The sequence below is a fragment of the Armatimonadia bacterium genome (assembly GCA_039679385.1).
Taxonomy (GTDB): domain Bacteria; phylum Armatimonadota; class Zipacnadia; order Zipacnadales; family JABUFB01; genus JAJFTQ01.
In genome coordinates this window covers 57,672-115,342 of sequence record JBDKVB010000050.1, presented here as the reverse complement: position 1 = coordinate 115,342, position 57,671 = coordinate 57,672, and the positions used below count along the sequence as shown (strand labels likewise).

Sequence of the window (57,671 nt, the reverse complement as noted above, 5' to 3'; positions counted from 1 at the left end):
CTTCCGCGCAGCCAGGCCCTCGGGAAACCACTTGGTCGCAACGATCGCTCGTGGCGGGCTGTGAAGCTGTGCGGTGGCCTGGGCAGCGCCGGCGGCCAGGTTTGCGGCCACCTGGCGCTTGCTGCCCGCAGGCACGCGGACCACCGGGTAGGGACACTGGGCGTCGAAAGCCTCGGCACCCTCCCGGCTGACCGTCACCACAGCCACTTCCACGCCGGCCTGAGACAGTGCGAGCGGGAGCTCGAAGGCCACTGTCTGGATGCCGCCTCGCGACGGGGGAAAGTCGGCCCCCAGGAAAACCAGGCTCATGCAACTCCTCCCTGCGAGCATTGGTGCTAAGCAAACCTCTCTGTATAGACACCGAAACTATAGCCCCTGCGGCCCTCGCACTCAACTCCCCGGAGAACAACGAAGGGGCCGCCCAGTTCAGGCGGCCCCAGAGGTACCCTTCACAGGAGGGGAGCTAGTTGCGGTCCCACATGTCGTCCTTGTAGTTCGGGTCTCCGTAGGTTCGCATGCCGTTCCCAGTCCAGTTGCCACCCTCATATACGGTGCGCGGGTAGAACGGTCCGTAGGTCATGGCCTTCACGTGGCCGTCGACGAAGCCCACGGTGCAGGTCTGGTTGTGGCGAAAGTCCGGGCGGTTGACGTACTGGTAGGTCGGCTCGCTCGGGACATTCACGTGCGCGGCCACGTTGATCGCGCTCGAGGCAGTGTCCTGGCGGCCTACGTCACAGTACATCACCGTCTCTGCCGGGGACTTGATCTCTGCCAGGTTGCGGTTGACCAAGTAGTAGTAGTTGTACCCGTAGCCGCCGATGTAGGCCAGGCCGGTGGCGAGGCTGCCACTGATGCCGTTGACACCCGAGGACGGGCACGCGGTCACCTGCCAGTTCTTGATGTAGGGCATCAGCAGCGGCTCCCAGCGGTAGTAGGTCGGGAAGCCACCGCGGGTCGCGTAGTCGTTGAGACGTTCGTCGTAGTCCTGGGCGTACATGGCGGCCGCGAGCATGATCTGCTTCATGTTCGACTGGCAGGACGCCTGTCGCGCCTTCTCTCTGGCTCGTGCGAAAACGGGAAACAGGATGGCGGCGAGGATTGCAATGATCGCAATCACCACCAGCAGCTCAATGAGCGTGAAACCCCCACGACGTGCCACTAGAACCACCTCCGCTGCATCACACTTGTGCGCCACAAGACGCACCTGCGGTCCCGACAGCGCGACCGAGTTGGCTGGCCGAACGCGTCAAAGCACGCCACTGTTCGGTGCCCTGGCATCACTCCTCTCGCGATGGTTCTCTGTGGAGGCGAGCCCGCCACCACTCGCAGTCTCCTGCGATCGGGCAAGTGTCACACCGCGGGTCCCGTGGCCGGCAGAGGATCCGGCCGTGCTCCACGAGGTTCACGTGCAACTCGTAGCACAAGTCATGCGGCACCAGACTGCCAAGGATCTCGTGCGCTCTCTCGGCTGTATCCTGGGGCCCTATCCACCCAAGGCGTCCCGCAATCCGATGTACATGCGTGTCCACCGGAAACACCGGTCGGCCCAGCTCGAAGAGCAGCACACAGGCGGCAGTCTTCGGCCCTACGCCTCTGAAGGATCGCAGGTAGGTCAGCGCCTCCTGGGTCGGAGCACGCCCCAGGAACGCAAGGTCCAGGATGCCCTGCTCACGTCGGACCTGTGCGAGGATTTGTTTGATCCAGCGGGCCTTCTGGTCCGACAGACCTCCCACACGGATCGCCTCAGCAATCCGCTCGACCTCGGCCTCGGCCACTGCCTCCCAATCCCCAAACTGGGCCACCAAGGACCTGAAGGCAGCCTGTGAGTTCGCTGCCGTCGTGTTCTGGGACAGGATGGTCGCGATCAGTCCTCCGAGTGGATCGCCGCCCGCCTCCAAGACCTTGTGACCATAGTGATCAGCCAGCGCCCTGTCCACGCGTCGGAGAGTCGTTTCGTCCATCTAGCCGCCACTTTTCAGAACTGTCATCCGGCAGCCATACCGCCACCAACCATTCATATTCCCCATGGTCTCATACTCTCCTGCTTGCCCTCCAGCTTTTTGCCGGCCCCAACGGGAGGGGATAGGCGTGCCGAGAGGGAATCTCTTCGTACGCGTGCACCGACTCGAGGATGTGGTTCCGTGGCCTCATCGAAGCGCAAGAAGTCACCCGCATCACCCGAGCCATCCTCCCTTGTCTGGAGCGTCTGGCCGGCCCGCCAGAAGCCCTTTGCTGCGGCCGCCTGTGTGCTTCTCATCCTGGGGGTTTCCTGGTATGGTTATGTGGGGTTCGGCCATCTCAGCTACAGCATCGTCGCCCTGGTCGTGCTGACCGGGTCGCTGGCCTTCTTCTTCTTCCCCTCAACCTACACACTGGATGCCGAGGGAATCAGCGTCCGTGGGTTCCTCCATGGCCGCTCGAAGCGCTGGGAAGACTTGGCCTGCTACCTCCGCGGCGACGACTTCATCGCCCTGAGCACCACCGCTGAGCCCACCGAGCGCAGCATCTCGCAAGGCTTCCTTCTGCGGTTGGACGCTAACACGGAGGAGGTCGTCGCCTTCCTCTCCCGCCATCTGCCCGAGTGGAAGGTGCCGCGCGGGTAGTTCCTGCACCGGGTCCGGCCAGGCTTTGCCGGCATCTGTCTCCCGTGTGCAACCCGGGCGAGAGGGCGGACGTAACCATGTCGACGCAAGAAGAGCAGCGCGAAGTGTTGCAGAAGGTGGCCGACGAGCTGCTTCGCCGGCATCTGGCCACTCCGGCCATCTTCATGCTGGAGAGCGTCAAGCCGCTGACCTTCATCGCCTCGCAGGCGCTGGTGGTCTTTGAGCCCCTCCTGCAGGCCCTGCTCTCCATCAACCAGTACCGAGTCTTCTGCGATGCGATAGAGAACCGCGACAATGTCGAGTGGCTTATCACGCAACTGGAGCAGGAGCGGTCCTGACTCTCAGCCCGGATGCTCCCGGTGACGTGCAAAGGCTACCTCGCGGAGGCGCCTCATGCGACCTGACGACATCAAGGTGATCCTGGCCACCGACTGCGGCTCCACCACCACCAAGGCGATCCTCATCGAGAAGGTGGATGGGGAGTACCGCTTGCGGGCGCGTGGTGAGGCGCCGACCACCGTTGAGGCGCCCATTGAGGACGTCACTCGCGGCGTGCTCAACGCAATCGCCGAGGTCGAGGAGCTCTCCGGTCGCCGCATCCTCGATGGCGAGAACATCCTGCGCCCGGCCCAGGGCAATCAGGGCGTCGACGCATACCTGTCCACCAGTTCCGCCGGCGGCGGCTTGCAGGTCACGGTAGTCGGCCTCGTCCGCCGCATGACCGCGGAGAGTGCCGAACGAGCAGCCCTTGGCGCCGGCGCGATCGTCATGGACGTCCTTGCCCTGGATGATGGCCGGCTGCCCCACGAGCGAATCGCCCAACTGCGCCAGTTCCGTCCCGACATGATTCTCGTATCCGGCGGCGTCGACGGGGGAGAGGTCCGCAAGGTGGTCGAGATGGCTGAGTTGGTCGCGGCAGCCAGTCCTCGCGCTCGTCTGGGAGCCCGTTACGAGTTGCCTGTCATCTATGCCGGCAATGTCGATGCCCGCGAACCCATCCAGCACGAACTCGGAACCAAGACGGCCCTGTCGATCACCGACAACCTGCGCCCCACCATGGACAGCGAGAATCTGGGCCCCGCGCGCGCGATGATCCAGGACCTGTTCCTCGAGCACGTCATGGCCCAGGCGCCCGGCTACGACCGTCTCATTCCCTGGACCGACGCAGAAATCATGCCCACCCCGGCCGCTGTGGGGTTTCTCATCGAGATGGTCGCCCGGGAGCGCGAGATCAACGTCCTCGGCGTTGACATCGGCGGCGCGACCACTGACGTCTTCTCCGTCTTCGAGGGTGTCTTCAACCGCACCGTCAGCGCGAACCTGGGCATGAGCTACTCCGTCTCCAACGTCCTGGCGGAGACCGGCATCGACAACGTCGTCCGCTGGGTGAGCGTCGAAACGGACGCCGAAGACCTCGGCCGACAGGTCCGCAACAAGATGATCCGACCGACGACCGTGCCCCAGCTACTCTACGGACTGCGTATCGAGCAGGCCCTGGCCCGAGAGGCCCTGCGCCTGGCCTTCGACCAGCACAAGCTCCTCGCCACCGGCCTCAAGGGCGTGCAGCAGCAGCGCGACATCAGCGACGCCTTCCGCGCCACGAGCACCGGCCAGACCCTCGTGAACATGATGTCCCTGGACCTGATCATCGGCTCCGGCGGCGTGCTCTCCCATGCCCCTCGGCGTAGCCAGGCAGCGCTTATGATGATCGACGCCTTCGCCCCCGAGGGTGTCACACAGTTGGCCGTGGACAGCATCTTCATGATGCCGCAGTTGGGCGTCCTCGCTCAGGTCCATCCCGACGCCTCGCACCAGGTCTTCGACCGCGATTGCCTCATTCCCCTGGGCACCTGCATCGCCCCTGTGGGACCGGTGCAGCAGGGACGAGATTGCATGAAGGTCACGCTCAAGGGCAGAGAGGTCACGGTTCGTGGCGGCGAGTTGGCCCTGGTTCTGCTGGCCGAGGGAGAGAGCGCCGAGGCATGCATCGAGCCTGCCCGCGGTCTCGATGTCGGCGCGGGTCGTGGCCGTGAGCTTACCGCGACCGTCCAGGGCGGTGTGGTCGGCGTCATCCTCGATGGCCGTGGACGGCCCCTCAAGCTCAGCACCGAGGCAGCGACCCGTCGTCCCCAGACCAAGTCCTGGGAAGACGCCCTGAGCCTGTACCCGGCCGAATCCTGACGGCTCCACCAGATTGGCCACGGCTGTAGCCTGTGCCCCTCAGGGCTTCGAGAGTGAGGTTCCCTGGCGTTGCCTCTGCCCGCGTGGTGGCTGAGGTGCCGCTTGGCCGCCCAGCAGTGCAAACGGGCAAGCGCCGGCGCTGTGCCCTTGCTTTCCCCGGGGGCTTGCTCTATACTTCGCCTGTTAGCACTTGTTACGCGAGCCCCAAGACGAAGTTTCGCGGCAGGTGCGCATCAGTATGGCAGATCAACAAACCATCACCGACGACATCCAGCGTTTCCTCTCCATCCTCCCGCCTGCACCTCGTGAACGACTCGCGCACCATCCGAAGCTGGGCGAATTGCTCGAGGTCGTCATCGACCTGGGGCGTCCGGTGGAGGGACGCTTCGCGGACGGTTTCGAGTACCTTGCGGAGACCTCGGCGGCACGCGAAGACCTCGACTACGTGGTCCAGCGCGTCGGTCACTTCGACCGCGACAATCGCGCCGGGATCGAGGCGACCTTGCACCGCATCGCCGCGATCCGCAACCGCTTGGGCGAGGTTGTTGGAGTCACCTGCCGCGTCGGCCGCGCGGTCTTCGGCACCGTCGACATCATCCGCGACATCGTGGACTCCGGCCGCAGCCTCCTGCTGCTCGGCAAGCCCGGAGTGGGGAAGACCACTCGTCTGCGCGAGGTTGCGCGGATTCTCGCCGACGAGGCCAAGCGCCGCGTGATCGTTGTCGACACCAACAACGAGATCGCCGGCGACGGCGACATCCCGCATCCGGCCATCGGCCATGCCCGGCGCATGCAGGTTCCCAACACCAAGCAGCAGCACGATGTGATGATCGAGGCTGTCGAGAACCACATGCCCGAGGTCATCGTGATCGATGAGATCGGGACCGACGCCGATGCCGCTGCCGCCCGCACCATCGCCGAGCGTGGAGTTCAGCTCATCGGCACGGCCCACGGCACCAGTGTGACCAACCTCATGTCGAACCCGACTCTCTGCGACCTGGTGGGCGGGATCCAGGCCGTCACGCTGGGTGATGAAGAGGCACGTAAGCGCGGGACGCAGAAGACCGTCCTCGAACGCAAAGCGCCGCCCACCTTCGACACGGTCATCGAGATCGAGGACATCAACCGCCTGGCCGTTCACTTCGACCTCGCGACCGACGTCGACCGGCTGCTCCTGGGGTTGTCGGTGAGTGTCGAGGTCCGCGAGCGCGGCGCGGATGGACAGGTGCACGTCAGCCGTCGCACCTCGGAGATCGAGGCTCAGAGCGCCTACGGACTCGAGGCTGCCGAGGAAGAGATCAGGATCGTCGAGCGCCGGGTCCGGGAGGCCGAGGAGTCCGACGGCATCCGTCACGTCTACCCGCTGGGCATCGGTCGCCGCAAGCTGGAGCGTGCGCTGCACGAGATGCGGGCGCCTGCCGTGGTGGTCCGGAGTCGCACCGACGCCGACATGATCTTCGCCCTCTCCGGTGACCGCGAGGGCAAGGAGGCCATCCGCACACCGGGTGGCGCTGACGTGGTCGGTGTTCGCAGTGACACCTACACCCAGGTTTTCGAGGCCGTCAAGGCCGCCTTCGGTGGGCCCAATGTGGCGCTGGAGGACTTCGCGGTGCGCGAAGCAGAGGAAGGTGCTCAGCGCGCGCTGCGAGACCACAAGCCTGTCGAGTTGCTTCCGCAGAACCCGTACCTGCGCCGCCTGCAACACGAGGTCATCGCCAAGCACAAGCTTCAGTCGCATAGCGTCGGCCATGATCCGCAGCGTCGGGTCCGGATCCTTCCGACCGGCGTCGAGGGGTAACCCACAGCCCATCTCCAGGGCTACCAGGCACGCAGATTGGGCGGGGTGATCCCCCGCCTGTTGCACACTTCCAGAAACGGGCGCAGGGCGTCCGGGGGGCTCATGAAACCGCTTTTCCTCGTTCTCGACGGCGTTGAGGGCTGTGGCAAGTCCACCCAGGTCAAACTGCTCGCCGAGCGACTCCGTGCGGAAGGCACGCCGGTGGTCCTCACTCACGAACCCGGCGGCACACCCGTGGGCGAAGGTGTGCGGCAGTTGCTCCTCGACCCCGCTTTCCCCGAGATGACGCCCCTCACCGAGGTCATGCTCTTTTGTGCTTCGCGGGCGCAGCACTGTGCGGAGGTCATTCTCCCGGCGCTCCAGGAGGGCAAGGTCGTCGTCTGTGATCGCTTCGCTTCCTCCACTGCTGTCTACCAGGGCTACGCCGGCGGCCTGGGCCTCGACACCATCCTGCGGGTGAACGAAGTTGCGACCGGAGGCCTGGAGCCCGACCTGCTGGTCGTCCTCGACCTCGACCCGGCAATCGGTATGCGACGCAAGTTCGGCAGTAAGGCCGCCTCCGGCGACCGCATCGAGGAGAAGTCGCTGGCCTTCCACCGCAAGGTTCGCGAGGGCTTCCTCGAGTATGCCCGGCGCTTCCCCGGACGAGCCGTCGTCCTCAGCGCCGACGACACCCCCGAGGCAATCCACGCCCAGCTCTGGCAGCATGTGATGGCCCTCGCTGACAAGCCCTAGTCTGAGTCCCCTCCGAGCCTTCCCCTTGCGGCATCTCTGAGGTCGTCGGGCTACAACGTCTGACCTTCGGAGGACAGGCAACCGGCCGGGGCGAATAGGCCCGACGCATCCTTCAGGTCCCGGAGGGCTGTTCAATGTTTGTGTTGCCTGGTCTTCGGCTGTTCCCACTCCTGTTCCTGCTGCTGCTCCCCCTCAGTGCCTTCTGCCAGAACCTGATCGTCAACCCCGGCTTCGAGGAGGTTGACCAGGCGACCGGAGCGCCCGTCGGCTGGACGGCAAGGGTCCCAGAGACCCCCGTCGAGCTCAGAGCCGATGGAGGCCATCAGGGCGACCGCTATGTTCGCATGGTCGACAAGGACCCCGCCGCCGGAATCATGTACGAGTCCCAGCGTATTCCTTCGCGACCCGGCGGGATGTACCGGGCGACCGCATGGTTCCGCACCGCCGATGAGTGCAGCCCCGGCGTGTACCTGAACTTCTACGACGAGACCGGCAACCGCATCCACAACGTCTTCACGCGGATACCCGGTCCGACCGAGGGCTGGATGCAGGCAAGCGTCGAGACGACCGCGCCGGTCGATGCTCTACTGGTCAGCACCGCCGTCTACGCCTACGCCGCGGACGTCGGCACCATCGATGCCGATGACGTCGAGATGACCGTGCAGGGAGGCAGAGAGCCCGGTCAGGGCCGCATCCCCAGAGCCCAACCAGGAGACAAGGCAATGGTAGACCTCGGATCGCGCCGCGAGTTGTTCGTCGACAGCTTCCTGCTTGACAGTCTGTCCGGGCAGGTTGGCCGCGAACTGCACCATCCCCAGCCGCAGAACATCGCGCTCACCTTCGACCAGCCCTGGGAGGGGCCGGTGTGCGTGTACGTCTCCGTCGTGAACGACGACGGGAAGGTCCGCCTTTACTATCGCGGCTGGAACAGCGAGGGTGCAGAGGCCTGCACCTGCATGGCCGAGAGTGAGGACGGCATCAACTTCACCAAGCCCAACCTGGGGCTCTACGAGTTCAAAGGCTCGCGTGACAACAACATCGTCTGGATGGGCGCCGGTACCCACAACTTCACGCCCTTCAAGGATCCCAACCCCGCAGCACCGGCCGATCAGCGTTACAAGGCCGTCGCCAGTGCCGGGCCCAAGAGCAGCCTCGTGCCCTTTGCATCCCCCGACGGCATCCATTGGCGCAAGCTGCAGGAGGAGCCGGTCATCACCGAGGGCGCCTTCGACTCGCAGAACCTGGCCTTCTGGGATGAGCTGCGCGGGGAGTACGTCGAGTTCCACCGTGGCTTCCGCAACGGCGTGCGCGACATCATGATGAGCACCTCCAAGGACTTCCTGCACTGGACGCAGCCTGCCTGGCTGGACTACGGCGACGCACCCGTCGAGCACCTGTACACCAATGCCACGCTGCCCTACCTCCGGGCGCCGCATATCTACCTCGGCTTCCCGTGCAGGTTCGTCCCGAATCGCAAGAAGGTGCCCGAGCACTCAGACCTGGGGATCAACGACGGGGTGCTGATGAGCAGCCGCGACGGTCTGCACTTCGAGCGCTGGGTGGAGGCCTTCCTGCGTCCTGCACTCGACCCCTTGTGCTGGACCGACCGCAACAACTACATCTCCTGGGGTATGGCCCAGACCTCGCCGACCGAGCTGTCCCTGTACTGGAATGAGCATTACCGCTATCCGTCCGCCTACCTACGACGGGGCACAGTGCGCCTCGACGGCTTCGTGTCGGTCCACGGTGGGGGAGAGGGCGGCGAGATGCTCACACGCCCCTTCAACTTCACCGGCAAGTCGCTGAGCCTCAACTACGAGACCTCGGCCATGGGCTACCTGCGCTGCGAGCTTTGTGATGAGCAGGGGACACCCTACCCGGGCTTCAGCTTCTCCGACAACGATGTGCTGTATGGCAACGAGCTGGATCGCTTCGTGAGTTGGCAGGGCAAGACCGACGTGAGCTCTCTGGCGGGCAAGACCGTCCGGCTGCGGGTACAGCTTCGCGACGCCGACCTGTATTCGCTGGAGTTCGCGCAGTAGGGCGACGGCACTCTCTGTCGCGCTGCCGGAAGGCTTTCCTCATCCCGAGAGCAGACAGCAAACAGCCCGGGTGCGTGCTGAGCGCCCCGGGCTGTCTTCGTCACTTCACTCTGGCAAGGATCGCTCGATCAGGACTGTGGAATCCGGCAGCGCCACAGCGTCGGACCGGCCCCGAAGTACAAAGTCCCGTCCTGCGTAACCAGGAACCCCTGCGCCTTCTCAAGCGCCGGGTGGTGACCGACGACGCGCACCGTGTTGTCCGTCGGATCGAGGGCGAACAGCGCATCATCGCCGATCCCGTAGATGAGGCCCTTCGGGCCAACCGGGTAGTCGCTCAGCTCGGGGAATCGTCGGCGCTGCACAGGCAGGTCGCCGGTAGTGACTACCTGCCGCTTCACTGGGTCGAACACGTAGTACTTCCCGCTGCCGAGACCGTAGAGAAGGCCGTTGTTCGCGCGGATTGCCCTCCCGTAGACACGCTCGCCGGGCAGTGCCTCGCCCTTCCACACGATGGATTCCGTCGCCGGGTTCCACAGAAACACGCAGGCCTTGGTCTCCACGGGGATCGCGCTGCTCCCACCGCCGACGCTGGTGCAGCAGAAAAGCTCACCGGTCTCCGGCACGGCGGTCAGGTAGGTCGGGCTGAGGTTGGGGGCGAGGTCCGGCCACGTCTTCAGCGTCAGGTCCTTCGGGTTCAGCCGCACCAGCGCACCGCCGAGTCTGCCCTTGGCCGGGGTCGTGCCGAAGTACAGGTTGCCGTCGGGACCGAGTTCCCACTGGACCGGCCGCTCCTGGCCGGCGATGCTGCCGGTGATGTGCCGCGGATTCTTGCCGGCCTCGATCGGCTGGTCTGGGTCATACACATCGAGCTTGCAGCCCATGTAGCTGGCCATGAACAGGCCCTCAGGCAGGCTGATCGTATCGTAGATCTGGATCGCACCGGGGCACAGCTCGCCGAGGTTGCTCAGCTTGCCCGTCGCCATGTCGCAGGAGTACACCAGGCCCGGGAACACCGCGCCGCCATAGAGCACACCCTTGCGTTCGCAGCCCACGCTGTAGATGCCGATGAGCCGGGGCTTGTGGTTGGTCTGCACGGTCCGGACCTCGCCGCTAGCTGCGTTCTTCATCACCAGGCGGCCGTCGTCATCGAGGCCAAGGACGGTGAAGTCGCCTGCGAGACGGGTCTCGGTCGCCGCACGTCCGGGCGTCTCCGTCAAGACCTCGATGCCCTGGGGAGTAACCCGGAACTTGGTGTTCCCCGAGGCGCCATAGACCTGGCCGTCAGCAGCCGTCCAGACCTGTGGACTCCCCTGCGCTTCGGTCATCTCCGTGGGCAGAAGCTGCTTCTTGGCGCCGGTGGCGGGATCGACCCACCACAACTCGCGATGGTGGAGGCCGATGCCGCAGTACACCTGGTTGTCGGCGCTGACGGCTGCGCTGATGATGTAGCGCTCCTTCTCGTCGTCGGAGATCCGGCCGAGGTTGCGCACCTTGCCTGTCCGAGTGTCGCAGGCCACGAGGTAGGTGCGCGGGTAGGAGCCGACGTAGACCGTGCCATCCGAGCCCTGGGCGAGGCTGGTGCCCATCCAGTACGAAGCCGGAGAGGCCGGGACGCCCAGATCGGTCAGCTTGCCGCCGGCCACGTCGAGGCGCAGGAAGTGGGCTGGATTCCCCGCGTAGAGGTACAGGGCGCCGTCAGCACCCAGGGTCATCAGGACATGTGACTTGCCGTAGCCCAGCAGGTCGTACCAGGCTGTCTCGCCGTTGTCCGTGCGGACGCTCAACACGCCCATCCTGTCCGACGACTCGTAACCGAACCAGGAGATGTGGTAGCCTGCAGGATGCGGCGTCACCAGACTCACGCCCAGGGCGCCGATCTTGACCGGCTCGCCCAGCGGCTCACAGGGTAGATGCCCGGCAGGAGTCTCTGCCGCGAAAGCCTGGCATGCCAACCCGAGTACAACCAGTACCCCAGTAGCGACCATCGTCTGCCTCCAAGGGCCCCACCTTCAGGAATCCGGAGGGCCAGAACAAGTAGTCGGTATCCCTTCCCCCACGACCTGGGAGGGACCTGCCGGGCAGGTTGTCACTGACTTTGAGTGGAAGAACCCATCATGTCTTTCGCACAGATCATCGGCCACGAGCGGCCGATTGCCGTTCTCAAACGCGCGATTCTCTCCGAGCGCATCGCCCCGGCATACCTGTTTGTCGGGCCGCCGAACGTGGGCAAGTCCCGCGTCGCCCACGAGTTCGCCAAGGCCGTCAACTGCACCGGGCATGGTCCATCACTCTTTGGTGACGAAGCCGAGGGCGACCCCGCCAGTGCCTGCGATCAGTGCGACTCCTGTCGGCGCATCGACCGCGACAGCCATCCCGATGTGCACCTGGTGCGTCCGCAGGCGAAGGTGCAGGCCGCCGGCGACGAGGAAGCCAAGGACATGGTGATCGAGGGCGCCATGATCACCACCGAGCAGATCGGCGACCTCATCAGCCAGGCGAACCTCAAGGCCTCTCAGGCGCGACGCAAGATCTTCATCGTGTGCTCGGCGGAGTCCATGAACCCGGCCTCGGCCAACCGCCTGCTCAAAACCCTCGAGGAGCCGCCGGGCGACACCACCCTCGTCCTGACTACGCAGAACCTGTCCAGACTGCTGCCCACCATCATCTCGCGGTGTCAGTCGCTGACTTTCCGTCCAGCGCCGCTGAGTCAGGCAGAAGAGGGAATCCGCACGCTGTGCCCGGAGACCGATCCAGTAGTGCTGCGGTCGGTGGTCGCCCTCTCGGGCGGACGAATCGGCTGGGCCCTGCGCCTTCTGGAGCACCCGCAGGTGCTTGAGCTCCGGGGCAAGCTCCTCGACCTGGCCGCCTCGCTGGCCGGACGCGACTGGTTCGAGGGCATGGCAGTCACCGAGAAGCTCCTCGAAGCTGCCGAGGACTGGTGGCTTGCCACCGAGAGCGACGACTTCGCCGAGAAGGCCCTCAAGGCCAGCCGGGACCGCATCCTTCGCACCAAGACGAACGAGATCCTCGACATCCTGCTCTCGTGGTTCCGCGATCTGGCCCTTCTCACCGCCGGCGGAGAGCAGCGCCTGGTCGTCAACGCCGACCGACTCGACCAACTCGCTGCCCTCGCTGAGGGTCGGCAGGCCTCCAAGTGTCGCCGCGCCTGTGAGGACATCGAGCACTCGCGCCGTCAGTTGCGCGGCAACGCCAACCTGCGTCTGGCGGTCGAGGTCCTATCCTTCCGCCTCATTGGCGACCTGCGTTAGCCTTCGCCGTCTGCCTCTCCTCCTCCGCAAACAGAACGGGGGCAAGACCTCTTCGGCCCTGCCCCCGTAAGGGTTCTGCGCGGAGCTTCAACTACTGCAGGCGCACCTTCACCGTCTCGCCGTGCATCGGCAGCCCCTCGGCTTCAGACAGCGTCAGCACCGCATGGGACAGGTACTCCAGGCCCTGCTTCGACAGGAGCTGGAAGGTCGGCTTCTTGATGAAGTCGTCGGTGGACAGACCGCTGAACATCTTGGCGCACTGTCCCGTGGGCAGGACGTGGTTCGTTCCCGAAGCGTAGTCACCCACGGGCACCGGCGCATACGGCCCCAGGAAGATCGACCCGGCGTGCTTGATCCGCGGAAGCACCAGCATCGGATCGCGGGTCACGACCTCCAGGTGCTCCGCCGCATAGTCGTTGGTGAAGGCAATCGCCTCGTCCAAGGTGCTCGTCACCAGAATCGCCGAGTTGTTCTCCAGCGCCGGGGCAAGAATCTCGCGGCGCGGAATCGTCGGGAACCTCTGGTCGATCTCGCGGGAAACAGCCTCTGCCAGCTCTGCGCAGGGCGTGACCAGCACCGCAGCGGCGTCCTGGTCGTGCTCCACCTGCGAGAAGAAGTCCATCGCTACCCAGGCCGGGTTGGCGCTGTCGTCAGCAAGGATCAGGATCTCGCTCGGGCCCGCAGGCGAGTCAATTGCCACCTGCCCGAAGACGGCCATCTTGGCCGCCGTCACGTACTTGTTCCCCGGTCCTACGATCTTGTTGACCCGCGGCACCGTCGCGGTCCCGTAGGCCATGCTTGCGACAGCCCAGGGGCCGCCGATCTTGAAGACCTCGTCGCACCCGGCGATGTCCGCGGCGACAAGGGAAGTCGCGTTGGCCACCATACCCGTGTCGGGTGGTGTGCACGCGACGATATGCTCGACCCCGGCCACCTTCGCGGGTGTGATGGTCATCAACACGCTGGAGGGGTAGCTGGCCTGACGGCCCGGGATGTAGCAGCCCGCGCTATCCATTGGCCGGCTGACGCGACCGGCCAGGATCCCCGGTGCGATCTCCACCGACCACATGTCCCGCTCCAACTGCGCCCGGTGGAACTTCTCGATGTTGGCCGCCACGAACTTGAGCTGCGCCACCACCTCCTCGCCCACCACCTTGTAGGCTGCAGCGGTCTCCTCCGGCGTCACCTTCAGGTCGGCAGGGCTGATGTCGTCCTTCAGCTTCCGGTAGTGCTCCAAAGCGACCGTGTCGCCACGCTTTCTGATGTCGTCGCAGATCGTGCGGACGCCCTCGTAGATGTCGCCGATGTCCTCCATGGACCGGCTCATGATCGCCTCGCGGCGCTCGGCCGTGAGGTCTGCCAACTGCTCAACCTTGACGATGGACATGACTGCCTCCTCTGACAGCGTGGCAAGGGTCCTTCTCTGAGATCAGGCTGCGGGTCGCTACTCCCGGACACCGGCGTCGTGTAGCTTCAGGATCGCCCGCGCTACCATCCACCGGTACACGTCGAACTCCTCCGGCGCCCACAGGTCATCGTACTTGTACTTCTCCTGCACCCGTAGGGCATCCCACACGGAGCGCAGTTCTTTCTCCGCGGCATCAGCCTCGGCCTGCTTGCCCTGAGCCCGCGCCTTGTCGATCAGTGTCTGCAGAGTATACACGTACCGGTAGTCGTCATAGCCCTCGCGGTAGGCCTCCCACATCGCCACAGGGATCGGCGTCCCGTTCGGCTCGCTGCGGTTGAAGAAGTCCATGGTTGAGCCGTCCAGATAGTTGAAGGGGTCGCCGGTGCTCGACTGGTAGATCCACGGGATGAGCGTTCTGAAGCCCGAGCGCCAGAACCCAAACCCGTAGGTCATGCGCGCTCCGGCAACCGGTGTGTGGTCATTCTCACCGTTCACGTGGTTGGGGTAGCACCAGTACTCCACCTTGCGGGCAGCGGTGTCCTTCAGCAAGGTCTCACGGTCCGGCGCGAAGGGCTGGGTGCACCAGACGTCAACATAGGGCTTCATCGGCTGGAAGGCCTCGGCCGTCGGGTCTGCCGTCACATAGGTCCGGACGCCCGCCGACTGAACGGCCTTCAGCAGCTCCGTCATGAACTTGACGGCCTCGGGCGACTGGCCGGGCTCGTCGATCGGGTAGTACAGGAACTCCGGCCAGCCGTTCTTCTTGCGCTCCGACTCGACGAAGGCCGTCATGTTGCGCATCTCGGTGAAGAACTCCGGCGGCGGCATCTTGAGCCCGCGCAGGTGCCCGCCGAAGCTCTCCTTCGTGTACTTGTTGTATACGGCACCGGTGCTGATGCCCACCACGAAGGGCGGCGTGAAGTTGAACTTGCGGGCCATCTCGATCTTGGCCGAGAGCGCCGTCCAGTTGGCCGTGAACTTGCCCTCGGCGTCCGCCGCGCCGCACGAGGCGCTCATCACTACATTGCGGGTGCCGTGGGCCACCATGTCGGCGTGCTCCAACTCGGACTTGTGCCAGAAGTAGTCCTTCGACACCTCGTCTGTCGCCCTGGCCCACTGGTCCAGCGGGTCGTAGTAGTAGATGCCGTGGATCTTGGAGGGGTCTTCCTGAAGCTTGATGTCGAGAACCCGCAGTGTCACCGGTACTGTGACCTTGTTCGGCTGCCCCGGGACCGCCTCTGCGGTGAACTCGATACTCCCCTCGTAGATGCCGGGCTTCGCATCCTCCGGAACCTGCACCGTCAGCCAGAACCGGTGGCTCTCGTTGGCTGGAAGGGAGAGAGCGTCGAAGCGCTCCAACACATCAGGCACGATTCGGTAGCGGTACATCGTGGTGTAGTTCGGCCGTGCTCGCATGTACCGGACATGGCGCACGTCGATCGTGTTCGCCTCGATGGGGCCGAGGTCTCGCGGAGTAACCCGCACCCCGGTGAGCGCCGAGAGGGTACGCACCTCGAAGGTCAGCGGCTCATACTCGCCGGGAGTGGCGAACACCCGGATCTCTGGTCGGCGCTCGAACCCGTAAGGGTTCGTGGTCGGGTACACGCACTCCAGGTAGGGTTTGTGGTAGATCACGAAGCCCCGGAACAGGTCGGTGCGGGTGACGGCCCTTGGGTCCCAGGAGGCCGTCGGCGGCGGTGGGTCCTTCTCCCACTTGGCCATCTCCTCCGGTGGCAGCCCGTACATCTGCTCCTCCAGAGGCTTCAGGAACCCGGCCACCTTCTCATCCTCCGCGGCGTTCCAGACCATGATCGCGTTCAGCGCCCACTTACTGCGCGGGTCGAGGGTGATCTGCAGGGGCTTGCCGTCGGTCGTCGCCGACAGTCGCAGGTTGCGGAACTGGTAGCTGCCCTCGAACTGCACGCGAGTCTTCTGGCCGCCCACTGTGACGTCGAAGTCGAAGTACTGCGCCGGCATGCCGTAGCTGATGCCGCACAGCACGTACAGCCGCCACTCACCGGCCGGCACGTCCACCTGGAAGGTGCGCGCTGCATCGCCGACGAGGCAGTCCTCGGTGAGAGCGTTGGTGTACATCCGGGGCGGATCGACGGTACCCCGGCCGGGATTGGGCACCGCGTCCTTGAAGACCTGGACATAGGGCTTCATGTTGCCCGCCGCGGTCCAGCCATAGCCCTTCTCCGCAGTGTAGGCGGCCTTGTCGGTGACTCGGGTGAAGCCCTCCATGAGCCCCGACTGGTCGGTGCCGAAGTCGTACTGGTACGTCGCAGCCTGACCCGCCAGGGGCACTGTCAGCAGGATGGCAAACAGCAGATAAGGCATCTACGGTCCCCTCCAAGCCTCAATACAGGCACGGAATGGTTGAGCGCTGATCCGGTTGCGGCAGTCCCAACTGCGGTCATCTCGCCCAGGGCGAAGTAACCACCTTCAGTGACCCTTCCTGACCCGGCCCGCCAGCCAGCTTGACCGTGACCTTGTAGGTGCCCTCGGCCAGGTCCACGAGTTGCAGGTTGGCCAGCAGTGAGTTCAGGCCGGCCGAGACCTTCTCACGCGACTCGGTGACGACTTGGTCGCCGGAGGTCACCGTAACCAGGGCGTCCGCCGTCTTGCCTGCGGGGATGCCAAGCGCCCGGAAACCGACACGCAGCACCGGGAGGTCAGTGTAAGCGACGGACGGTCTCACCGTGAGCTGACTCACCACTGGTGTCGCATGGCGCACGAGGCACAGATCGCGGATGGTGAAGGTCACCACGTCATGGTCGCGATAGTTGGACTCGCTCAGCGAGACGCCCAGCCGCGTGACTTCCTGCGGATTCTCGATGTTCCACACAGGGATCTCGAAGTCGACCCACTGGCCCTTCTTGAGTTCCGAGAGGTTGCGGACGTACTGGTGGCCCTTGTCCGGCGCGTAGATGAGGAGCGACAGCGGGTTCGAGGGCAGCGTCTCGCGGGAGGTCTCCGTGTAGACGGAGAACCGAAGATAGTCGTAGTCGCCCCAGGTGCGTTGCCAGGGCTGCTTGAGCGAGTAGTAGGCTCGCGGCCACCCGACGGGATAGGCCTTCTCACCGGCGTTGTAGTCCACCTCGACGTGGAACCGCAGAGCGGACACCCCACTGAGACCGGGTGCGGCCGCCTGGGTCATGGTCGCTTCCGCTGGTTCCCAGTTGCCGGCGTCCTGGGCGGACACAACGGTCAGGCTCTCCATGTCGCCCATGGTCATCGGCTGTTGAGCCAGGGCAAGAGAGGCTGCGGTGAGGGCCAAGCAGATCATGCTCATCGTGCGCACGTCGATCAACCCTTTCGAGAGGCTGTGGCATCACATCGACCCGAGCGACACCCCGAAGGCACGGAAGCTCTCATCGTCCGGCAGACCTGCGTTGGAGGTGCTGCAGGCCTTCAGGGCTCCGCCGGTGGCTCCGGGGGAGAGGATTCGGGCGCTTGCTCCGACTCGGCGTCGCTCTTCTGGTCTTCAGCCGTCTTGGGCGCTTCCTTGCCGTAGATCAGGGCAGCTCGGCCTCCGCTGTGGGCAACCTTCTCGTCGACGGTCTGCTCAGGGGCAGCCTTGGGCGTGGTCAGCTTCATCACCGCCAACCACACTCCCACAAACACGAGGCCGCCCACGACGGCCATCATCACGAAGCTGGGCCAGTCACGGTCATCACTCTCGGGGCTCTTCGACACCAGAAACAGCACTGCCCAGAGCCCCACAAGCGGGAGCCACAGGAGCAGCCGCCTCTGAGTGCGGTTCAGACCTCGGTGGTATGGTCTCTGATCGTTGTCAGACACGGGCTCTCCTCCTAACTGCTACGAGCAATTCGCGGAGCAGGCCTGTCGAACCTGCCGGGTAACAAAGCGGGCTTCGATCGGTATAGGCCCGCTTTCGGGAACCCCGCACGGGGTACCATGACCTAACAAGACGGTAGTACATACTTTCATGTTTTGCCCAGGGGCGTACCCCTGGCGGAAGGAACGCTCGATGAGAACGCGACGATTGGTCTGGATCAGCATGGCCCTCCTGGCACTCGCGGTGACCGCCGTAAGCGTCTGTGCCGAACCGGGGAAGGCAAATGGCCCGACCGGCAAGCCGGTCTTTGGTGCACGTGACAACCACTCGACCGGCACCGAGACGGCCGGTCGTGGCTATGGCTTCTACAACCTGAACGAGGGGATCCGGATCAGGGTCACCTCTGAGTCCAGGACGCTGTGGAACAGGCTTGGTGCGCTCATGCTCCGCTACCACCAGAAGACCTGGGAGCTGTGGACGCTGCAGGATGCGGAGAGGCCGAACGCTAAGGCCATCGAGATCAAGAGGGCCGAGTTGCTCGACCTCCAGCAGCAGATGGACACGGTTCGTGGTGGGCTGAGCCAGTACCGGGTTGCCGGCCAGGGCCTGCAGCAGGGCCACGGACAGAACAAGGATCGCCACGAGGGCGCTGAGGGGCAGCCAGGCCCCCAGGAGCGGGATGGCAACCACAGTCCCCTTGGTCACCGTGACTAGCGACTTCCACTCATGCTCCATGCCCCGCTGAGCAGAGAACCCAAACCGAAGGCAGCCCCTTTCCCGGGGCTGCCTTCGCTGCTATCTGACTGCCCTGAGGACGCCTCAGACCCACTGCACACCGAAGCACACGGCACTTCCGGCGAGCAGGAACAGCCGGATCAGCGTGCCGCCCTCAGTCGCCTCGGCTTGCCACGGGTCCACTTGGCCGGCACCCAGATCCCACTGCGTCACTTCGCCCTTCACCGGCAGCAGTACCGTGCCTTCGTAGTTGTCCTCGCCCTCATTGACGATCAGGAACAGGTCGCCGGTCTCCGTCGCCCTGCGGGTCGCCGTCACCTGCGTAGAGGGCGGGTCCAGGGTCAGGCAGGCCCACCACGAGGCATCAGCGACGACCGCTTCGGGAGCCCCCTCGAGGACCGTTACTCCTGCCTGTATAGCCTGTGTGACGAATCCCTCCACGGCGTCGCTCAGCTCGCCCCGGGGCAAGACGAGGCAGCGGAAGTGGCGGCCTGCAAGAACGAGACCTCCGTCCCTGAGCTCGGCAGCCGCCAGTGCGGTGTCGTCAACCACCTCGAAGTCGACCTTGGCCCGGAACAGCGAGTCCGTCAGCTCGCGGAAGGCCAGCCCCAGCTTGCCGGCCTCGCCTGCCTCCTCCTCTGCCAGACCGTTGCCCAGCGAGGGCGGCACCTCAGGGGTGGTAACGGCCCGCACCGAGTCAATTGGGTAGTACACGGCGACCTCGCCCACCGGTTGCGTGTTCTCCAGCAGCCACGTCCAGCGCGTCAGATAGCGCATCAGGGCAGGGATGTAGGGCCAATGCGGGCCCTGGAAGAACAGTGAGGGCGGGCACTCGTTGTAGCGGAACCCCTCGACCGAATAGTAGAACGCATGGGGCACCAGCCGCGTGACGCCTCGAACGCTCTGCCAGTCGGCCAGTCGTCGCATCTCCTCCGGGGACAGGCCCCAGCCCGAGGCCCCGTAGGTCTCGCTGATCACCTGGGTCTTGCCGCGAGTGTGGGCCGCTGAGGCCGCGAGCTTGGGAAGGAAGCTGTCGGGCATGCGATGCCATCCGCCTGCAGGACCGATGATGTCGATCCCCGGCACCTCCAGCCCGTCCATGGCGCTGAAGAAGTCGGCGTTGTACCGCACGTGGTCGACCAGGTACTCCTCGTTGTTCACATGGCCCACTGACTTCAGGCCGTGTGCCCGGCACCACTCGCGCAGAGGCCCGTAGTACCGCTCGCAGATGAGCTGGCTGACCACACGGTAGAAGTCGACGCGGACAAGCTCACTCCCGCCGCAATCCTCGAACAGCGCCGGCAGGTAGTCCAGGAGGCTGTAGCCTACACGCCGCTCAAACTCCGCGGGCAGGTCGTCGGTCCAGGGGACCGTCCCCGGCGCGCAGTTGTGGAAGTGGTTGTAGAAGCCCGGCTCATCGGTGAAGACCGCCGTTACCGTCGTGCCCAGGTGGTCGCCGAGGGCCTCGGCATAGCGCTCGTGGGTCGTCTCCAGGAAGGTCTGCGTGGCCTTGAGGTCCATCAGGTCCGTATACCAACCCTCGCTATAGGCCGGATGCCACGGAGTCAGTTGTCGCACGAAGCTCTGACCGCCGACGGTGGCGACGTGAACACCCTCGCAGGGCTCGGAGCCAACCCTTGCCAGACACTTGGCCTGCCCCTCCGGGTAGCGCTTGAGCACTTCACCACCTGCATAGCCCGACGGCCAGTTGTCCTCGTCATACAGCCAGGTCTTCATCTGCAGTTCGGAGCACTGGTCGACGCACACCCGGATGGCGTCGAACCACTCCTGCGACAGGTACTCCACAGCTCTCCCGGCGCGGGCATGAAGCACCACCGTGCCGATGCCGATGGACCGCATGAGCCGCAGTTGGCGGCGCAGCTCCGAGGGTTCCAGGTCTCCGTTCAGGAACCAGAAGGGGATGGGTGAGTAGTCAAGCGGCGGTTCGGCAAACTGTCGTGCCAGGTCGGCCAGCGAACCCATGATAGGGAGCAACTCCTTCACGATGTCTGTGCTGCACAGGGCCTGTCGTACCCCCAAAGAGGCTACCTCCAGCCCTGCAAGACTACCTTCTCCCGGGCTCTCTCAGCCTCCTCCGAACTGCCGAAAGAAGGTGCGCGGGCGACAAGAGGGAATTGGCCCACAATGCCCTTTGCCCAGGTGATCTGTGCGCACGTCTAGTGACGGTCAGTACGACTTGGCCGTGATCGGCGCCGGCAGTGGCGGGATTGCCGCTGCGCTGGCCGCCTCGCGCCTTGGCCTCTCGGTGCTGCTCATCGAGGCGGCCGACGTCATCGGTGGCACGATGGTCCGTGCCGGGATCAACGTGTGGGAGATGGGCGCCGGCACGACCGGCATCCCCTTCGATCTGTACAAGCGCCTCAAGCGTCTTCCCGGCGGCGTTGGCATCTACAGCTTCGGCAGGCATCAGTCCTGGCCCACGGAGAAGGGCAAGGTACCCTTTCCCGGTGGCGAGCTGGTGCCCGATCCCGCTCTGCACTACCGCGACACCCTCCAGCGCCATGTGCCTCCCGGACAGGTAGCCAACGAGGCCTACTGTCGCGCGGTCTGGCACGGTGTTATCACCGACCCCGACCAGTACCTGCGGGCCGTCCATGAGTTGCTTGCACAGACCGGCCAGTGCACCCTCCTCACCAGCGCCCCCTGCGTGGGAGTGGACTGTGACGCGGACTCGCTCCGATCGGTCCGTCTTGCTGATGGTTCCGTTATTAGGGCCCGGTCCTTCATCGATGCGACCGGCGATGCCGTGGTCTGCGCCGCCGCCGGGTGCGAGATGATGGGCGGCCAGGAGCCGCGTTCGCGCTTCGGCGAACCCGGCGCTCCCGAGCAGTCTACCGACCGCATCAACGGCGTTACTTTGGTTTACAGGGTGACACCTGCTGTCACCTCGCTAGTGGAATCGCTTCCACCAGAAGTGCCCCAAAAGTGCTGGTGGCGACCTTCTCTCCCCTCGGTGAGTGCAGCCCGTCTCCCGAGCGGTGACTACATGATGAACATGCTGCCGACTCTGGAGGGGCGCGAGTACCTCGACCTGGGGCCTGCAGCCGCCTATGCGGAGGCTCGACGCCGGGTGCTGTGTCACTGGCATTTCGTGCAGACCAACTGGCCCGAGTTCCGCAGCTACCGTCTCTCCTGGATTGCCCCGGCGCTGGGCGTGCGAGAGTCCCAACGAGTGGTCACCGAGTATGTCCTCACGCAGCTTGACCTCATGGCCGGCCTGAGCGGACAGAGCCACACGGACGTCATCGCGATCGCCGACCACGCCATGGACCGTCACGGGCAGGGAGCAGCACTCGGCGAGGTAAGGCAGCCCTACGGCATACCCTACCGGTGCCTGATCCCGCGTGGAATGTGCAACCTTCTCGTCGCCTGCCGGGCAGCCGGTTTCAGTGCCCTGGCCGCCTCCAGTTGCCGGCTGACTCGTACCATGATGGAGCTCGGCCAAGCCGCAGGCACCGCTGCAGCCCTTGCCGACCGCCTCGGAGTGAGCCTGGACCAGGTGCCGCCCGACAGCCTCCGCAGTGCGCTCCGCGAGCAGCACGTGCAGTTGGAGTGGCCGACGCCTCCGGAACTGACTGCCTACCTGGCGCAGGAAGATGCGTGAGCAAGCAGGTTGCCACGCCCGGTGCGGTGAAATCATGCAGGGCGCAGGCACAGGCTGAGTGTCATGAACAGCGTGTGTGTGAGAGACACCGTAACCTGACCCGGAGCCAGGTGAGATTCCATGACTGACCTGAAACAGTACGCCCACGAGCTGGTCGACCAGACCATGGCGATTGACGTGCACAGCCACCAGGGAACGCGGGGAGTATGGCAGGCAGCGGACCTGTGGACCTTGCTCTCCTACCACTGGCTGGCTACCGATATCCGGTGCGCCGGTTGCCCGCGAGAGGTCTTCTTCGACAAGGACATCGAGCCGAAAGACCGGGTGGCGCAGGCCGTGCCCTTCCTTAAGTGGACGCGAAACACGGTCAACCACTGGTGTTTCATGAACATGGCCCGTGACCTGTACGGGTTCCAGCACCCTTACCTGGACGAGTCGAACTGGGAGTGGCTGTGGGATGCGGTGGCCGAGAGGGTCGGGGATCCGCAGTGGGAGGACCGTGTGCTTGACCTGGCGCGCGTTGAGATGGCCTCGGCAGACTACCACGTTCCGGCCCGGTTGCCACAGCGGTACTTCATGTATGACTACGGGGAGTCGCTCTTCTGTCCGGCTCTCAGTGCCCGGGCGGGTCACTGCCTTGGACGCATCTCCAAGGAGGCAGATTCGGCCCACGCGGTGTGCGAGGCCATCACCGCCGAGGTGAACTCGCTGGCGTCTGAGCACCAACTGCGGGCCCTGCACGTCTGGGCTCCGATCACCTGGACCTACAGCCACATTGAGGAGGGGCGTGCCAACGCCCTCATCCACAAGGCCTGCGCCGGCGCCCATATGGACGCTTCCGAGCGAGACCAGCTAGCCTCCTTCACGGCCGACTGCACCGCAAGGGCCTGCGGGGAACTGGGAATCGTCATCCAGCTCTTCTTCGGTTCCATGACCATGGAAGACGGCGGCCCGCAGGTGAGCATGTACCGTCCCGAGTGGCTCCGGGCCCTGGTTCCCTTCTTCTCTGAGCACCGGAATACGAACTTCGACGTGTTCATGGCGACGCGCGTCATGAGCCATGAGGCGGCTGTGCTGGCCCGCAACTATCCGAACCTGTGGCTCTCGGGGGCCTGGTGGCAGGGCTTCACGCCGAGCACCCTGTCCGAGTTCTTCCGCGACCGTCTCGAGATGCTTCCCATGAACAAGTGGAACGCCTTCTACTCCGACGCTTACTGTGTCGAGTGGATCTATGGGAAGGTAACGCTGTCGCGCAACCGCTTGGCCAATTCACTCGCTGAGATTGTCGACGAAGGCCTCATCCAGCGCGACATGATGGGCGACCTGGCGCGGGCGGTCCTGTACGAGAACCCTCGGCGGCTCTATCTGGGCATCGAGGGTTAGCTGCATGGCCACAACTGTCACGCCCGTGGTATCGTGGGCGTGAGCGGGCAGGGAGAGCAAGCGGGCGCTGCGGCGCTGCTGGTCCTTCCTGCCCGACGTACACTCCGGGGGGAGGACCACCTTGGGAACGTATGACTTGGTCGTAATCGGGTGTGGGGACGCCTCACTCATACACCTGGACGCCTGCTTGAAGCATGAGAGCCGCGTCCGGGTCATCGCTGCCTGTGACCCAGACGCCCAGCGGCTGCAGCAGTTCTGTGAGAAGTACCACATCGGCAAGTCCTTCGTCAGCGTCGATGACCTGCTGACCAAGTGCAGCTTCGATGTCGCCATCGTCTGCACGCCTACGCCGCTGCGCTTCGAGATCATCAAGCGGCTTGCGGAGTCCGAGAAGCATATCCTCGTCGAGAATCCCCTGGCCGACGGTCTCGCTGAGGCACGCAAGATCGTCGAAGTCTGTCAAGCCGCCGGGGTCGGCCTGGCCGTCAACCATAACTACCGGTACCATTACGGCTTTGAGTTAGCCAAGAGCATCGTTGCCGAAGGGACCATCGGTGCGGTCCTCGGGGCCGTCCACCAGGACCTGACCTTCCGCCAGGACAACGGCTGGATGGCCCGGAGCAACCGTCATGCGCTGGCCATCATGGGCGTACACTGGCTGGACGGCTTCCGCTGGTTCCTGGGCAAGGAGGCCGAGGCTGTCGTCTGCGCCCTGCGTAGCTCGCCGGCCATCCAGTGCGCGGGCGAGACGGAAGCCTTTGTCCACCTTCGCTTCCCCGAGCGAATCGCCGTCTCCTACGTCCAGAGCTTCTCCTCGCCCATGGCGCGGACCGAGACGCTGATCGAGGGGGAGACGGCCATGCTGGGGATCGACCACCACGGCGTCATGCTCTTCGAGGCCGGTAACCGCCAGACTCCTCTGAAGCAGTGGGTCAACCCCTTCGGCGGCGACGGCAAGGGCGAGGCTACCTTCCGCTGTCTGGGCGGCCTCCTCGATGCCCTTGAGGATGGCGTCGAGCCACCTACCTCGGGCCGCGACAGCCTCTACACCGTCGCGCTACTTGAGGCCTGCTACCGCTCAGCCGCAACCGGCGGGGTCATTGACCTGAAGAAGGGCATGCTCTAGCCCGGGGTCGCCCTGATCCGGAATCAACACTACAGCAAAGCGAGAGGGCCGTGCGGGACCCCTGAGAGGAGGTCGGCACGGCCCTTCTTGCTGTCTGCTTGCAGTCGCCGGTTCCGCCAGCCGCGCGGCTAGAAGTCGTTGCGCACCTTCTGCGGCTGCCCGGTCGCCACGGACTCGATGACGGCCCAGCAGGTGGCGATGGTCTTCGCGCCGTCAACTCCGTCGATCAGCGGCGTCTTGTCTTCGACGATGCAGTCCACGAAGTGCGACAGCTCGCTGGCAATCGCCTTCGCCATGGTCGGTTTCGGATAGCTAAGCCACTTGCTGTAGCCGGTCTGACGGAGGGCGAGTTGGGCGGTATCGTGCGTGTTGTCGCCGGCGATGCTGCCCTTGGTTCCCCAGACTTCGCACTCGATGTTGTATGGATGGGCGCAGCCTGAGGAGTTCATGATCCGCCCGATGGCACCGTTCGTGAACTTCACATTGGCGATGATGTGGTCTTCCCACTTCTGCTGCGGGATGTTGAAGTGGTTCCCGTAGGCGTGAACCTCCTCGATGTCGCCGCCGAGCCAGCGGGCCAGATCGACGGCATGGCAGGCTCCGCCCACGAAGGGATGACGCTTCTCCGGGTCATAGCGCCAGCCGTCATAGCCGGGAATGACCTCGTAGTTGTGGAGGTAGCTGGTCTCAATGTAGTAGGGCTTGCCCAGCGTTCCGTCTTCCGACCAGCGCTTGACCTGGGCGAAGAAGTCGTAGAAGCGGCAGACGTGGGCGACCATCAGCTTCAGGTTCTTCTCACGTGCCTTGTTGACCATCGCTTCGCACTCGGCCACGTTCAGCGCCATGGGCTTCTCGATCAGGACATGCTTGCCGGCTTCCAGCGCCGCGAGCGTCTGGGGAAGGTGCAGGTAGTCCGGCGTGGTGATGGAGACCACGTTCACATCGTCGCGCTCCAGAACCTCCTCGAACCGCGTGGTTGCGAAGGGGACCTGGTACTCCCGCTGCGTGCGCTCGGTGAGTTCTTCGTCCAGGTCGCACACCGCGATAAGGTCGGCGTTCTTGAGTGACCGCGCGTTCTGGAAGTGCGAGTAGCCCATGCGCAGGCCGATGATGGCAATTCCCAGCTTGTCCATGCGGCAGTTCATCCTTTCACGGGGTTCTGCAGTTGGTAGCGCCCCCTCGGGAGAGGGCACAGTAACGCCTGCCGCTGAAGAGCCTAAGCCCCATGCAGGCAGGCGCGAGGATCTTGAGACTGGTGGCCAAACGCGCTCCTCTTCAGCGCGTTTCACGGTGTGCGAGAACGAGCGTGCGGCGCTCGCGTGAGGAGATGATCTCGTCGGTCTTGGCCTTCGCCTTGACCTGCCAGACCAGCTCCTCGTCCTCCTCGGCCTTCTCCAGGGGTATGGCAAAGCTCCACCGCGAGGGTCCTGTCTTCTCGCCTACGATGGCGCCCCCGGATTCCAGGTAGGTATAGGACAGCGACGGCACCGCACCCGGAGCGAGCTCCGGCAAACTGACGGCGACCTTGGCCGGACCCGCGTCGACTGCCACACGGGTCGGAGCCAGCCAGTCGACGAAGCGCAACTGGCCGTGCTCCTCGAGGATCGTGACTTCCTCCCAGTCATCGCCGGGGTACAGGAAGCAGACCTGCTCAGTCTTGCGGTAGTAGTAGCCTCGCTTCTCTCCCTCGGCGACTTGTTCCTCCGTGAGCTCCTTGAGCGACTTGCCGTCCACGCTCACTTCTGCAGGCGGGCCGACCTCGAACCGGAGCAGCGTGCGCACGGGCAACTGACGACCGTGAGCGCGGAAGACGATCTCCTCGGCCCGACGACGGCAGTTCAGGAGGGCCTCACCGGTGCCCCAGCGCCACAGGTAGGAACTCTGACCATGACCGAAGGGTGGCAGGATCTCCAGGGCCTTCCGGTGGCTCTCGCTCATATCGGCACCCAGGAGCAGGTCAGGGCTCAACTTCATTGGGACGATGGCACCCTCGCGCAGGTAGAGCGGCAGATGGGTAAGGGGAGCCTGAGCTTCGGCGTGGGTCGGACCGTGGTACTCGCTTCCGTCGATCAAGTCCATCCAGCCGCCCGCGGGAAGGTAGATGCTGCGTTGGCCCTTTGGCGTACAGACCGGAGCCACCAGCAGACTGTCGCCCAGAACGAACTCGTCATCAACGGCCATGGCCTCCCCATCGGCAGGAGAGACCCAGGCCAGAGAGCGTGCCACGGGAGCACCGGTCAGCGCAGACTCCAGCGCGACCGAATACAGGTGCGGGGAGAAGCTCTCGCGCATCCAGCTCCAGGACTGCGCGGTCGTCTCGGTCTCGCTATCCCAGTCCCAGGGCTCCTGCCCGCCGGCACCTTGCATGACCATCAGGGGGCTCAGCGCCTCCGCCTCGACGGCACGAAGGTAGAGCTCCGTCGATGGCCGCTTCCCGGTCTCCTCGGCCGCCGGGATCGCGCACCCGCAGTAGGCGCTGCCACTGTGACCCAGCGAGAGGATCGTCCGCAGGTTGGCCCGTAGTCCCGACCAGCCGGCCTGCGGAGCATCGGCGATCACCACGCTTCCCGGTGTCGGCGAGCCTCCCTTCCCGGTTAGCCCGAGGACGGTGTCTGAGCCCGCCGAAGCGCGGAAGCGTGCCCAGGGGAAAGCAGCGTAGGCCTGTGCCTGACCGTTGAGCGCCGGCCCCAGTCCGGGCTCCAGGGCACACACCCCAAGGAGCCCGTCCACTCCGGCCTCTGCGAGGGGCTCATACAGGCGCGGGAGCTGTCGGTCACACTCTTCGCGGGTTGCCGACCGGCGGGTACCGTCGGCCTCCCTGACAGCGAAGAGGGCTGCAGAGCCCTCCGGTGCCGTCTGGAGAGGCAGGAAGGCACGCCGATCCGCCAACAGCACCCGTGCACCCTCCTCATGCAAGCCCTGAACCATTGATCGCAGGTCGGGGAATCCCGCTGCAGTGACGGCGTCGCCGACCCCTTCCCAGCCCCGCACAGGAACCACGGGAGCAGGCCACCCGAGAGCCTTCCAGCGTCGCAGACTCTGCTCCACCACGGACTGAGTGTGCTGGCCGTTCGGTGCGAACCAGACTCCGAAGACCCACTCGGGTGGACAGGTCACCGGGCCTCGACTGGTGTGGTAGTGCTGCATCTGCTCGGCGACGGTTGCTCCGGTCACGAGGGTCAGCGCCAATCGCCCAGCTTCCGACCTTGCCACGACCTGCGCTGGCTCGCCGGTGACTCCCAGACTGCCCTGGGCGGTCACCTCGACTGCGAGGCCGTATCCCGCCGAGCTGAACAGCACCGGTGCCGGGAAGGCGGCCGAACCACCGGGGCGACGCTCCACGCCCTCGGCAGTCCACAGGACTGTCTTGCCGCGCTGGTTGAGGCCTGAGGGATCGTCGCCGAGACCCCGGAACCACTCACCGGCAGCGACCGGCACAGTGCAGCGCAGGGACTGGCCCTGGTAGCTGAAGGTCAAGGGCGGTAGGCCGGGCAGCTCGACTACGCCCGTCTTGACGGTGGCCTTCGTCGCAGTGCCGGTCCTTCGTCCCTCCGGGCCAAGGGTGAGCACATAGACGCCCTCGGCAGACTGCACGAGGCTAACCTGCATCTCACCCGCAGGCGATGTCCAGACCCAGTGGCAGTCGTCCCGCTGGGTTGAGGCGGTCCAGGTCTCCCAGGCGCCCTCCGCACAGCAGGCTGTCAGGATGAGGGAACCAAGGGCGAGGCTTAGCAGCGGAAGAGCCCACCATGTCGAGGTCCGGCGGGCGAGGTTCTGCCGACGAGGTTGAGTTACCCGGCGCTGGTTGCAGATGCTCAGTGTGGTCATAGCGCGCAATCCTTCTCCGCACACTCGGGGCGAACCTGCCACAGGGGAACAACCTGTGGATAGCGAATAGGGCCTCGTTGCGACCGCGACACGAGCGTGGGCCCGAGACGCTCACTCACCTTCGGGAGGAACCGACCTGTGCCACTGCAGATCAGGCCGCTGAATTGGCGCCGACACTCCGAGGACGTGCTGGAGTTCCAGCGCGAGATCTACGAGACCAACTTCCCCGGGTTCATCGCAACCGCCCAGTTCCTGCGCGACTACTCCAACGAACTGCGCCGCGCGATGAACAACCCGACGGAGGGGCTCTACGTACTCGAGGAGGAGGGCAGAGCGTGCGGCTTTCTGTGGGTATCCTTGATTGGCACGATGGTGGACCCGTGCATTGGGTATATTCGGAATATCTACGTAGCCCCTTCTCTGCGCGGTCAGGGGCACGGGCGAGAGCTCTTGGTTTTCGCGGAGAACTGGTGCACATCGCGCGGGGTGCTGCGAATCGCTCTGGACGCAAGCTGCTGCAATAAGCACGCCGTGCAGCTATATGAGCGGACGGGCTACGCGGCAGTACGGCTGAGGATGGAGAAGCGCCTGGGGGTTTCCGAGGAGCACAAGGAGCCGGGCGATCAGTAAGGCTGGGCCGTAACGTCTGGAGGTGCAAGGATTGGCAACGGATCGCACTTCGGGCGGCCTGGGCCGCACCGATGATGAACTGGCAATGGTCAAGATGATGATCGAGCGCCAGGACTATGCGGGCGCGCGACGTCTTGCCCGCCGGTTGCTCAATGACCGGCCGAGCAATGCGGCCGTCCGGGCAGTCCTGGGCGATCTTTCCGCAGCCCAGGGGCAGTGGACCGAGGCGGTCGACTGGTACGAGCAGGCGCTGGAGATGGAGTTCGACGCAACCATGATGGAGAAGCTCGCGGCAGCGCGGGCTCGTGCCATCGAGACAGGAACAGGTCCGGAGAGCGGACCTGAGATTCCGCTTGTCGTGTCGCGCCCCACTGTCTCTGCGACGACCTCTCGTGAGCGTCGGCAGCGTGGGATGCTGCTCTTGATGGGCGGCATCGTTCTTGCCGGGGCGCTCTTCTACTTGCTTGCCGTGGCTTTCGGTCCGCGCCCTCAGGGCGGAGTGGAGCCTGCACCCGTCGGCGTCGCTCAGCCTGCTGCAGCCTCTACGACAGCGCCGAAATCGGTCGCACCAAAGGCGGGGCTGGCGCCGGCCAGTGAGCCCCGTGCCGGGACCGCTCCTGCGCCGGGCGGGCTAGGTACACCACCTGCGGTGCGGTACACCGGCCGTCCTCAGTCGGCAACCGGCGCCAAGACGCCCTCAGAGAACCTGCCGGCCGCCACGATCCTGACTACCGAGGAACACCGCGTCCTGGCACGGATGTACATGGAGCGCTGGCGTGATGGAAGCCCGCTGACCCGGAAGGCCTCACTCTCGATCGACACCTACTCCGGCGTGGGCATCATGACCCTGCGCCCGCCGGCCTCGAGTAGTGTGGCGGAGCTAGAGCAGGATGTGCTGCGCAGTGCCTTCCGCGCCGCTCTGCGCACGATGAGAACTGAGAGCGCCATGAGGACCCTCGTCATACGGTGTGCCAGTCCCGTGTCGGCAGATAGCGAGGGCGACGAGGATGTCGTCTTCTTCCGTGCCACCGCCACTCGTGAACGTCTCCAGCCGTGGCTGACCTCAAACACTCGCACCGAGCCCACCGCCGACGAGATTCGGGCCGGAGTCCTCGCCGACCTGTGGTGGGACCGCAACACCATGCGCCGCTACTTGCAGTCGGGGTCGGCGCCTCGGTCCGGAGGTCGCGAGTCCACTTCGACGACTCCGGCACGTCCGGCGCCGATCACAGTGCCTCCGCGCTAGAGCCGCACAGACTCGCAGTAGCGATCAAGGCCGGCCCTTCCTGGGGAACAGCTCCAGAGGGCCGGCCGTGTCGTGCCTGTATGGTGCGTTCCTCGAGGTAGCGCCTCGGCTCGTGCTCCGGAACAAGATACGGTCCAGGGTCTGTTTGCTTTTGGTAGGGGAAGGTCCTGCCGATAGGGCAAGGAATATGCACCCACCGGCCATGCACGCATGGCCAACGACCGAAGAGGAGGCTCCGCTGTGAAAAAGGCCCTTTACTACGGGTTCGTGTGCCCGAAGCTCCCGCATCGTGAGCGCATGCAACTGGCCGCCGATGCCGGCCTGGACGGCATTGAGATCGGCCAGGTAGAGACACAGGCTGAGACCGAAGAGATCGCCGCTGCGGCTGCCGACGCAGGTCTGGAAGTCCATAGTGTGATGTGCGGCACCCACTGGCGTTTGCCTCTATCGAGCACAGACGAGGCTGTCCGAGAGCAGGGCGTCGAGGGCGTTAAGCAGGCGCTGCATGTGGCGAAGTGGTCCGGCGCTGACACCGTCCTGGTAGTCCCCGGTATTGTGACCGAGGATATCTCCTACGCCGCCGCCTATGAGCTGAGCAAGAAGAGCATCCGCGAGATCCTGCCGACCGCCGAGCAGCTAGGGGTCAACATCGCGCTCGAGAACGTGTGGAACAAGTTCCTGCTCAGCCCGATTGAGTTCCGCGACTTCATCGACAGCTTCGGCAGTGACCTGGTCAAGGCTTACTTCGACGTGGGCAACATCCTCCTGTTCGGCTATCCGCACCAGTGGATCGACATCCTCGGTGAGCGGATCGTCAAGATCCACGTCAAGGACTTCAACACCGACAACCGCCAGTTCGTCAGCCTCCTGACAGGCAGCGTTGACTACCCGCGGGTCATGAACGCGCTGCGTGGCGTGGGCTACAACGGCTACATCACCGCTGAAGTCTCAGCCTATCGCCAGTTCCCCGAGCAGTTCGTCTTTGACACCGCCCGCCAGTTGCACTACATCATCTCCAGCGCCCAGGTTCAGCGCTGACCGCCGAGCTGGTGCTGGTGCCTGCACAAAACAGACAGCCCCGGCTGTGCCGAGCCGGGGCTGTCTCACTTTGACCCTTCCAGGGCGACGCTCCGGGAGGTGTTGGCGTCTCCTGGCAGAGGGGTCAGTCGAGGTCGTAGGCGGAGGCGTCGGTGCTCACGTCGCCGCAGTCCTTCTCCGCCACCGGGGAGTCCGGATTGCAGCGCTTGGCGACGGACTTCGCGTGACCGTCCGCGTAGCCGATGTTTGCCGTGCCGTTGTGGCGGAAGTGCACTCCGTAGTGAGCGTTGGTCCGCATGCCGTCACCGGGCGAGCGCAGGAAGTTGTTCTGGCACAGCGTCGTGCCGCTGTAGAAGGCGCTGTCGGCCAGCAGGACCGTTCCCGTCGGGTCGGAGACTTCAGCCAGACAGGCGGGATGGTCAGCCCGCGCATACCCCCAGGCATGATCCTCTGCCGTTGCTCCCAGCCAGGTGGTGTTGTAACCGTAGCCGCTGAAGGGTCGCCCCCAACTCTGAGCGTTGGGGAAGGACGGGCACTTGGCGATCTCGGCGTTCTTGGTGTAGGGGCCGATCAGCCCCACCGTGTGCGTGCCGTTCCCCCAGTTCACGATGTAGTCCCAGGCATTCTCAACCGTGAAGCTGCTGTCGTAGTAGTATGCGGGAGGAAAGGCCTCATCGGCATCCTGGGCGTACATCGCAAACCCCAGGCACAACTGCTTGATATTTGACAGGCAGCTCGTCTGGCGTGCCTTCTCCCGTGCCCTTGCGAACACGGGGAACAAGACGGCGGCCAGGATCGCGATGATAGCGATCACGACGAGCAGCTCAATGAGCGTGAAACCGTGGCGACGACGCATGGTGAACGGCTCCTTTGGGCTCGGGACGCCCTCGGTCCCGGTCTTCAGAACGCAAAAAGCCGCGACTCACTCGAGTCGCGGCGCAAGGCAAGACGAAACACTCACCCCCCTCCCTCGAGAGGTTGTAGCCCAGCGCTTGCGGGGTCGTCTCCTGACTTCCGGATCAGCCTACTTCCCGCGCCTTCCCATTCCGCGGAAGCGGAATAGTGGCGATAAGCGGGGTTCGTACCCGGTTACAGTTGCGGGGCAGCGACGGCTTCTCACCGTCTTCCATGAGCGCTCTCGCGCTCGCCTCGCAAGCGAATGGTATTCAGTTTGGGGGTCATCTTACCACTTCGCAACTGCGCTGGCAAGCTCAGCCGGCGCGTCGTTGCAAGAGCCTACCCGTTGTGCTACACTACCGCCCGCGGGCCTTGGCCTTCGAGGCGCGACCTGTAGGGCTGTTCGGGCTTCAGGGGACCGAGCTGCAGATGCAGCCGGTGGCGCCTGTTGTCCGGTTACTCCTCCTCTTCACGGTGGTCTCTTGCTGAATCGTCAGGGCGTCCTGCTGGTAGTCTCCGGCCCTTCGGGGGTTGGCAAAGGCACCGTGATCCGGGAGCTGCTCGCCGCGCATCCTGAGGTCAGTCGCTCGGTTTCCTGTACCACTCGAGCGCCACGCCCCGGCGAAGCGGATGGCGACGACTACCATTTCATCTCGGTCGAGGAGTTTGGGCGCCTGCGCAGCGAGTCCGGGTTCCTCGAGTGGGCCTCCGTGCACGGCGACCTGCTCTACGGCACGCCTCGTGAGCCAGTCCTTCGGGCGCTGGCACGGGGCGAGGACATCATTCTTGAGATCGACTACCAGGGGGCGCGCAGCGTTCGGACAGAACTGGGCGGCCGTGCCGTTCTGGTGTTCATCGCTCCGCCTTCGTGGGAAGCTCTGCATAGCCGGCTGGTGGGTCGCGAGACCGAGGCCGAGGCCGACGTGCGACGCAGACTGAACACCGCCCTGGCTGAGATTGCGCACCTGGACCTGTTCGAGTATGTTGTCGTCAACGATGACCTTGCCTGCGCGATGGGCCAGCTCGAAGCCATTCTTCTGGGAGAGCGCAACCGGCTTGGGCGCCTCGACTGGCGCGGGCTTCAGGCCGGACTGCTGCAGGAGGCGGAGGCCGATCGGTTGTGAGTCAGACAGCGCTGCAGGGGCGACGAGTGGTTGTCGGGGTCTGCGGCGGAATTGCCGCCTACAAGGCCTGCGAAGTGGTCAGTCGCTTGCGTCAGGCCGGGGCTGAAGTGCGCGTCGTCTGCACCCGCAACGCCACCGAGTTTGTCGGTCTGACCACCTTCCGCGCTCTCTCCGGGCAGGATGTTGCCTGCGAGACCTTCGGCGCGATTGCCGCTCTGGAGATCGAGCACATTTCGCTGGCTGAGTTCGCTGAGACGATGGTCGTCGTCTCTGCGACCGCCAATGTGATCGGTAAGGTCGCCTCGGGTATCTGCGACGATCTGCTCACCACGACCATCAGTGCCGCGGCGGGCAAGGTCATCTTCGCACCGGCCATGAACTGGCGCATGTGGGGAAACCCCATCACCCAGCGGAACGTTACTACCCTAAGGGACCTCGGCTACTGGTTCGTCGGGCCTGATTGCGGTCATCTGGCCTGTGGGGAAGAGGGCATGGGCCGCCTCAGCGCGGTCGAGGATATCCTCGATGCCGTCGACCAGGCGCTCGGGCCGACCGAGAGCAAGCTGACTGGGAAGCGCGTGCTCATCACCTCCGGACCGACCCGCGAGTGGATTGATCCGGTGCGCTTCCTCTCGAATCCCTCCAGCGGCAAGATGGGCTATGCCCTGGCCCGGGAGGCGCTGGCTCGGGGAGCCCGGGTGACGGTCGTTACCGGGCCAACTCATGAGCGTGCTCCTTGGCGTGCCGAGGTCGTGCCGGTCGATACGACGGCGGAGATGCTGGAGGCCGTCTCGGCCCGGCATCATGAGACCGACGTCCTGGTAGCCGCTGCAGCCCCGGTGGATTTCTCGCCGGTGCGACGCACCGACCACAAGATCAAGAAGACTTCCGACCTTGCAGCCCCGGACGCCACGGCCCATCTGGTCCTGGAGTTGCAGGAGACGCCGGATATCCTCGCGACCCTGGCTTCGCGCAAGGGGTCGCGGATACATGTGGGGTTCGCCGCAGAGACGCATGAGGTCGAGGCGAATGCCCTGGGCAAGCTCCAGCGCAAGAATCTGGATGCCATCGTCTCCAACGACATAACGGCGCCAGGCGCCGGGTTCGCCGGCGATACGAACGAAGTCACCATCTATCATCGGACTGGCGAGATGCGGCGAGTGCCGCAGGCCGACAAACGAGACATCGCGATAGCGATCTGGGACGAAATCGAAAAGCTGATTGGCTGAAGGCTGTCTCCACAAGGGAGGACACCACGTTGCCGAAGGTTTATAGCCTGACTTCCGAGTCCGTGACCGAAGGCCATCCCGACAAGGTGTGCGACCAGGTTTCCGATGCAGTTCTCGACTTCATCATGGCCCATGACACCAACCTGCCCAAGGCGCGTGTGGCGGTTGAGACCCTGGTCACCACCGGCACCTGCATCGTCGCCGGCGAGGTAACCACCGACTGCTACGTTCCCGTCGACGAAGTCGTTCGGAGCACGGTCGAGGGGATCGGCTACACCCGTGCCAAGTACGGTTTCGACGCCGAGACCATCGGCGTGCTGACCGCCATCCATGCACAGTCGCCCAACATTGCCCAGGGCGTGGACACCGGTGGTGCCGGCGACCAGGGCATGATGTTTGGCTTCGCCTGCAACGAGACGCCCGAACTGATGCCGATGCCGATCATGCTGGCCCACAAGCTGGCCCGGCGGCTGGCAGAGGTGCGCAAGAACGGGACGCTGGATTACCTGCGACCGGACGGCAAGACCCAGGTAACCGTGCGCTATGAGGACGACAAGCCCGTTGCCGTGACAAAGGTCCTCCTGGCGGCTCAGCACCGACGCGGGATGGACTGCAAGCTGATGCACGCCGATCTCATCGAGACCGTCGTCGAGCCCATCATCCCGAGAGAGCTGCGGGACGCCGGCATGGAGGTCCTGGTCAACTGCACCGGCGTGTTCGAGATCGGCGGCCCTCAGGCCGACACCGGACTTACCGGCCGCAAGATCATCGTCGACACCTACGGTGGCCTGGCCCGGCACGGCGGCGGCGCCTTCAGCGGCAAGGATCCGACGAAGGTTGACCGTTCCGGCGCCTACATGGCTCGGTACATCGCCAAGAACGTCGTCGCTGCCGGCCTGGCAGACCGCTGCGAGCTGCAGATTGCCTATGCCATTGGCGACCCGAAGCCCTTCTCCGCTGCTGTCTTCACCTTCGGCACTGCCAAGATCCCGGAGGATCGCATCGCCGACATCGTTCTCAACCAGTTCGACCTGTCGCCTGCCGGCATGATCGAGACTCTGGACCTGCGTCGCCCCATCTACCGGCGCACCGCTGCCTACGGTCACTTCGGCCGCGAGGAGCCGGAGTTCACCTGGGAGAAAGTAGACCGCGTCGAGCAGCTCAAGGAGGCCGCGGGTCTCTAGGGGCCCTGTGGTACCCACCTGCCTGCCCGATCCATCATGAACGCAAGCCAACCGTCCCTGTTTGACGAAGAGGTACAGCAGGGGACCTTCTGCGAAGTCGTGATTGAGCTCAGTACCCGGTCACTGGACCGGGTACTGACGTATTTGGTCCCCGAAGAGCTGAGCGACCTGATCCAGGTCGGCAGCTACGTGCGCGTGCCTCTTGGCCGCCAGACCGCCTGTGCCTACGTGGTCGGCCTGACGGAGACGCCCCCGGCGTTTGCCACGAAGCCTGTGATCGAGAAGGTGCTCGACGAGGACCCTCTCAGCGAGAACGAGGTTGACCTCGCCCGCTGGCTGGCAGATCGCTATCGTGCGCCCTTCGCAGCAGCCCTTAAGTGCCTGCTTCCACCAGGCAGCAGCCGCAAGACCGAGCGGGTCCTGCAGCTCACCCCGCGAGGGCAGGAGTCTGGGGCTGTGAAGTCCCTCTCCGGCGCGCCGAGCCAGCAGGTGGTGCTGCGGGTCCTGCAGCAGAAGGACGGCGTGAGTGTGCGCCAGGTCGTCAAGACCCTTGGAGCCAACAAGGACGTGGCGTCGCGGGTCTCCAGTGCGGTCGCAGCGCTCCGGCGCAAGGGTCTGGTCATCGAGACCTCGCGTCTGCGGCGTCCGGCCGCTTCGGACAAGATGCAGCAGTTCGCTTGCCTCGCACCCGGCGAGCGCGACTGGCAGGAGGTCATCAGCGGGCTGCAGCGGCGAAGCCCGCGTCGTGCCGAGGTGATCTCGACCCTCCTGTCTGCCGCGGGCGAGCCCGTACGCAGCTCCGAGCTACCGCGGGAGCCCCTGAAGGCCCTCGTGAAGCTTGGTCTGGTTCAGGTGCAGTCGGAACGCCTCCTGAGGACCCCGACCGGCGTGAGTCTGCGCTGCGGTTCGTCGACCTGCCTGACGCCGAATCCCGCCCAGCAAGCGGCTCTCGACCAGGTCCGGGCAGCCCTCGATCGACGCGAGCCGGTCTCCTTCCTGCTGCACGGCGTCACGGGAAGCGGCAAGACAGAGGTGTACCTGCAGAGCATTGATGCGGCCCTTTCGCAGGGGCGCAGTGCGATCGTCCTGGTCCCCGAGATATCGCTCACTCCCCAGACCGTCGGGCGCTTCCAGTCACGTTTCGGCGCTCGACTGGCTCTGCTCCACAGTGCGCTAGGACCTGGGGAACGCCATGACGAGTGGGAGCGAATCCGGCGTGGCGACGCGGACATCGTAGTCGGCGCTCGCTCTGCTATCTTCGCCCCGTGCCATGACCTGGGCGTGATCGTGGTGGATGAGGAGCACGAGGGAGCCTACAAGCAGGATTCAGAGCCCCGCTATGCAGCGGCTGAGGTGGCGGCAGAGAGAGCCCGACGCGAAGGCGCCGTGCTGCTTCTGGGAAGCGCCACACCCATGGTCGAGACCTACTTCGCCGCATCGACGCCACCGGAGGCGCTTCCGGCCTCCTGTGGTAGCAATGGGCTACCCCTTCGGTTGGTCGAATTGCCGGAGCGCATTGATAACCGCCCACTGCCGCCGGTGGAACTGGTGGACCTGCGTGAGGAGCCTCGCGGTCGCGATGACGGCACCTTCTCCCGGCCGCTTCTGGAGGCTCTGCAGGAGTGCCTTGCTGCCGGGCAACAGGCCATCCTGTTTCTCAACCGTCGCGGGTTCTCCACCTTCGTCATGTGCCGGGAATGCGGCTTCAGCCTCCGCTGCCCCGACTGCGCGGTGTCCCTGACCTACCACCATCGCACGCGACGGATGCGCTGCCACCATTGCGACTACGAGCGTGCCGTGCCGGATCAGTGCGACAACTGCAAGGGGTATGACATCGGCTTCCATGGCCTGGGAACCGAGCGTGTTGCGGACCAGGTGGAGAGGCTGATGGAGGGCGCCCTTGTAGCCCGGATGGACCGCGACACAACGGGACGTAAGGGAGCCTATGCCGACATTCTGGGCAGCTTCGCAGCAGGGAAGGCCAACGTCCTGGTGGGTACGCAGATGATCGCCAAGGGGCACGACTTCCCAAATGTGACCCTGGTCGGCGTGCTCAACGCGGATACCGGGCTGAACCGGCCGGACTTCCGTGCGGCCGAGAGAACTTTCCAGGTTCTTACCCAGGTGAGTGGCCGCGCCGGGCGCGCAGAAAAGCCCGGACGAGTGATCGTTCAGACCTACAACCCGGACCACTACGCCATCGAGGCGGCGGCCCATCATGACTACGCGGCGTTCTATCAAAGGGAGCTTGATTCACGCCGCGCAAACATGTATCCTCCTTACGTAAGTCTCATCAAGATCGGGTTCACGGACGCTGAGGAAGAGCGTGCTCTGGCCACGGCACGACGTTGTGCCGTGCTTCTTCAGGAGTTGGGCCTCGCGCACAAGAAGGGTGCAGTCCACTTCCTGGGACCGGCCGAGGCGCCGCTGCACAAACTGCGCGGCCAATGGCGCTACCACCTGCTGGTGAAGGGCCCTGACGCGGTATCTGTCCGTGAGGTTGTGGATACGGTGCTCGAGCGCCTTGGCGGTACGGGCGATACGGTCATCACTGTGGATGTTGACCCAATGGACATGATGTAACGAGCCCCCGGAGTCGATCTGGAGGGCTCTCCGAGGAACCGGCCCTGCGAGATGGGCGTTCACAAAACGAGTGAGACGCCTTCGCTGGGTTACGAAGCCGAGAAGTGAGGACGTGGCAAATGGCGAAGCGGGATATAGTGTTCTGCGGCGATCCGATTCTGCGCCGCAAGGCCAAGCCCATCAAGGAGATCACCCCTGAGGTCGTCGAGTTGCTGGCGGACATGGCCGAGACGATGATTGAGGCCCCCGGCGTGGGACTTGCAGCGCCCCAGGTCGGTGAGTCGGTGCGGGCGATCGTGGTCCTGGAGTGCGGGGATGGGGAAGATCGCGTCCATGCGCTCATCAACCCCCGGATTATGAAGCGACAAGGCGAGGAGGAGGGTCCGGAGGGATGTCTGAGCCTGCCCACTCTCCAGGGAATGGTGACCCGGGCGGCGAAGGTCAAGGCAGAGGGCCTGGACGTCGAGGGCAATCGCGTCCAGATCGAGGCCGAGGGGCTGCTGGCCCGTGCCTTGCAGCATGAGATCGACCACCTCAACGGCGTGCTTTTCATAGACACCGTGGACCTCGATACCCTGGGCTGGCTTGTGCCGGATCAGGACGATGAAGACGGGTACGCCCTGGTCCCCACCACGCGTGAGGAGGCAGTGGCGCGATTCGCGCAGATGCTCAAGAAGGCAGAGGCGGGGTAGACCATGCGGGTAGCCTTTTTCGGTACCCCGGCCCTGTCGGCACGGTACCTGTCGGCCCTGGCGCAGCACCACCAGGTCACAGGTGTCGTGACGCAGCCCGACCGGCCCAGCGGACGGCACAGGACGCCGGTGCCATCACCGGTCAAGGAGCAGGCTCTGGGGATCGGGGCACAGGTCTTGCAGCCTGAAGCCGGAAAATGCAGCGGTGCGTGTGCGGTCTTGGAGCAGGGGAACCCGGAGACCTGTGTGGTGGTGGCCTTCGGCCAGAAGCTGCCCTGCGGACCTCGGAATTGTACGGTCGGCCGGTGCATCAATGTGCACTACTCCTTGCTGCCGAAGCTGCGGGGCGCCGCTCCCGTGCAGCATGCTCTCTTGCAGGGGCTGAAACGAACCGGGGTTACCATCCAGCACATTGCCCCGGGCTGGGATGAAGGCGATGTCATCCTTCAGCGCGAACTGGACATACTGCCCGAGGACACCTGTGGGACGCTGACGGACCGTCTAACAGACCTGGGAATTGAGACGCTTCTGGAAGCTCTGGCTCTGATCGCCGATGGTACAGCGCCGCGAGTTCCCCAGGACCACGCGCAGGCCACCTTCGCACCTTCGGTGAAGAAGGGCGATGGCCTGATCGACTGGAACCTGCCGGCAGAGGCCCTTGAGCGGGCCGTCCGAGCCTACAATCCCTGGCCGACCGCCCATACGACGCTAGCAGGCAAGGGGCTGCGTGTGCTCCGGGCCCACCTCGACGCCGACACGATCGTTGAGAGTGGGGAAGGAGAAGTGGGGACCTTCGTGGAAGTGTCTACCGAGGCGGCGGCGGTGACCTGCGGTCACGGCCGCCTGTGGCTGGATGAAGTGCAGCTCGAGGGCAAGAAGCGTATGACGGCACCTGAGTTCCTGCGTGGCGCCCGGCTTACTGTCGGCGCCCGGCTTGGCTAGATCAGGTCGAGAGACCACGTAGCCCTGTGGCCACCCATTTCGTCTGCCAAAGCTGGAGCCCAATGGACGAAGAAACCCAACAGCTCTTCGAGGAAGCAAACAAGGCCCGCCTCAGCGGAGACTACGAGAAGGCACTGCCTTTGCTCGAGGACGCGGTGCGCGCGTGCCCCGACGCAGCCGCCTGCTGGTGGGCCCTCGGGCACGTGCTGCTCAACACGGGCGATTTCGACCGTGCCATTGCCCGGATGGAGAAGTCCACGGAACTGGAGCCAGAGAACCAGCGCTACTGGCTCGACCTTGCCAGATCCCTGGAGATGCTGGGCGAGTATGAGCGTGCCCGGCCTGCTCTGGAGAAGATACTTGAGATCGACGGTAGTACCCGGGAGGCCGGCGAAGCCCGCAAGAGCCTCGCCTACTACTAGTCCCATCCGTCGAGCAGTCGTTCCCCCGGGCCGAGTTGCACAAAGCTGCGGGGCTTTCGTCGCCCGCTGTGGCTCGTGTCCCCGGCCAAAGGCGCCCTTCTGAAGACTCCGAACCGGCGGTGTCCTTGCGGTGCGCCGAACGCTCGATAGCGGTGTGTTGCCGTCCATGACAGTCAACGTTCGCTTTGAGCCCGATGGCATAGAGGCTGCAGTCGCAGCCTCTATCACTGTCTCTGAAGCAGCCCACGAAGCCGACCTCAGTCTCCATCTCCCCTGCGGCGGGCGTGGCAAGTGTGGCAAATGCCGCGTGACCGTGCTGTCCGGCTCCCTGTCCGAGCCGACCGTCGAGGAAGTGGAGCTTCTCACCCCTGAGGAGCTGGAAAGCGGCTGCCGGCTTGCCTGTCAGGCCCGGCTCGAGGGCGACGCAGTCATCGAGGTACCGCCAGAAGCCCATGTCATCGGCAAGAAGGCCCTCAACGGCGACTTGGTGCGTCCCGTCAAGCTCCACCCGAATGCCCGGCAGATCCACGTCAAGCTGCCGGCCCCCAGCATCCATGACCAGCGCAGCGACTTCGACCGCCTCGATGGCGCCCTCTCGCAGGTAACGGCGACGCTGCACGCGTGCCCCGCCGCTCTCAGGGTGCTGGCCGGAGCCCTGCGCGAAGGTGACTTCGAGGTCATTGCCTCCATCGTTGGGAGCCGCTTGGTGGACGTTCGCCCCGGCTCGCAGCGGCCCAGGACTCTCGGCGTGGCCGTCGATATCGGCACAACGACCGTCGTCGCCTACCTCGTCGACCTGCTGACCGGCCGACCGCTGACCACGGCCGCCGCCTACAATGAACAGGGACGGCACGGAGCGGATGTCATCTCCCGCATCGAGTACTGCGGCACTCACGAAGATGGTGTAGAGACGCTGCGTGGGCTGGTCCTGCAGACCATCAATGGGATCATCGCCGAAGCCCTGGGAAAGTGTGGCTGCCGGACCGAGGACCTCTACGAGGTCACGATCGTCGGGAACACGGCGATGAACCACCTGTTCATGGGCCTTGACCCTCGGAACCTGGCTCAGGCGCCCTACATCCCCGTGACCACACGCGCTCACGAGTTGGCACCGGCCGAGGCCGGTATCGCCATGCATCCGCGAGGCAGCGTGTTCTGTCTGCCGACCATCGCCGGGTTCGTCGGTGCGGACACGGTCGGCGTGATCCTGGCGACGGATATGCTCGATCGGGGCCATCCGGTTCTTGCCATCGATATCGGCACCAACGGTGAGGTTGCGCTGTGGGCGAAGGGCAAGCTGCTGGTCGCCTCCTGCGCCGCCGGTCCGGCCTTTGAAGGGGCTCAGATCGAGCATGGCATGCGGGCCGCGCCCGGTGCGATCGAGCATGTGCGCCTCAAGGATGAGGGCATCGAGATCCAGACCATCGGTGGGCAGCAGCCAACAGGCATCTGCGGCTCAGGGCTGTTCGATGCAGTGGCGCGGGTCCTCGAACTCGGCGTAGTGGAGAGCTCCGGTCGGTTCGTCGACGGGCAGTTGCCGGCAGGTACCTCGCCGCAGGTCGCCCAACGACTCGTGGGCGAAGGCAACACACGCCGCTTCATCCTCAGCGATCCCGACGACGCGTCTCCCGTGTACCTGTCACAGCGCGATGTGCGGCAGATCCAGCTAGCCAAGGGTGCGGTGCGCGCGGCGGTCGATCTGCTCCTGGAGATGGCTGAGCTCGAGCCCGAAGAGCTCGGCGAGGTGCTCCTTGCCGGTGCCTTCGGGAACTACGTCGACCCGGTGAGCGCTCTACGAATGGGCATGCTCCCACCGGTGCCGGTGGAGCGCATCAAGGGCGTCGGGAATGCTGCGGGAGCCGGTGCTTTGCTTGCCCTGATCTCCCTGGAGGAGCGCCGGCGTGCTGCTGAGCTTGCGGCAGCGGCAGAGCACGTGGAGCTGTCACGGCTGCCGCAGTTCCAGATGGCTTTCATGGATGCAATGGTCTTTCCGTAGTCTTTGAGCGCAAGCGCTACCCTCCGTGCCTTACCGGACCTTCGAAAGGGCCTCAAGCCCTTGCAGCGCAAGGGCCGAATCGGTTAGTATTATCAGGTTGCTGCTACCGGCGTGCTGGCCGGGAGGAAAGCCACAGGGAGGTAGACCCAAAATGGCGGATCTGCAAGCCTTGGCGGACGCTATCATCCAGGGAAAACGCGACGAGGCGACAAAGCTGACAAAGGCTGCGCTCGATGATGGCGTGGCCCCGGCAGACGTTATCAACGAGGGCCTAATCGCCGGGATGTCGGTAGTTGGCACGAAGTTCAAGAACAACGAGTTCTACGTTCCCGAGGTCCTCATTGCCGCACGTGCGATGCACGCCGGCATGGACCTGGTCAAGCCCCTGCTTGCTGAGACCGGGATTGAGCCGCGCGGTGTCGTCGCCATTGGCACCGTTAAGGGCGACCTTCACGATATCGGCAAGAACCTTGTGGCCATGATGCTTGAGGGTGGCGGCTTCGAAGTCGTGGACCTCGGCGTCGATGTGTCACCGGAGAAGTTCGTCGAGTCAGTCAACGCGAAGGGCGTCGGCATCATCGCCCTCTCGGCTCTGCTGACCACCACGATGCCGTCCATGAAGGATACCATCGACGCGCTGGCCGAGGCCGGCGTTCGTGACAGGGTCAAGGTCATGATCGGTGGCGCTCCGGTTACGCAGAACTACGCTGACGAGATCGGCGCCGACGGCTATGCCCCGGACGCCGCCTCTGCTGTGGACGTAGCCAACGAACTGAAGGGTTAGTCCCCTCCTACCACTATTGCTGAAGGGCTGGGCCATGCAGTCTTCTGTGTGGCCCAGCTTATCTGCTTCCTGATTGCCGGCAAACCTATGGAGACATCCGCACGCCCCAACATGCTCCCGTTCTTCCTTATCCTGCTGGTCGCCATCTCGCTGGGTGCAATCGGTCAGGTCCTGCTGAAGTCAGGACTGCGACAGTTGCCTGAAGACGCGTCTGCGGTGACCATTCTGCTGTCCGCGGTCTGCAACTTCCGTGTGTTCATGGGGTTCTTCTGCTACGGGCTCAGCTCACTGGTCTATCTGCTTGCGCTCAAGCGGCTGCCGCTCAGCTACGCCTACCCCATGGTGGCGCTCAGCTACGTCCTGGTAGTGCTCATATCCTGGAAGGTCTTCGATGAGACGATCCCGCCGCTGCGCATTGCGGCGCTGGCGATCATCCTGACCGGCGTTGTCGTGCTGGCGCTCAGCTATGACCACAACGGCAGCGAGACGCCGACGGCACCGACCACGGCTCAGGCCTCCAGCACTTCGCTGCCGGGCAGCGGCACTCCCTGAGCACGCCTTTGCAGCATCCCTCATCTCCGCTACAATGGGGCCGGCTCCTGCCGGCTCTTTTCGTTCCCGAAGAGGAATGCCGCCATGTCCTCGCGCCTTCTGTCCAGGCGGGCCGACCTCTGGGCGGCCTGTGCGCTGGTCGCTCTTGCCCTCGTCTTCTGGAGCCCGTGGCTTCTGCGGGGACAGGTGCCTGTGCCCGCAGACCAGCAGAGCTGGATGCTTCCCTGGGTGGCCTCGCAAGAGCCGGTTCGTGACCCCGCCCAGTGGGATGCGCTCTGGTGGGATGGGGTCGCCCAGTTCTACCCCTGGCGCCTCCAGCTTCATCGTTCGCTGTCGCGGGGCGAGTGGCCGCTGTGGAACCCGGCGCAGCTCTGCGGCTACCCCTTCGTCGGCAACGGCCAGTCGGCGATGCTGTATCCTCCCAACTGGCTGTATGCCGTGCTCGACGCGCGCCGGGGCCTTGCAGCCTCCGCCGCAGTCCACTTCTGTCTCGCACTCCTCCTGACTTTTCTGTATGCCCGCACGATCGGGCTTGCCCTCTGGGCGGCGATGGTCTCGGCGGTCGCCTTCAGTTTCGGCGGCTTCATGATCGGCTGGGTGCCGCTGCCCACGCTGATGAACTGCGCTACCTGGCTGCCGGGTGGGCTTCTGGGCATCGAACTGACCTTCAGGCGTAGGGCTCCGGTTGGTACAGCCGTTCTCGGGCTGTCAGCAGGGATGACGCTTCTTGCCGGGCACTTGCAGATCGCTGCCTATGTGTTGCTTGCGGTCGGTCTGTACGCGCTCTTGCGGCTGGCCGTGCAGGTGTCTCGCAACCACGCCGGACGTTGCCCTCAGCGGCTGCCCTGTCTGCCTCTGGCTGCCGGTCTTGTGCTTGGGGTGGCGCTGGGGGCTGCGCAGGTACTGCCGACGCTCGAACTGGGGCAGCAGTCGCCCCGTGGCGCCGGTACAGCGACCGCTGAGGGCCTGCAGTTCCACATCGAAGGGGCGCTCAAGCCCGCAGAACTGCTGACCTTGCTTCTGCCCGATGCCCTGGGCAACCCGGCCCGTGGTGACTACCTCGGCGCAACGGTCGCACGGGGTGCTGCCTATGGGGAGCGTTGCGGCTATGTGGGCCTGCCGGCCGTGCTGCTGGCGCTCTTTGGCCTGGTTGCGGGCAAGAGTCGCTGGCGCTGGGGCTTTGCTGTTGCCGCCGCTCTGACGCTGTGGGCGGCCATGGGAGGACTCCCGGCACGGCTGCTGTACTTCGGCATTCCCAAGCTTGGGCTCGCCGGTGGATTCCCACGTCTGCTGTGCCTGTACACCTTCGCGGTGGCGGTTCTCGCCGGAGTGGGCCTGCAGGCTCTGCTGCGGCTGTCCGAGCGGGTATCGGGCAGCCTGTCTGGTCTGGCGAGGCTGGTCGGACCGGTTGCTTTGCTCTTGCTCGTCCTCGACCTGTTCACCTGGGGTTGGCGAACGCTGCCCTCAGTTCCATGGGCACGTCTGTACCCCGACACCGCGGTCACCCGCAAACTACAGCAGTTGCGGCAGCCCGGTGACAGGATGCTGGCGGTGACCGAGCGCGGTCACTGGGGCCTTGTGCAGCGGCCCGATGCCGTGCTTCCGCCGAACAGCGCGACCGCCTACGAGGGCCTGGAGAGCATCGACGGGTACGACTCGCTGTTCCCGGCACGCTACCGCAGTTTCGCGGTGCGGCTGGAGAACGAGGGCCGGCAGACGCCGACGGATGTGGCCCCGCTGGCCAACGGGAACATGATCTTGCTGGAGAACACTGCCTCGCCGCTCCTGAGTCTGCTCGGGGTGCGCTGGATTGCCACGCGAGACGGTGGACAGGTCGGGACCTCGGAGGACGGCTGGTTCCGGGCGGATGGCCTGTTAGTGCGGGAGAATCCGCAGGCCTTCTCGCGTGCCTTCCTGACCGATCCCGAGCTTCCGGGCAAGGGCGATGTCCTCCAGCGGCTGGCCTATGGATCGCCCTCCTTGCGTCAGATCGTGCCCTTCGGCGACCCGGGCACGTGCAATCGCTATGACCTGGCACTGCCCACGCGGGACCGCTCGAAAGTGCTGATCGTCACGAACACGGCCTACCCGGGATGGCACGCCTGGGTTGGCGGGGTGCCGATGCCGGTGATGACCGTCGGCGAGACCTTCCAGGGCATTGCCGTCAACGCAGGGCCTGCTTGCCGGGTACTGCTGGCCTTCGTCCCGAGTACCGTCCTATCCGGCCTGTTTCTGATGCTCCTGGGGAGTGCTGCGATCGCCGGTCTGGGGGCCTTCTCACTCGCTCAGCGGCGACGGGCGGGCGGCGATGCCCGGTGCTGAAGCGCGTGACCTTGCTTGAGATGGCGTTGGTGCTGCTGTGGTCGGTGGCCGTGATGGCGCTGACTGGTCTGCCGTACCGTGCGGCGCAGAAGGCTGCTGGACCCGGGCAGCATTTCGCCGGGTTCCTATGGGGTGTAGACGAGGGGAACGTGTACCTGCAGTGGGTTCGGCAGGCATCTGAGGGTCGGTTCCTGCTGCGGAATCAGTACACCGTCAAGAACCAGTCGCCGCATTTCGTGAACGTGTTCCTCTGGAGCCTGGGCCGGGTCTGCGCGCACACCGGCATGACTGGGCAAAGGGTCCTCGCGGGTGCTCGCTACGTGTGTGGCGTCTTCTGCCTCCTGTGCCTGTACCTGCTGGCGGCCGAATTGACGGCGGATCGTCGGGCACGAGCAGCGGCCCTGGCGCTGGCAAGTCTCTCCTCGGGTCTGGGCTGGGTTGTGGTGCTGATGGGGCAGGGGGGAGCGGTGGCCGGTGTCCCCTTGTACCCGATGGACGTCGCGGAGGGCTGGCAGGCGCAGCCCGAGGCCGTCACCTTCCTTTGCTTGCTGCTCAACCCGCTGTTCTCTTTCGCCACCGGCCTCCTGGCCCTGACCTTGCTGCAGGGGAGCCGGGTGACGGATCCTGAGGCCAGGCAGGCTGCGCTCTGGACCGGCCTGCTGCTCCTGCTCCTGGGCAATGTGCACGGCTACGACATCGTCCCGGTGCATCTGGCTGTGCTCCTGTGGCTGGTGGCGGGCTGGTGGACGGGACGGCTTGCGCTCGGCTCTGCCCTGGGGCGGTACGCGGTGGTAGCCCTTGTCTCGGCGGCGTCGCCTTTGTGGGCGCAGTACACAGCACACGTCGATCCCGCCTACCTGGCCAAGATCAGCACGCCGACGCTCACAGCGCGACCGGTTGACCTGGCAGTGGGCTACGGCTTGGTCTTGCTGCTGGCACTGGGCGGCGTCTGGGCTCTTGCTGGTGAGGACAGGAGCACGCGTCGGCGGGTCACCCTGGCCTTCTGGATTGCCCTCGCGCTGGGCGTGCTGGGTCTGGTACTCGAGTTGGTACAGGCGCCGACTATCCTGTGCCGGATGCCGGTCTTCGCGCTGCCGCTTCTGGTGCTGTGGGTGATGGGCGACCGGCAGCGTCGCGACGCGGGCGACTGGCGACCGTGGTTCCTGGTCGCCTACGTGGCGGCGGTCGCCGCCTGCCTCTACCTGCCTGTTTCCTTCCAGCGCAAGATGATCGAGGGCCTGCATCTGGGCCTGTCGATTCTGGGTGGGTTCGCGCTGGCGTCAGTCCTCGGACACCGCAAGAGCACCGGGGGCAGAGGTGCCGTCACTCTGAGCTACCCGGTTCGTGCGATGGTGGTTGGTGCGATCGTGGTGGCGACGGTGCCCTCGAACCTCCTGTTCGTGCAGGGGTGTCTGCGACAGGTGGCGGCCAACAACCGCAACCTGCTCGGGGTGCTGGCCCCACCGATGTACCTGTCTGATGACGAAGTGGAGGCCATGCAGTGGTTGGGGCGGAACTGCACCGAGGACGATATCCTGCTCAGTTCCAGCCTCACCGGCTGCCATGTGCCGGCCTATGCACGCTGCCTGCTGGTGATTGGGCACTGGGCGGAGACGCTGGATTTTCCGGTCTTCGCGGCCGAGGTCGGGCGGTTCTACCAGCCGGCGAGTCCTGCGCCCGCCCGTGAGGCTCTGCTGTCTACCTGGAATCCGCGTTTCGTGTGGTGGGGACCGCAGGAGCGGGTTTTGCAGGAAGCCATGACCGGCGCGAGTCCCACTGATCCCTGCGAGGGGCTTCCGGGCCTGCGACTGGCCTATCACAATGCCGAGGTCCGCATCTACGAACGGACCCCGTGAGCGCACCATGAAGGCTGCTACACTCAGCGACAACCTGCCCGGCTCCCGGCGCCGTGAGCGATGGGCCGACCTCGCCGCCCTGGCGATCCTGGCTGCCCTTGCAGTCGGGGTGCTGTGGCGTGCGAACCTCACCGGCAAGGCGCTGGTGCCCGGCGATCTGCTGCTGCTCATGGAGCCCGGGAGGCACCATGCTGCGGAGTTCCCCGAGTTCCAGCGGGTGCACAATCCGGTGCTAGACTCTCTGCAGCAGTACTACCCGTGGCGCCAGTATGCCGGGGAGCGATTGCGGCAGGGGCAGTTCCCGCTGTGGAACCCTTACGAGCTGTGCGGCACGCCCTTCCTGGCCAACAACCTCTCCGCGGTCCTCTACCCGGAGACCTGGCTGCACGCCCTGATGCCGACACAGAGGGCCCTGGGCTGGGCGAGTTCGCTGGCCTTCTTCACCGGCGGCAGTCTGATGTACTGGTTCCTGCGGGTTCTGGGGCTGCGCTGGATCGCCTGCCTCCTGGGCGCCATAGCTTTCATGTTCAACGGCTTCGTGGTCGGGTGGCTGACGGTGCCGCCTTGTCGTTCAGTACCCCTGTGGATTCCGGGCATCCTGGCTGCCTGCGAGACCTTCCTGCGGTCCCGTCGACCAAGTTTGCTGGCTCTCTGCGCGCTCCTGGTGGGGCTGCAGTTCTTGGCGGGACAGCTCCACATCTCCCTGTACGTGCTGATCACCGTGGCGGCGTACCTGCTCTTCCGCTGCGTAGTGCTGTACCGCGAGGGTGAGCGGCGCTTTGCGGTCCAGGCGGCGGTAGCGGCCTTTGCTGCGGTACTTGCGGGAGGACTGCTGGCGGCGGCCCAGTTGCTGCCTGTGCTGGAGCTGACGAGGGTATCCTCACGTGCTGCCGGTATGAGCTACGCGGACTTGCTGGCCAACGGTCTGCCTTTAGCGCGACTGCTGACGGTCTTCTCACCGAATCTGCTGGGCAGTCCAGTAGATACCAATGACTGGGGCGACTATCTGGGTCGCGGGTATAAGGCCTACATGGAGGGCGCTTTCTACGTCGGGGTCGCGCCGCTTCTCCTGGCTCCGATAGGCTTCCTCAGGAGCCGTCGCGAGGCCCTCTTCTGGGTCTGCCTCGCTGTCGTGGGAGTGCTGCTGGCCACCGGGACGCACCTGAACGCACCCTTGTACTTCCTGGTCCCCGGGTACCGCTCGCTGGCTGGAATCAGCCGCGCGGTGCTGCTGGTGTCGGTGGCGATCTCCGTCCTGGGGGCGATGGGACTCAGCGCGCTGCTTGACACGTCCGCGAAGGACCCCGGTGCTGCCGTGCGAGCGCTCAGCCGTTCCGCGCTGGAGGTCGGCCTGCTGGGGCTTGTCGCCGGCGGCTGGGCATGGATGTACACGGGCGGCCTCGAGGTGCAGCTACCGGGCCTGGGTCAGTACACCACGCACCAGGTGCTGCGGTTCGTGGGGTTCCTATCGGCGGCAGTGGTCGGCTCGCTGATCGCCGTGCGCAGTCCGAAGCTGGGCACGACGGTCGTGCTGGTCGGCCTGGTGCTCGACCTGGGGCTGTTCGTGGACCGTTTCACGCCCTCGGTCAACCCGGCCTACCTCTCCATACGGTCGCCGGTGATCGAGCGCATGAAGGCCGCCGAGCCGGGCTCCCGTATCCTCACTCTCGGTCGCGATGCTCTGCGCAGGATGTCGCCCAACACGGCGATGATCGTCGGCCTGCGCGATGTGCAGGGCTCGGAATCGCTCGAGATCGGTGCCTATCGGCGGCTTCTGACCGCGATCTCCAGCGAGTGCTATGGATTCGCGCAGCCCGATCCCGGCAGTCCCGTGGTCGACCTGCTGGGTGCGCGGTTCGTGTACTCCGGCGTGCCGCTGGAGGGCGTGACAGGGCTGAGGCTGCTGTCTGATGACGAGGGGTACCTGTACGAGAACACGGAGGTACTCCCCCGGGCCTTTGCGGTGTCGAAGCAGGAGACCGTCGCCCCGGAGGCGGTCTCGGAACGGGTCTGTTCGCCTGATTTCCGCCCGCGGGAGGCCGCTGTGGTGTCCAGTGCAGCTCCCTTCTCGAGGGTAGCTCCACCCACCGGGTCGGTCATCGTCGAGGAGCAGTATCCCGAGGCGCTGAGCCTGGGCTCCAGCTTCCGACCGGGACAGGTGATGGTGCTGGCGGATGCGTACTATCCCGGCTGGCATGCCTTCCAGGGAGCTCAGGAGCTGCCGGTGCAGAGGGCTGACGGCGTCCTGAGGGCCGTGCAGACGAGATCCGACTCCTCGCCGGTGCGATTTGTGTACGTGCCCGCGACCTTCTGGGTTGGCGGGTTCCTTACGCTGCTGGCGGCGGCGGTCTTGGTGGGAGTGGCGGTCGCTTCCGGGACGAACAGGGGGTGCAGGCAGTGAGCGACACTGCAGCGCCGTCGCGGAGGCTTCATCACGGCTGGATTGCCGCGCTGATCGGTGTGATCTCCTTCCTGCTTCTGGCCGCCACGAACTCGCTGTACGGCATCACCTACGACGAGCCGATCTACCAGTCGAAGTCGATGCAGGCCGTCGAGTGGCTTAAGGCCCTATCGGTCGATCCCGGCTACGCGATCAGTGCCGAGGGGGTTGACCGTTACTGGCAGGCCACGGACATGCACCCGGGCTTCTACAAGCTCGTAACGGGTATCTCCGGGGTGACGGTCGCCAGTCTGACCGGGTCCAGCGAGGCCCTGCGCACCGGCACGAATCTGCTGGCAGCCCTGTGTCTGGCGGCCTTGTACCTGTTCGTGGCGCCGTTGTGGGGACGTGCGGCCGGTCTCTATGCAGTCGGCGCTCTCCTGCTGATGCCCCATGTCTTCGCTGCCTGCCATCTGGCCGCGCTGGACGCGCCGATCATGGCGATGTGCCTGCTGACGATCGCAGCCACCTGGCGTGCGGCCTACGCCGGAACTTCAGGAACGACAGTGGGAAAGGAGCAGGCTCCCAGGCGACGTCTGAGCCCTGCCTGGCGCTGGTCGCTGCTGGCCGGATTGCTGTGGGGACTGGCCCTTGGGACGAAGCTGAACGCCTTCTTTGTCCCCTTCGCAGTCTTTCCCTGGGCGCTGGTGTACGCTCGGCGGCACCTCGCAAAGCTGGCCGCCTCCTATGCGGTCCTGGGCCCTCTGGTGTTCCTGGGGACCTGGCCCTGGCTGTGGCATGACACAGCGACACGCTTCTCCGAGTACTTCCAGTTCCACTTCCGGCACTGGGAGATCGCGGTGACCTACTTCGGGAAGGTGTACCAAGTCGCGCCCTGGCACTACCCGCTGGTGATGACCACCATCACCACGCCGCCGGTCACCTTGCTGCTGGCGCTGGTTGGTCTGGCGGTGCTGTTCAGAGTGCGCCGGCTGGAGCCTATGCACCGGTCCTTCCTGGTCCTCGCGGCCTGGAGCCTGGTGGTCAACCTCGTGCCCAGTTGCCTGCCCACTTCGCCCAAGTACAACGGTGTGCGGCTGTTCCTGCCGATTTTTCCGTTTATGGCGACGCTTGCCGCGGTAGGATTCAGCAGTCTGTTGCGGCCCTTGGTGGCGCGCTTTGGTCAGGCCGAACAGCGCCCCAAAGTGGTGGCCCTGGCGCTGTTTCTGGCTCTGATCGGCCCCCTGGCGGCAACGGGGAGGTTCACACCCTTCCACTTGTCATACTATAATGCCCTTGTCGGAGGATTGCCGGGAGCCACGCGACTGGGGATGGAGCCGACCTACTGGGGCGACAGCTACCGCAGCGCGGCCCTGTGGCTGGCGGGCAACGCGCCTCAGGGCGCCACGGTCTGGGTTGAGCCGATGGGGTATGAGAGTGCCTTCCGGCTCTTTGAGCTGGGGCCACTGCGACCGGATCTGCACTTCTCGTCGGGGCCGCAGGGCTCTGCAAGCTCCGATTTTGCTGTGACCCAAAACAAACCGACGGAGCTCAGCGACCTCACCCGCAACCTGATTGCGACACAGCAGCCGGTCTACACCGACGGCGTGGACGGGGTGCCGCTGATCTACGTCTTCCGGCTTCGCGGCAGTCAGACGCCTTGACTGCCTTTGAGCTTCTACCGGTGGGACTGTGCTGCTGATCGCGAGCCGGCCCCGGTCTGAAAGAGGTCTGTTCCTTGCCCGAGATTGCTTGTCCGAAAGCCAGGATTCGCGCTCTGCTTACTGACGTCGATGGCGTCTGGACCGATGGCGGCATGTACTTCGACCAGCGGGGCCAGGCCATGAAGCGGTTTGATGTGAAGGATGGTTATATTGTGGCCCTGGTGCGCGAGTCGGGCGTCCGGGTAGTGTGGGTGACGGGCGACGACTCGGACATCACCCGTGCCCGCGCTCGCCGCCTGGGAATTGATCAGGTATGTTCGGGCGTTGAGGAGAAGGGGGCCTGTGTGCAGGCAGTGCTGAAGGAGCATGGCCTTTGTCCGGACGAGATCGTATACATGGGCGACGACCTCAATGACCTGCCGGGGATGTCTGCGGCGGGGTTCAGCGCGTGTCCTGCCGATGCCGTGCCCGAGGTGCGAGAGGCTGCCAGTCTCGTCCTCAGCCGCAACGGCGGGCACGGGGCCATCCGTGAGATCTGCGAACTGATCATGACATGGAACGAGAGGTTCCAGGGGGTTAGTGCAGAGTAGATGGATCTATCGATTTGCATCGTCAGCTACCAGTGCAAGGACAAGCTCCGGGAGTGTCTCGAGAGCCTTCGTGCTCACCGCCCGACGGTTGAGCATGAGGTGATCGTCGTCGACAACGGTTCGACAGACGGGACGCCGGAGATGCTGCGCTCCGAGCTCTACTGGGCGCGTAGCATACTGAACCCCGATAACCGGGGCTTCTCGGTCGCCTGCAACCAGGGCTTCGAGGCGAGTTCGGGGAAGACCCTGATGATGCTGAACCCCGACACCCTCTTGACCCATGACGCCTTCGACGGCCTGCTGCGGTTCGTGCGTGAGCGACCGTGGATCGGTGCGGTCGGCCCGAAACTACTCCAGCCGGACGCTCAGCCGGAGATGTCCTGCCGTGAGTTCCCTACGCTGATGAACGCCCTGTGGAATCTCACCGGCCTGTCGACGGCCTTCAGCGGCAGCAAGGTCTTCGGGCACCTCGAGATGTCCTGGTGGGACCATGCTGAGCCCCGGGCGGTCGATTGGCTCAGCGGCGCTGCCGTCATGTTCACTCGTACTGCCTGGGAGAAGGTCGGGCCGCTCGATGAGGGCTTCTTCCTGCAGGGCGCCGAACTGGATTGGCAGAAGCGGCTGGCGCGGCAGGGCTTCGAGCGCTGGTACCTGCCGACCGCAACGATTCTGCACCATCCCGGGCGCTCCTGGACCAGCAAGGAAGCCGATGAGGTCGTCCCGGTCCATCGGGCCGCCTTCCGCTACTTCCGGAAGCATCACGGGCCGCTGAGCTCCTTCGTTCTGCGAGCCATGGCCACGATCGCAGCGTTGCCGAAGGCTGTGTGGTATGGTCTGGCCTCGGTGCTGTGGTCGCGCAAGGAACAGACCGCGCGGCGAGCGTCAACGGAGTGGCTGCTGCTGCGGACCGCGCTGGGAGTCGCCCCTCGTGGACACTGAGGTCGTGGCGTCCGCACAACGTAGAGCGATTCACACGTCTTCCCAGGGCCTTGAGAGGGTGCGCTGAGCCTGAGCGCCACTGCCGAACCGGATCTATCGATCTGCATCGTCACCTGGAACACGCGGGAGCTCCTGCGCGAGGCCTTGACCAGCATCTTCGCTGCGCAGGGCGATCTTGCGCTGCAGGTACTTGTCATCGACAACGCCTCCGCCGACGGAAGCGCGGAGATGGTGCGCGAGCAGTTCCCGCAGGTCCAGTTGCAGGCGAACAAGGAGAACCGCTTCTACGCAGCGGGTAACAACCAGGCGCTTGAGGCGGCAACGGCGCCGCTGAAGCTGCTGCTCAACAGTGATATCCGGGTGCCGCCCGAGGGGCTGGTGGCGCTGGTGGAATGGATGCACAGGCATCCTACCGCCGGCGGGGTAGCGCCTCGGCTGGTCTACCCGGACGGCCGCTTGCAGACCAGTTGCCGCAGCTTCCCGGATCCCGAGGTCGTGTTATACGAGGTCCTGGGACTAAGCCGTCTGTGGCCGCAGTCGAAGCGCTTCGGCAAGTACCGGATGACCTGGTGGGACTACGCCGAGGAGCGTGCAGTGGAGCAGCCGATGGCTTCAGCGCTGCTGCTTCGCACCGAGGCGCTGGAGCAAGTCGGCCTGTTTGACGAGGCCTTCCCGATGTTTTTCAACGACGTCGATCTGTGCCTTCGGCTGTGGGAGGCCGGATGGCCGATCTGGTACACGCCGGTCACAACCTTCGTGCATCACCACGGGGCAGCGACCCGTCAGGTCCGTCGTGAGATGGTGGCGGAGTCGGGCCGCAGCTTCCTGCGCTTCTACCGCAAACACTACCGGGGCAAGGTCCCGTGGCTTTCCTATGTGGGCGCCACGACACTTCTGCGAATCGCCTACGGAGTGCGCCGCCTGATGGCTTCGCTTCGCTCCTGAGGCGCCCGGCGACGGAATTGGAGGAGTCCGAGCATGCTTGATCCAAAGCTTCTGGCAATCCTGGCTTGCCCCAAGTGCAAAGGCGACCTTGAGTACACGGGGGAGAAGCTGATCTGCCGAGCCTGCGCGCTGGCCTACCCGATCCGTGACGACATCCCCATCATGCTGATCGACGAGGCCGAGAAGCTGAACACCGAGACGCCGGAGAAGTCCTGAGCCGCCACGGGCGGGATTGCTCTTGGGGTCTCCGATGGGGAAGGCAGACGACGGCCTGTCCCTCACGCACCGGTCTCAGGGCAGCGCTATCCTGCCGGGATTGCTGACGCTGCAGTGACCGAGACTGGCTGATTGGCGGCACCTACTCTCTTCATGGACCTCACAGTCTGCATCGTCAGTTGGAACGTCAGAGAGGACCTCTCGCGGTGTCTGGACTCTCTGCGCGCCGGAGTGGGTGGCCTCGCGCACGAGATCATCGTGGTCGACAACGCCTCCACTGATGGGTCGCTCGACATGGTCGGTGAGCGGTATCCCGAGGTCCTGATTGTCCGCAACGACACCAACGCGGGGTTCGCCGCGGCCAACGTGCAGGGGATGGCCTCCGCTCATGGTCGCTATGTCCTGCTCCTGAACCCGGATACGCTTGTGCCGCCGGGAGCCCTGGCCGAGCTGGTGGCCTTCGCTGACGCCCATTCCACTGCCGGAGTGATTGGACCGAAGCTCGTATACGGCGACGGTCGGCTGCAGTATAGCTGCCGGTGCTTCCCCACGATCTCCGCAGCCTTGTTTCGCAATACCTGGCTCGGCGCGCTGTTTCCTCGGGCACGAGCCAGTAGCTGCTATCTGATGGAGGACTGGGCACACGACGAGGTCCGGCCGGTCGACTGGGTCTCGGGCGCCTGCATGATGATCCGACGCGAAGCCCTGGAACAGGTCGGAACCCTCGACACCAGCTTCTACTGGGGCTCGGAGGATGTGGACTACTGCTGGCGGATGCACAAAACCGGCTGGGACGTCTTGTACACCCCGACACCCGTGATCACCCACTTCGTCGGACGCAGCACCGATCAGGCGGTCCTCCGCACGATCGCGCGCACCCACCGAAGCATGTACCGGCTCTACCGCAAGCACCTGGCACGCGGTCCCGTGAGCGGCGCTCTTGTCTGGCTCGGCGTCTGGGCTCGCGCGGGCGTGCTGACCTTGCAGCATGGTCTGGGAGTGCTTCGCCTCCGACTCTTGGGCGGGACGCCGCCGCCCGCGGAGGAGTGACGAGCAAGCCATGCGCTCCTCACAGGTAGCCATGACGCTCTCCCGGGTTCTTCTCCTGGCGCTGATGGCGCTTGCCCCGGTTGCCCTTGGACGGTTGCAGCCCTGGGAGACCCTGGCCCTCCTGCTGACGGTCTCCGTGTCCGTGTTCCTCTGGGTTGTAGTGGCTCGTCGGCGGCTGCACCTGCTGCAGAACCCGGCCGACTACCTTCTCTGGGCAGGTCTGCTGCTCTGCGTGGCGGCCTGTTGGCGTTCTGTATCCCTGTACGAGTCCCTGCTGGCACTGGCCTTGATGCTGTCCGGTCTGCTGGTGTTCGCGCTGGCCCGTCAGGCTCTTGCTGAGGACTTCTGGCGTCGTCTGGGGTGGTACTGCCTGGTGGCCGGGGCCGCTGCCGCCGGCCTGTGGGGACTGCGTGAGTACCTGGCCCAGGCGCATCTCGCCGGTCAGACGAGCTGGCGCGCCTTCGGCTCCTTCTACAACCCGAACTGCCTCGGCGGCTACCTCGCTCTCCTCTTGCCGGTTCCGATTGCCCTGGTTCTGGGTGCACAGACACGGTCACGAACCCCGGCGCCACCGGCTGCGAGCCCGGGCAAGCGCAAGCGTCAACCTGAGCCCGAGCCTGAGCCTGCTCCGCGGTACCCGGAGATCATCTTCGCTTCGGCCACGCTGATTCTCGGCCTCGGACTGCTGGTCACCGGCTCAAAGGGCGGTCTCCTGGCGGCGCTGGTCGGCGTTCTGCTGTTTGCGCTCCTGGGCGCCGGTCGAGACACTCGCATGGGACGCCTGCTTCGCTGGGCCAGTCTCGGCGTCGTCCTGGCGGCGATCCTTGCGGCTCTGTTCTTCCCACCAATCCACAACCGCCTCGTTACGGCTTTCTCGTCTCAGCAGTCCTCCAGTTCTTTCCGTGTGTGGACCTGGAAGGCTGCGCTACACATGGTCGCCGCACGTCCTCTCCTGGGCTTCGGCCCCGGTACCTTCTCCCGGGCGCTGCCGGCCTATGCGCTGGCAGGCTACACCCGTCAGGCACACCAGACGCCGCTGCAGTTGGCCTCCGAGAACGGCATCCCGGCGACGGCCCTGTTCCTGGGCGGTATTGCTGCCACGCTGTGGATCCTAGGTCGACGCGCTGGACGGTGCGAGTTGGCTCCCCGGCTTCTCGTTGGCGCTGCGGTGGGGGCCGCCGTAGGCTTCTGGGTGCACAACCTGGTTGACTACACCTTCTATCTTGCCGCCTTCCAGGTGGGGTTCTGGGGAGTGCTCGGGCTTGCCATGACCGAGTCCGCCGCCGACTCACCGGCTGAGCAGGAGGCCCCGGTGAGCTCTGCGACTGCCTGGTCCGTGGCCGTGGTCTCCGTACTCCTGACACTTGCCGCCGGGATTGGCCTCGCCTCCGAGATCAACCTCGCCGCAGGTCGCGAGTTGGCCCGCATGGGAGCCACAGGACTTGCCCGGCAGCGACTGGAGCGGGTGCTGCCTCTCAATGCCTACCGCTGGGCAGAGCTGTCGCGTCTGGAGGAACGGGATGCGCAGGCCGGCGACCCGCAAAGCCTGCAGCGGGCCCTGGACCTGCGACGCCATGCCGCTGCGCTTCAACCCACCGAGCCCAGTCACTGGCTGAGTCTGGGTCGCCTGCAGCTGGACGCCAACGACCTCAAGGCGGCGGAAGAGACCTATCGCCATTGCCTGGAGCTCCAGCCGACCTCGACGATCGCTCTGGCCGCCCTGGCCGAGACCCTGGACCGTCAGGGCAAGCACGAGGAGGCACTGGCGACCTACCGCCGTCTCGCCGACCTGTACGACACTCCGGTCCGTACCGCGCAGGCGGTGGAGTTCTTCATCGATGAGAGCTATGTCTTC

At 65.1% G+C, this 57,671-nt stretch carries 46 protein-coding genes and 1 riboswitch (2 of these 47 cut by a window edge); of the genes, 34 read left to right on the top strand and 12 right to left on the bottom strand.

What is annotated here, in order from left to right; all coding sequences use genetic code 11:
* From ABFE16_05220 to nth, 3 genes are all read right to left on the bottom strand, one after another.
* Positions 1-309 carry the start of a glycosyltransferase family 4 protein gene (locus ABFE16_05220; GenBank protein ID MEN6344685.1) on the bottom strand. Its footprint begins 834 nt before the window's first position, so the window shows 309 of its 1,143 coding nt (coding positions 1-309); its start codon is at positions 307-309; the stop codon falls past the left edge of the window.
* A gap of 154 nt (positions 310-463) precedes the next feature.
* A complete protein-coding gene (locus tag ABFE16_05215) occupies positions 464-1,159 on the bottom strand; it encodes a DUF1559 domain-containing protein (protein ID MEN6344684.1) in 696 nt (231 codons plus the stop codon).
* 118 nt (positions 1,160-1,277) lie between these two features.
* Positions 1,278-1,961, bottom strand: coding sequence for an endonuclease III (gene nth, locus ABFE16_05210; protein ID MEN6344683.1), 684 nt, complete (start codon positions 1,959-1,961; stop codon positions 1,278-1,280).
* A 180-nt stretch (positions 1,962-2,141) separates the two neighbouring features.
* Between nth and ABFE16_05205 the strand changes: the two genes are divergently transcribed.
* From ABFE16_05205 to ABFE16_05180, 6 genes are all read left to right on the top strand, one after another.
* A complete protein-coding gene (locus tag ABFE16_05205; GenBank protein MEN6344682.1) occupies positions 2,142-2,603 on the top strand; it encodes a hypothetical protein in 462 nt (153 codons plus the stop codon).
* 77 nt (positions 2,604-2,680) lie between these two features.
* Positions 2,681-2,941, top strand: coding sequence for a hypothetical protein (locus ABFE16_05200; GenBank protein ID MEN6344681.1), 261 nt, complete (start codon positions 2,681-2,683; stop codon positions 2,939-2,941).
* Between the two features lie 55 nt (positions 2,942-2,996).
* The gene (locus ABFE16_05195; GenBank protein ID MEN6344680.1) at positions 2,997-4,784 is read left to right on the top strand and encodes a glutamate mutase L; all 1,788 of its coding nucleotides are present in this window, start codon (positions 2,997-2,999) and stop codon (positions 4,782-4,784) included.
* A gap of 238 nt (positions 4,785-5,022) precedes the next feature.
* Positions 5,023-6,582, top strand: a complete 1,560-nt coding sequence (locus tag ABFE16_05190) for a R3H domain-containing nucleic acid-binding protein (GenBank protein MEN6344679.1) — start codon at positions 5,023-5,025, stop codon at positions 6,580-6,582.
* Positions 6,583-6,684: 102 nt separating this feature from the next.
* On the top strand, positions 6,685-7,317 hold the full coding sequence (gene tmk / locus ABFE16_05185; protein ID MEN6344678.1) for a dTMP kinase: 633 nt from the start codon (positions 6,685-6,687) through the stop codon (positions 7,315-7,317).
* Positions 7,318-7,451: 134 nt separating this feature from the next.
* Complete coding sequence (locus tag ABFE16_05180) at positions 7,452-9,359, top strand: hypothetical protein (GenBank protein ID MEN6344677.1); 1,908 nt, start codon at positions 7,452-7,454, stop codon at positions 9,357-9,359.
* A 128-nt stretch (positions 9,360-9,487) separates the two neighbouring features.
* On the opposite strand, the gene ABFE16_05175 is transcribed toward ABFE16_05180, so the two are convergent.
* Positions 9,488-11,344 carry a hypothetical protein gene (locus ABFE16_05175; GenBank protein ID MEN6344676.1) on the bottom strand — a complete coding sequence of 619 codons (1,857 nt, stop codon included), beginning with the start codon at positions 11,342-11,344 and terminating at the stop codon, positions 9,488-9,490.
* A 129-nt stretch (positions 11,345-11,473) separates the two neighbouring features.
* Here ABFE16_05175 and ABFE16_05170 point away from each other — a divergent pair, with 129 nt between their 5' ends.
* Positions 11,474-12,628, top strand: a complete 1,155-nt coding sequence (locus ABFE16_05170; protein MEN6344675.1) for a DNA polymerase III subunit delta' C-terminal domain-containing protein — start codon at positions 11,474-11,476, stop codon at positions 12,626-12,628.
* Positions 12,629-12,719: 91 nt separating this feature from the next.
* Here ABFE16_05170 and hisD read toward each other — a convergent pair whose 3' ends face one another.
* The 4 genes from hisD to ABFE16_05150 form a co-directional block, all read right to left on the bottom strand.
* Positions 12,720-14,015 (bottom strand): histidinol dehydrogenase, encoded by a 1,296-nt coding sequence (hisD, locus tag ABFE16_05165; GenBank protein ID MEN6344674.1) that lies wholly within the window; start codon positions 14,013-14,015, stop codon positions 12,720-12,722.
* 57 nt (positions 14,016-14,072) lie between these two features.
* The gene (locus ABFE16_05160; GenBank protein MEN6344673.1) at positions 14,073-16,376 is read right to left on the bottom strand and encodes a hypothetical protein; all 2,304 of its coding nucleotides are present in this window, start codon (positions 16,374-16,376) and stop codon (positions 14,073-14,075) included.
* 76 nt (positions 16,377-16,452) lie between these two features.
* Complete coding sequence (locus ABFE16_05155) at positions 16,453-17,331, bottom strand: hypothetical protein (protein MEN6344672.1); 879 nt, start codon at positions 17,329-17,331, stop codon at positions 16,453-16,455.
* A gap of 119 nt (positions 17,332-17,450) precedes the next feature.
* Positions 17,451-17,840 carry a hypothetical protein gene (locus ABFE16_05150; GenBank protein MEN6344671.1) on the bottom strand — a complete coding sequence of 130 codons (390 nt, stop codon included), beginning with the start codon at positions 17,838-17,840 and terminating at the stop codon, positions 17,451-17,453.
* Between the two features lie 190 nt (positions 17,841-18,030).
* Here ABFE16_05150 and ABFE16_05145 point away from each other — a divergent pair, with 190 nt between their 5' ends.
* On the top strand, positions 18,031-18,552 hold the full coding sequence (locus ABFE16_05145; GenBank protein MEN6344670.1) for a hypothetical protein: 522 nt from the start codon (positions 18,031-18,033) through the stop codon (positions 18,550-18,552).
* A 105-nt stretch (positions 18,553-18,657) separates the two neighbouring features.
* Here ABFE16_05145 and ABFE16_05140 read toward each other — a convergent pair whose 3' ends face one another.
* Positions 18,658-20,613, bottom strand: coding sequence for a glycosyl hydrolase (locus tag ABFE16_05140; protein ID MEN6344669.1), 1,956 nt, complete (start codon positions 20,611-20,613; stop codon positions 18,658-18,660).
* Between the two features lie 127 nt (positions 20,614-20,740).
* Between ABFE16_05140 and ABFE16_05135 the strand changes: the two genes are divergently transcribed.
* The 3 genes from ABFE16_05135 to ABFE16_05125 all read left to right on the top strand — a co-directional run bounded on the left by ABFE16_05135 (position 20,741) and on the right by ABFE16_05125 (position 24,707).
* On the top strand, positions 20,741-22,198 hold the full coding sequence (locus tag ABFE16_05135; GenBank protein MEN6344668.1) for an FAD-dependent oxidoreductase: 1,458 nt from the start codon (positions 20,741-20,743) through the stop codon (positions 22,196-22,198).
* A 120-nt stretch (positions 22,199-22,318) separates the two neighbouring features.
* The gene (locus ABFE16_05130; protein ID MEN6344667.1) at positions 22,319-23,581 is read left to right on the top strand and encodes a hypothetical protein; all 1,263 of its coding nucleotides are present in this window, start codon (positions 22,319-22,321) and stop codon (positions 23,579-23,581) included.
* 121 nt (positions 23,582-23,702) lie between these two features.
* A complete protein-coding gene (locus ABFE16_05125) occupies positions 23,703-24,707 on the top strand; it encodes a Gfo/Idh/MocA family oxidoreductase (protein ID MEN6344666.1) in 1,005 nt (334 codons plus the stop codon).
* Positions 24,708-24,835: 128 nt separating this feature from the next.
* On the opposite strand, the gene ABFE16_05120 is transcribed toward ABFE16_05125, so the two are convergent.
* Both ABFE16_05120 and ABFE16_05115 read right to left on the bottom strand, forming a co-directional pair.
* The gene (locus tag ABFE16_05120) at positions 24,836-25,840 is read right to left on the bottom strand and encodes a Gfo/Idh/MocA family oxidoreductase (protein ID MEN6344665.1); all 1,005 of its coding nucleotides are present in this window, start codon (positions 25,838-25,840) and stop codon (positions 24,836-24,838) included.
* Between the two features lie 142 nt (positions 25,841-25,982).
* A complete protein-coding gene (locus ABFE16_05115; protein ID MEN6344664.1) occupies positions 25,983-28,535 on the bottom strand; it encodes a TIM-barrel domain-containing protein in 2,553 nt (850 codons plus the stop codon).
* A 138-nt stretch (positions 28,536-28,673) separates the two neighbouring features.
* Here ABFE16_05115 and ABFE16_05110 point away from each other — a divergent pair, with 138 nt between their 5' ends.
* The 3 genes from ABFE16_05110 (at position 28,674) to ABFE16_05100 (ending at position 31,449) form a co-directional block, all read left to right on the top strand.
* Entirely contained in the window at positions 28,674-29,165 is a 492-nt protein-coding gene (locus ABFE16_05110) for a GNAT family N-acetyltransferase (protein MEN6344663.1), read from the top strand.
* A gap of 31 nt (positions 29,166-29,196) precedes the next feature.
* Entirely contained in the window at positions 29,197-30,411 is a 1,215-nt protein-coding gene (locus tag ABFE16_05105) for a tetratricopeptide repeat protein (protein ID MEN6344662.1), read from the top strand.
* 240 nt (positions 30,412-30,651) lie between these two features.
* Positions 30,652-31,449 carry a sugar phosphate isomerase/epimerase family protein gene (locus ABFE16_05100; GenBank protein MEN6344661.1) on the top strand — a complete coding sequence of 266 codons (798 nt, stop codon included), beginning with the start codon at positions 30,652-30,654 and terminating at the stop codon, positions 31,447-31,449.
* A 124-nt stretch (positions 31,450-31,573) separates the two neighbouring features.
* On the opposite strand, the gene ABFE16_05095 is transcribed toward ABFE16_05100, so the two are convergent.
* On the bottom strand, positions 31,574-32,305 hold the full coding sequence (locus tag ABFE16_05095; protein MEN6344660.1) for a DUF1559 domain-containing protein: 732 nt from the start codon (positions 32,303-32,305) through the stop codon (positions 31,574-31,576).
* Between the two features lie 123 nt (positions 32,306-32,428).
* Positions 32,429-32,617: riboswitch (cobalamin riboswitch) on the bottom strand.
* Between the two features lie 211 nt (positions 32,618-32,828).
* Between ABFE16_05095 and gmk the strand changes: the two genes are divergently transcribed.
* From gmk to ABFE16_04995, 20 genes are all read left to right on the top strand, one after another.
* Complete coding sequence (gmk, locus tag ABFE16_05090) at positions 32,829-33,470, top strand: guanylate kinase (GenBank protein MEN6344659.1); 642 nt, start codon at positions 32,829-32,831, stop codon at positions 33,468-33,470.
* Positions 33,467-34,699 carry a bifunctional phosphopantothenoylcysteine decarboxylase/phosphopantothenate--cysteine ligase CoaBC gene (coaBC, locus tag ABFE16_05085; protein MEN6344658.1) on the top strand — a complete coding sequence of 411 codons (1,233 nt, stop codon included), beginning with the start codon at positions 33,467-33,469 and terminating at the stop codon, positions 34,697-34,699. Before gmk ends, coaBC begins: the two co-directional genes overlap by 4 nt.
* Before the next feature lie 29 nt (positions 34,700-34,728).
* A complete protein-coding gene (gene metK / locus ABFE16_05080; protein ID MEN6344657.1) occupies positions 34,729-35,883 on the top strand; it encodes a methionine adenosyltransferase in 1,155 nt (384 codons plus the stop codon).
* Between the two features lie 36 nt (positions 35,884-35,919).
* Complete coding sequence (gene priA / locus ABFE16_05075) at positions 35,920-38,466, top strand: primosomal protein N' (protein MEN6344656.1); 2,547 nt, start codon at positions 35,920-35,922, stop codon at positions 38,464-38,466.
* A gap of 119 nt (positions 38,467-38,585) precedes the next feature.
* On the top strand, positions 38,586-39,158 hold the full coding sequence (gene def, locus ABFE16_05070; GenBank protein MEN6344655.1) for a peptide deformylase: 573 nt from the start codon (positions 38,586-38,588) through the stop codon (positions 39,156-39,158).
* A gap of 3 nt (positions 39,159-39,161) precedes the next feature.
* A complete protein-coding gene (fmt, locus tag ABFE16_05065) occupies positions 39,162-40,100 on the top strand; it encodes a methionyl-tRNA formyltransferase (protein ID MEN6344654.1) in 939 nt (312 codons plus the stop codon).
* Positions 40,101-40,162: 62 nt separating this feature from the next.
* The gene (locus ABFE16_05060) at positions 40,163-40,522 is read left to right on the top strand and encodes a tetratricopeptide repeat protein (protein MEN6344653.1); all 360 of its coding nucleotides are present in this window, start codon (positions 40,163-40,165) and stop codon (positions 40,520-40,522) included.
* A gap of 166 nt (positions 40,523-40,688) precedes the next feature.
* Entirely contained in the window at positions 40,689-42,518 is a 1,830-nt protein-coding gene (locus ABFE16_05055; GenBank protein ID MEN6344652.1) for an ASKHA domain-containing protein, read from the top strand.
* 151 nt (positions 42,519-42,669) lie between these two features.
* Positions 42,670-43,302: a corrinoid protein gene (locus ABFE16_05050; GenBank protein ID MEN6344651.1), complete on the top strand. Its 633-nt coding sequence runs from the start codon at positions 42,670-42,672 to the stop codon at positions 43,300-43,302.
* A gap of 48 nt (positions 43,303-43,350) precedes the next feature.
* The gene (locus ABFE16_05045) at positions 43,351-43,854 is read left to right on the top strand and encodes an EamA family transporter (GenBank protein ID MEN6344650.1); all 504 of its coding nucleotides are present in this window, start codon (positions 43,351-43,353) and stop codon (positions 43,852-43,854) included.
* A gap of 84 nt (positions 43,855-43,938) precedes the next feature.
* Positions 43,939-46,176 carry a hypothetical protein gene (locus ABFE16_05040; GenBank protein MEN6344649.1) on the top strand — a complete coding sequence of 746 codons (2,238 nt, stop codon included), beginning with the start codon at positions 43,939-43,941 and terminating at the stop codon, positions 46,174-46,176.
* Positions 46,170-48,032: a hypothetical protein gene (locus tag ABFE16_05035; protein ID MEN6344648.1), complete on the top strand. Its 1,863-nt coding sequence runs from the start codon at positions 46,170-46,172 to the stop codon at positions 48,030-48,032. Before ABFE16_05040 ends, ABFE16_05035 begins: the two co-directional genes overlap by 7 nt.
* Before the next feature lie 7 nt (positions 48,033-48,039).
* Positions 48,040-50,433 carry a hypothetical protein gene (locus ABFE16_05030; GenBank protein MEN6344647.1) on the top strand — a complete coding sequence of 798 codons (2,394 nt, stop codon included), beginning with the start codon at positions 48,040-48,042 and terminating at the stop codon, positions 50,431-50,433.
* Positions 50,430-52,076 (top strand): phospholipid carrier-dependent glycosyltransferase, encoded by a 1,647-nt coding sequence (locus ABFE16_05025; protein ID MEN6344646.1) that lies wholly within the window; start codon positions 50,430-50,432, stop codon positions 52,074-52,076. Before ABFE16_05030 ends, ABFE16_05025 begins: the two co-directional genes overlap by 4 nt.
* A 74-nt stretch (positions 52,077-52,150) precedes the next feature.
* Positions 52,151-52,666, top strand: a complete 516-nt coding sequence (locus ABFE16_05020) for an HAD family hydrolase (protein MEN6344645.1) — start codon at positions 52,151-52,153, stop codon at positions 52,664-52,666.
* A complete protein-coding gene (locus ABFE16_05015; GenBank protein MEN6344644.1) occupies positions 52,667-53,605 on the top strand; it encodes a glycosyltransferase family 2 protein in 939 nt (312 codons plus the stop codon).
* A 63-nt stretch (positions 53,606-53,668) separates the two neighbouring features.
* The gene (locus ABFE16_05010) at positions 53,669-54,550 is read left to right on the top strand and encodes a glycosyltransferase family 2 protein (GenBank protein ID MEN6344643.1); all 882 of its coding nucleotides are present in this window, start codon (positions 53,669-53,671) and stop codon (positions 54,548-54,550) included.
* 33 nt (positions 54,551-54,583) lie between these two features.
* On the top strand, positions 54,584-54,766 hold the full coding sequence (locus tag ABFE16_05005) for a Trm112 family protein (protein MEN6344642.1): 183 nt from the start codon (positions 54,584-54,586) through the stop codon (positions 54,764-54,766).
* 132 nt (positions 54,767-54,898) lie between these two features.
* A complete protein-coding gene (locus tag ABFE16_05000) occupies positions 54,899-55,816 on the top strand; it encodes a glycosyltransferase family 2 protein (protein ID MEN6344641.1) in 918 nt (305 codons plus the stop codon).
* A 10-nt stretch (positions 55,817-55,826) separates the two neighbouring features.
* On the top strand, positions 55,827-57,671 hold the 5' portion of the coding sequence (locus ABFE16_04995) for an O-antigen ligase family protein (protein MEN6344640.1). Its footprint extends 240 nt past the window's final position; the window shows 1,845 of its 2,085 coding nt (coding positions 1-1,845); it begins with the start codon at positions 55,827-55,829; the stop codon falls past the right edge of the window.

What these genes read in the sequence shown, in the direction of transcription:
- ABFE16_05130 (MEN6344667.1), top strand. Translation starts at nt 22,319, where the DNA reads ATGACTGACCTGAAACAGTACGCCCACGAGCTGGTCGACCAGACCATG.
- tmk (MEN6344678.1), top strand. Translation starts at nt 6,685, where the DNA reads ATGAAACCGCTTTTCCTCGTTCTCGACGGCGTTGAGGGCTGTGGCAAG.
- ABFE16_05095 (MEN6344660.1), bottom strand. Translation starts at nt 32,305, where the DNA reads ATGCGTCGTCGCCACGGTTTCACGCTCATTGAGCTGCTCGTCGTGATC.
- priA (MEN6344656.1), top strand. Translation starts at nt 35,920, where the DNA reads ATGAACGCAAGCCAACCGTCCCTGTTTGACGAAGAGGTACAGCAGGGG.
- ABFE16_05200 (MEN6344681.1), top strand. Translation starts at nt 2,681, where the DNA reads ATGTCGACGCAAGAAGAGCAGCGCGAAGTGTTGCAGAAGGTGGCCGAC.
- nth (MEN6344683.1), bottom strand. Translation starts at nt 1,961, where the DNA reads ATGGACGAAACGACTCTCCGACGCGTGGACAGGGCGCTGGCTGATCAC.
- ABFE16_05180 (MEN6344677.1), top strand. Translation starts at nt 7,452, where the DNA reads ATGTTTGTGTTGCCTGGTCTTCGGCTGTTCCCACTCCTGTTCCTGCTG.
- ABFE16_05155 (MEN6344672.1), bottom strand. Translation starts at nt 17,331, where the DNA reads ATGAGCATGATCTGCTTGGCCCTCACCGCAGCCTCTCTTGCCCTGGCT.
- ABFE16_05195 (MEN6344680.1), top strand. Translation starts at nt 2,997, where the DNA reads ATGCGACCTGACGACATCAAGGTGATCCTGGCCACCGACTGCGGCTCC.
- def (MEN6344655.1), top strand. Translation starts at nt 38,586, where the DNA reads ATGGCGAAGCGGGATATAGTGTTCTGCGGCGATCCGATTCTGCGCCGC.
- fmt (MEN6344654.1), top strand. Translation starts at nt 39,162, where the DNA reads ATGCGGGTAGCCTTTTTCGGTACCCCGGCCCTGTCGGCACGGTACCTG.
- ABFE16_05015 (MEN6344644.1), top strand. Translation starts at nt 52,667, where the DNA reads ATGGATCTATCGATTTGCATCGTCAGCTACCAGTGCAAGGACAAGCTC.
- ABFE16_05170 (MEN6344675.1), top strand. Translation starts at nt 11,474, where the DNA reads ATGTCTTTCGCACAGATCATCGGCCACGAGCGGCCGATTGCCGTTCTC.
- ABFE16_05160 (MEN6344673.1), bottom strand. Translation starts at nt 16,376, where the DNA reads ATGCCTTATCTGCTGTTTGCCATCCTGCTGACAGTGCCCCTGGCGGGT.
- ABFE16_05040 (MEN6344649.1), top strand. Translation starts at nt 43,939, where the DNA reads ATGTCCTCGCGCCTTCTGTCCAGGCGGGCCGACCTCTGGGCGGCCTGT.
- ABFE16_05175 (MEN6344676.1), bottom strand. Translation starts at nt 11,344, where the DNA reads ATGGTCGCTACTGGGGTACTGGTTGTACTCGGGTTGGCATGCCAGGCT.
- ABFE16_05145 (MEN6344670.1), top strand. Translation starts at nt 18,031, where the DNA reads ATGAGAACGCGACGATTGGTCTGGATCAGCATGGCCCTCCTGGCACTC.
- ABFE16_05115 (MEN6344664.1), bottom strand. Translation starts at nt 28,535, where the DNA reads ATGACCACACTGAGCATCTGCAACCAGCGCCGGGTAACTCAACCTCGT.
- ABFE16_05055 (MEN6344652.1), top strand. Translation starts at nt 40,689, where the DNA reads ATGACAGTCAACGTTCGCTTTGAGCCCGATGGCATAGAGGCTGCAGTC.
- ABFE16_05190 (MEN6344679.1), top strand. Translation starts at nt 5,023, where the DNA reads ATGGCAGATCAACAAACCATCACCGACGACATCCAGCGTTTCCTCTCC.
- ABFE16_05005 (MEN6344642.1), top strand. Translation starts at nt 54,584, where the DNA reads ATGCTTGATCCAAAGCTTCTGGCAATCCTGGCTTGCCCCAAGTGCAAA.
- ABFE16_05050 (MEN6344651.1), top strand. Translation starts at nt 42,670, where the DNA reads ATGGCGGATCTGCAAGCCTTGGCGGACGCTATCATCCAGGGAAAACGC.
- hisD (MEN6344674.1), bottom strand. Translation starts at nt 14,015, where the DNA reads ATGTCCATCGTCAAGGTTGAGCAGTTGGCAGACCTCACGGCCGAGCGC.
- ABFE16_05120 (MEN6344665.1), bottom strand. Translation starts at nt 25,840, where the DNA reads ATGGACAAGCTGGGAATTGCCATCATCGGCCTGCGCATGGGCTACTCG.
- ABFE16_05030 (MEN6344647.1), top strand. Translation starts at nt 48,040, where the DNA reads ATGAAGGCTGCTACACTCAGCGACAACCTGCCCGGCTCCCGGCGCCGT.
- ABFE16_05060 (MEN6344653.1), top strand. Translation starts at nt 40,163, where the DNA reads ATGGACGAAGAAACCCAACAGCTCTTCGAGGAAGCAAACAAGGCCCGC.